Source organism: Escherichia sp. MOD1-EC5990 (assembly GCF_002965285.1).
GTDB lineage: Bacteria > Pseudomonadota > Gammaproteobacteria > Enterobacterales > Enterobacteriaceae > Escherichia > Escherichia coli_F.
The window spans coordinates 57,672-115,342 of sequence record NZ_PTRV01000011.1; the positions used below are offsets into that span (position 1 = coordinate 57,672).

General features: G+C 51.8%; 46 protein-coding genes, 1 tRNA gene and 1 pseudogene (2 of these 48 cut by a window edge). 17 read left to right on the forward strand and 31 right to left on the reverse strand.

The features are described from left to right. A protein-coding gene (locus BEB42_RS14610) for a DEAD/DEAH box helicase (protein ID WP_105267430.1) crosses the window boundary here: on the forward strand, positions 1-858 show its 3' end. Its footprint begins 903 nt before the window's first position; the window shows 858 of its 1,761 coding nt (coding positions 904-1,761); its start codon lies off the left edge, out of view; it ends in the stop codon at positions 856-858. A gap of 124 nt (positions 859-982) precedes the next feature. After that, positions 983-1,267, forward strand: a complete 285-nt coding sequence (gene rplY, locus BEB42_RS14615; protein ID WP_000494197.1) for a 50S ribosomal protein L25 — start codon at positions 983-985, stop codon at positions 1,265-1,267. Between the two features lie 140 nt (positions 1,268-1,407). On the opposite strand, the gene yejK is transcribed toward rplY, so the two are convergent. Then, on the reverse strand, positions 1,408-2,415 hold the full coding sequence (yejK, locus tag BEB42_RS14620) for a nucleoid-associated protein YejK (protein WP_000050789.1): 1,008 nt from the start codon (positions 2,413-2,415) through the stop codon (positions 1,408-1,410). A gap of 181 nt (positions 2,416-2,596) precedes the next feature. Between yejK and BEB42_RS14625 the strand changes: the two genes are divergently transcribed. From BEB42_RS14625 to BEB42_RS14635, 3 genes are all read left to right on the forward strand, one after another. After that, entirely contained in the window at positions 2,597-2,824 is a 228-nt protein-coding gene (locus BEB42_RS14625; RefSeq protein WP_001135667.1) for a YejL family protein, read from the forward strand. Between the two features lie 19 nt (positions 2,825-2,843). Further along, positions 2,844-4,604 (forward strand): LPS biosynthesis-modulating metalloenzyme YejM, encoded by a 1,761-nt coding sequence (yejM, locus tag BEB42_RS14630; RefSeq protein ID WP_000256203.1) that lies wholly within the window; start codon positions 2,844-2,846, stop codon positions 4,602-4,604. A gap of 74 nt (positions 4,605-4,678) precedes the next feature. Further along, positions 4,679-4,755 (forward strand) — tRNA-Pro (locus BEB42_RS14635). Between the two features lie 101 nt (positions 4,756-4,856). Here BEB42_RS14635 and yejO read toward each other — a convergent pair. Continuing rightward, on the reverse strand, positions 4,857-7,451 hold the full coding sequence (gene yejO / locus BEB42_RS14640) for an autotransporter YejO (RefSeq protein ID WP_000546506.1): 2,595 nt from the start codon (positions 7,449-7,451) through the stop codon (positions 4,857-4,859). A 318-nt stretch (positions 7,452-7,769) separates the two neighbouring features. Between yejO and narP the strand changes: the two genes are divergently transcribed. Next, positions 7,770-8,417 carry a nitrate/nitrite response regulator protein NarP gene (gene narP, locus BEB42_RS14650; RefSeq protein WP_001113637.1) on the forward strand — a complete coding sequence of 216 codons (648 nt, stop codon included), beginning with the start codon at positions 7,770-7,772 and terminating at the stop codon, positions 8,415-8,417. Positions 8,418-8,629: 212 nt separating this feature from the next. Here narP and ccmH read toward each other — a convergent pair whose 3' ends face one another. From ccmH to napF, 15 genes are read right to left on the reverse strand one after another with little or no spacing between them, the layout of a single operon-like run. Beyond that, entirely contained in the window at positions 8,630-9,682 is a 1,053-nt protein-coding gene (gene ccmH, locus BEB42_RS14655; RefSeq protein WP_001211575.1) for a cytochrome c-type biogenesis thiol:disulfide oxidoreductase CcmH, read from the reverse strand. Next, positions 9,679-10,236 (reverse strand): thiol:disulfide interchange protein DsbE, encoded by a 558-nt coding sequence (gene dsbE, locus BEB42_RS14660; RefSeq protein WP_105267431.1) that lies wholly within the window; start codon positions 10,234-10,236, stop codon positions 9,679-9,681. The genes ccmH and dsbE overlap by 4 nt, the downstream gene beginning before the upstream one ends. Continuing rightward, a complete protein-coding gene (gene ccmF / locus BEB42_RS14665) occupies positions 10,233-12,176 on the reverse strand; it encodes a cytochrome c-type biogenesis heme lyase CcmF (protein ID WP_000982455.1) in 1,944 nt (647 codons plus the stop codon). Before ccmF ends, dsbE begins: the two co-directional genes overlap by 4 nt. Continuing rightward, the gene (gene ccmE / locus BEB42_RS14670) at positions 12,173-12,652 is read right to left on the reverse strand and encodes a cytochrome c maturation protein CcmE (protein ID WP_001026418.1); all 480 of its coding nucleotides are present in this window, start codon (positions 12,650-12,652) and stop codon (positions 12,173-12,175) included. Before ccmE ends, ccmF begins: the two co-directional genes overlap by 4 nt. Next, positions 12,649-12,858, reverse strand: coding sequence for a heme exporter protein CcmD (gene ccmD, locus BEB42_RS14675; protein WP_000186540.1), 210 nt, complete (start codon positions 12,856-12,858; stop codon positions 12,649-12,651). The genes ccmE and ccmD overlap by 4 nt, the downstream gene beginning before the upstream one ends. Then, complete coding sequence (ccmC, locus tag BEB42_RS14680) at positions 12,855-13,592, reverse strand: heme exporter protein CcmC (protein WP_001295447.1); 738 nt, start codon at positions 13,590-13,592, stop codon at positions 12,855-12,857. Before ccmC ends, ccmD begins: the two co-directional genes overlap by 4 nt. Positions 13,593-13,633: 41 nt before the next feature. Continuing rightward, positions 13,634-14,296, reverse strand: coding sequence for a heme exporter protein CcmB (ccmB, locus tag BEB42_RS14685; protein ID WP_000971730.1), 663 nt, complete (start codon positions 14,294-14,296; stop codon positions 13,634-13,636). Beyond that, positions 14,293-14,916 (reverse strand): cytochrome c biogenesis heme-transporting ATPase CcmA, encoded by a 624-nt coding sequence (gene ccmA, locus BEB42_RS14690; protein ID WP_000525589.1) that lies wholly within the window; start codon positions 14,914-14,916, stop codon positions 14,293-14,295. Before ccmA ends, ccmB begins: the two co-directional genes overlap by 4 nt. Positions 14,917-14,928: 12 nt before the next feature. After that, positions 14,929-15,531, reverse strand: a complete 603-nt coding sequence (gene napC, locus BEB42_RS14695; protein ID WP_000528376.1) for a cytochrome c-type protein NapC — start codon at positions 15,529-15,531, stop codon at positions 14,929-14,931. A gap of 9 nt (positions 15,532-15,540) precedes the next feature. Beyond that, on the reverse strand, positions 15,541-15,990 hold the full coding sequence (gene napB, locus BEB42_RS14700; RefSeq protein WP_000835174.1) for a nitrate reductase cytochrome c-type subunit: 450 nt from the start codon (positions 15,988-15,990) through the stop codon (positions 15,541-15,543). Further along, on the reverse strand, positions 15,987-16,850 hold the full coding sequence (napH, locus tag BEB42_RS14705; protein WP_000013515.1) for a quinol dehydrogenase ferredoxin subunit NapH: 864 nt from the start codon (positions 16,848-16,850) through the stop codon (positions 15,987-15,989). Before napH ends, napB begins: the two co-directional genes overlap by 4 nt. Beyond that, positions 16,837-17,532, reverse strand: coding sequence for a ferredoxin-type protein NapG (gene napG / locus BEB42_RS14710; RefSeq protein WP_000091291.1), 696 nt, complete (start codon positions 17,530-17,532; stop codon positions 16,837-16,839). Before napG ends, napH begins: the two co-directional genes overlap by 14 nt. Positions 17,533-17,538: 6 nt before the next feature. Further along, on the reverse strand, positions 17,539-20,025 hold the full coding sequence (gene napA / locus BEB42_RS14715; RefSeq protein ID WP_000778067.1) for a periplasmic nitrate reductase subunit alpha: 2,487 nt from the start codon (positions 20,023-20,025) through the stop codon (positions 17,539-17,541). Next, entirely contained in the window at positions 20,022-20,285 is a 264-nt protein-coding gene (napD, locus tag BEB42_RS14720) for a chaperone NapD (RefSeq protein WP_000557378.1), read from the reverse strand. Before napD ends, napA begins: the two co-directional genes overlap by 4 nt. Then, positions 20,275-20,769: a ferredoxin-type protein NapF gene (napF, locus tag BEB42_RS14725; protein WP_000686723.1), complete on the reverse strand. Its 495-nt coding sequence runs from the start codon at positions 20,767-20,769 to the stop codon at positions 20,275-20,277. Before napF ends, napD begins: the two co-directional genes overlap by 11 nt. Before the next feature lie 108 nt (positions 20,770-20,877). On the opposite strand from napF, the gene BEB42_RS27035 reads away from it, so the two are divergent. Both BEB42_RS27035 and eco read left to right on the forward strand, forming a co-directional pair. Then, positions 20,878-21,042 (forward strand): hypothetical protein, encoded by a 165-nt coding sequence (locus tag BEB42_RS27035; RefSeq protein WP_032269211.1) that lies wholly within the window; start codon positions 20,878-20,880, stop codon positions 21,040-21,042. Between the two features lie 133 nt (positions 21,043-21,175). Continuing rightward, positions 21,176-21,664 (forward strand): serine protease inhibitor ecotin, encoded by a 489-nt coding sequence (eco, locus tag BEB42_RS14735; protein ID WP_000849211.1) that lies wholly within the window; start codon positions 21,176-21,178, stop codon positions 21,662-21,664. Positions 21,665-21,813: 149 nt separating this feature from the next. On the opposite strand, the gene mqo is transcribed toward eco, so the two are convergent. The 6 genes from mqo to ompC form a co-directional block, all read right to left on the reverse strand. Then, a complete protein-coding gene (gene mqo / locus BEB42_RS14740) occupies positions 21,814-23,460 on the reverse strand; it encodes a malate dehydrogenase (quinone) (RefSeq protein ID WP_000758096.1) in 1,647 nt (548 codons plus the stop codon). A 217-nt stretch (positions 23,461-23,677) separates the two neighbouring features. Beyond that, a complete protein-coding gene (gene yojI / locus BEB42_RS14745) occupies positions 23,678-25,321 on the reverse strand; it encodes a microcin J25 efflux ABC transporter YojI (protein ID WP_074496889.1) in 1,644 nt (547 codons plus the stop codon). A gap of 75 nt (positions 25,322-25,396) precedes the next feature. Next, positions 25,397-26,047 (reverse strand): DNA oxidative demethylase AlkB, encoded by a 651-nt coding sequence (gene alkB, locus BEB42_RS14750; RefSeq protein ID WP_000884932.1) that lies wholly within the window; start codon positions 26,045-26,047, stop codon positions 25,397-25,399. Then, on the reverse strand, positions 26,047-27,111 hold the full coding sequence (ada, locus tag BEB42_RS14755; RefSeq protein WP_105267432.1) for a bifunctional DNA-binding transcriptional regulator/O6-methylguanine-DNA methyltransferase Ada: 1,065 nt from the start codon (positions 27,109-27,111) through the stop codon (positions 26,047-26,049). Before ada ends, alkB begins: the two co-directional genes overlap by 1 nt. A 73-nt stretch (positions 27,112-27,184) precedes the next feature. Beyond that, positions 27,185-28,240: an FAD:protein FMN transferase ApbE gene (gene apbE / locus BEB42_RS14760; protein ID WP_000406046.1), complete on the reverse strand. Its 1,056-nt coding sequence runs from the start codon at positions 28,238-28,240 to the stop codon at positions 27,185-27,187. Between the two features lie 111 nt (positions 28,241-28,351). Then, on the reverse strand, positions 28,352-29,452 hold the full coding sequence (gene ompC, locus BEB42_RS14765) for a porin OmpC (protein WP_000865605.1): 1,101 nt from the start codon (positions 29,450-29,452) through the stop codon (positions 28,352-28,354). Positions 29,453-30,190: 738 nt separating this feature from the next. On the opposite strand from ompC, the gene rcsD reads away from it, so the two are divergent. After that, entirely contained in the window at positions 30,191-32,863 is a 2,673-nt protein-coding gene (rcsD, locus tag BEB42_RS14780; protein ID WP_001249100.1) for a phosphotransferase RcsD, read from the forward strand. A 16-nt stretch (positions 32,864-32,879) separates the two neighbouring features. Continuing rightward, positions 32,880-33,530, forward strand: coding sequence for a response regulator transcription factor RcsB (gene rcsB / locus BEB42_RS14785; protein ID WP_001061917.1), 651 nt, complete (start codon positions 32,880-32,882; stop codon positions 33,528-33,530). 198 nt (positions 33,531-33,728) lie between these two features. On the opposite strand, the gene rcsC is transcribed toward rcsB, so the two are convergent. Beyond that, positions 33,729-36,578, reverse strand: a complete 2,850-nt coding sequence (gene rcsC, locus BEB42_RS14790; RefSeq protein WP_000876047.1) for a two-component system sensor histidine kinase RcsC — start codon at positions 36,576-36,578, stop codon at positions 33,729-33,731. 166 nt (positions 36,579-36,744) lie between these two features. Between rcsC and atoS the strand changes: the two genes are divergently transcribed. The 6 genes from atoS (at position 36,745) to atoB (ending at position 43,995) form a co-directional block, all read left to right on the forward strand. Beyond that, the gene (gene atoS, locus BEB42_RS14795; protein WP_000559131.1) at positions 36,745-38,571 is read left to right on the forward strand and encodes a two-component system sensor histidine kinase AtoS; all 1,827 of its coding nucleotides are present in this window, start codon (positions 36,745-36,747) and stop codon (positions 38,569-38,571) included. Then, positions 38,568-39,953, forward strand: coding sequence for an acetoacetate metabolism transcriptional regulator AtoC (atoC, locus tag BEB42_RS14800; protein ID WP_000125277.1), 1,386 nt, complete (start codon positions 38,568-38,570; stop codon positions 39,951-39,953). The genes atoS and atoC overlap by 4 nt, the downstream gene beginning before the upstream one ends. 195 nt (positions 39,954-40,148) lie before the next feature. Next, complete coding sequence (atoD, locus tag BEB42_RS14805) at positions 40,149-40,811, forward strand: acetate CoA-transferase subunit alpha (RefSeq protein WP_000850525.1); 663 nt, start codon at positions 40,149-40,151, stop codon at positions 40,809-40,811. Then, a complete protein-coding gene (gene atoA, locus BEB42_RS14810; protein WP_000339051.1) occupies positions 40,811-41,461 on the forward strand; it encodes an acetate CoA-transferase subunit beta in 651 nt (216 codons plus the stop codon). Before atoD ends, atoA begins: the two co-directional genes overlap by 1 nt. Beyond that, positions 41,458-42,780 (forward strand): TIGR00366 family protein, encoded by a 1,323-nt coding sequence (locus tag BEB42_RS14815; protein WP_000580275.1) that lies wholly within the window; start codon positions 41,458-41,460, stop codon positions 42,778-42,780. The genes atoA and BEB42_RS14815 overlap by 4 nt, the downstream gene beginning before the upstream one ends. A 30-nt stretch (positions 42,781-42,810) precedes the next feature. Continuing rightward, complete coding sequence (gene atoB / locus BEB42_RS14820) at positions 42,811-43,995, forward strand: acetyl-CoA acetyltransferase (protein ID WP_000786552.1); 1,185 nt, start codon at positions 42,811-42,813, stop codon at positions 43,993-43,995. Between the two features lie 73 nt (positions 43,996-44,068). Here the strand turns inward: atoB and BEB42_RS14825 are convergent, their stop codons facing one another. The 6 genes from BEB42_RS14825 to gyrA form a co-directional block, all read right to left on the reverse strand. After that, complete coding sequence (locus BEB42_RS14825) at positions 44,069-44,845, reverse strand: YfaP family protein (RefSeq protein ID WP_105267433.1); 777 nt, start codon at positions 44,843-44,845, stop codon at positions 44,069-44,071. Between the two features lie 4 nt (positions 44,846-44,849). Then, complete coding sequence (locus BEB42_RS14830) at positions 44,850-46,499, reverse strand: YfaQ family protein (protein ID WP_001104497.1); 1,650 nt, start codon at positions 46,497-46,499, stop codon at positions 44,850-44,852. After that, complete coding sequence (locus tag BEB42_RS14835) at positions 46,500-51,014, reverse strand: alpha-2-macroglobulin family protein (RefSeq protein WP_024218628.1); 4,515 nt, start codon at positions 51,012-51,014, stop codon at positions 46,500-46,502. It abuts the gene before it with no gap. 23 nt (positions 51,015-51,037) lie between these two features. Then, entirely contained in the window at positions 51,038-51,661 is a 624-nt protein-coding gene (locus BEB42_RS14840) for a DUF1175 domain-containing protein (RefSeq protein WP_001328405.1), read from the reverse strand. Next, on the reverse strand, positions 51,658-53,346 hold the full coding sequence (locus tag BEB42_RS14845; protein WP_000534364.1) for a DUF2138 domain-containing protein: 1,689 nt from the start codon (positions 53,344-53,346) through the stop codon (positions 51,658-51,660). The genes BEB42_RS14840 and BEB42_RS14845 overlap by 4 nt, the downstream gene beginning before the upstream one ends. 148 nt (positions 53,347-53,494) lie before the next feature. Then, entirely contained in the window at positions 53,495-56,122 is a 2,628-nt protein-coding gene (gyrA, locus tag BEB42_RS14850) for a DNA topoisomerase (ATP-hydrolyzing) subunit A (RefSeq protein WP_001281246.1), read from the reverse strand. A 146-nt stretch (positions 56,123-56,268) separates the two neighbouring features. On the opposite strand from gyrA, the gene ubiG reads away from it, so the two are divergent. Continuing rightward, positions 56,269-56,991: a bifunctional 2-polyprenyl-6-hydroxyphenol methylase/3-demethylubiquinol 3-O-methyltransferase UbiG gene (gene ubiG, locus BEB42_RS14855; RefSeq protein ID WP_000990785.1), complete on the forward strand. Its 723-nt coding sequence runs from the start codon at positions 56,269-56,271 to the stop codon at positions 56,989-56,991. A 255-nt stretch (positions 56,992-57,246) separates the two neighbouring features. On the opposite strand, the pseudogene BEB42_RS14860 reads toward ubiG, so the two are convergent. Then, positions 57,247-57,671: pseudogene (locus BEB42_RS14860) on the reverse strand (hypothetical protein); its annotated part runs 536 nt beyond the window's last position; the annotation flags it as partial.

Here is a 57,671-nt window from a genome sequence, read left to right on the forward strand (position 1 = left end):
CGCTATCTGGTCAACGTCGCGGTACTGACCACCGGATTTGACGCCCCGCACGTCGATCTTATTGCTATTCTGCGCCCTACCGAATCGGTGAGTCTTTACCAACAAATTGTCGGGCGCGGTCTGCGTCTGGCTCCAGGCAAGACTGATTGCTTAATTCTTGATTATGCGGGTAATCCTCACGATCTCTACGCGCCGGAGGTCGGTACACCGAAAGGCAAAAGTGACAACGTTCCGGTACAGGTTTTCTGCCCTGCCTGCGGTTTTGCCAACACCTTTTGGGGGAAAACGACCGCTGATGGGACATTGATTGAACACTTTGGTCGTCGTTGTCAGGGATGGTTTGATGATGACGACGGTCATCGAGAACAGTGTGACTTCCGTTTCCGTTTTAAAAATTGCCCGCAATGTAACGCAGAAAATGATATTGCCGCCCGCCGCTGCCGCGAATGTGACACCATACTGGTTGATCCAGACGACATGTTAAAAGCGGCGCTACGACTGAAAGACGCGCTGGTATTACGCTGTAGCGGCATGTCTTTGCAACATGGGCACGACGAGAAAGGCGAATGGTTGAAAATCACCTATTACGATGAAGACGGCGCGGATGTGAGTGAGCGTTTCCGTCTGCAAACACCTGCCCAGCGTACCGCCTTCGAGCAGCTTTTTATCCGCCCGCATACGCGCACACCGGGCATCCCTCTGCGCTGGATCACCGCTGCCGATATCCTCGCCCAACAAGCGTTGCTGCGCCATCCGGATTTCGTCGTCGCACGAATGAAAGGCCAGTACTGGCAAGTGCGTGAAACAGTGTTTGATTACGAAGGTCGTTTTCGTCGGGCGCACGAATTACGCGGTTAATGGTAGTTTTAATTGATGTGCAAGGCGATTGAGTATAGAATCTCGCCCGCTTTTGCATACGCAAAGCAGATCATTTGCCTGTTGCTGGGTCGCCTGTAGCAGGATTAATTTAAGAGAGAAAGAAATGTTTACTATCAACGCAGAAGTACGTAACGAGCAGGGTAAGGGTGCGAGCCGCCGCCTGCGTACCGCTAACAAATTCCCGGCAATCATCTACGGTGGCAACGAAGCGCCGCTGGCTGTTGCTCTGGATCACGACAAAGTCATGAACATGCAAGTTAAAGCTGAATTCTACAGCGAAGTTCTGACCATCGTTGTTGACGGTAAAGAAATCAAAGTTAAAGCTCAGGACGTACAGCGCCACCCGTACAAACCTAAGCTGCTGCACATCGACTTCGTTCGCGCTTAATCGCTGAATAAGTTGTAAAAAAAACCCCGCTCCGGCGGGGTTTTTTGTATCTGCAAATTATGCCTGATTACGGTATTGCTATTTTTTGTAGGCCAGATAAGGCGTTCACGCCGCATCTGGCATTCATAACACCAAACCGATTAATTGCCGCCAGACGTCCGGCGCTGCAATTGATCGCGCAAGTTCGGCGGCGTGCCTTTAATGGTCAGGGTATCGGTCGCCGGGTCCCAGAAAATGCGCTCACCTAACAGCATCGCATCAAAGTTAATGGTCAAGCCACCACCGCTACCGGCAAACTTCGTCAACTGACGCAACGTGCTACGGTCTGCCGGGAAGCTCTCTTCAAGTTCGTAGCCTTTTTCAGCCGCAAACTCCGTGAAGCTCACTTCGCTGACGCCTGCCAGCTCTTTCGACAGCGATTCCAGTTCAATCTCTTCACCTGCCTGCAGCTGCTCATTACAGTAGCTATAAACCTGCTGGCGCACGTTCTGTCGCTCTGCTTTATCCAGTTGTGCTTCGGCAGTGAAATCATCGACCGCTTGCAACAGCCCACGGTTTTGCGCTTTCGCGTTTAACCCTTCGCTGGCACCGAGGAAATCCATAAAGAAATCCGCCACTTTGCGCCCTACTCGCCCTTTCAGGAAAGTGAGATAGCGGGTCGACTCTGGATTGGTTTCCCACTCGGTTAAATCGATACGCGCAACAATATCCGCATGATTGATATCAAGATAATGGGTTGGGTTGATGTCGAGATTTTCGTTAACACGCATACTGCTCAGGTTGCTCAGAACTGCCACCAGCAGATACTCCACCGCCAGATAGCGATAGTGGCAAAACAGCACGAATCCACCGTCAGCAAAAGGATATTTCGCTAATTCGTCACGCAGGCGACCGGTTGCCGCGCGGCTAAATGCCAGAAAGTCCTCTTCGCCCTGACGCTGTAAGCGCAGCGTCTGCGCCAGTTCACTCTCTTCGCTGAACAAGCCGTATGCTTTATTTTTGGCGCTATAGACCCGATGCAGTTCTGCCACCATCTCAACGACGGTTTCCGTCGGTTCCAGCAATGAATCGCGCAACACCAGCTCAAGGTTCTGCTCATCACGCTTGATAAGCTGGTGCAGAGCAATCTGGTTGATATCCAGACTCATGATAAACTCTCCTTTAAGACCGGGCGGTATTCAACCACCGCCGGTAAAGCGACGCAATAAAAGATGGCGGTCATTTTACAGAAGGTGGCGTAACGAGAATGATTTAACGCATAAAAAAGCAGAAAAAAAACCGTTGCTACGGTAATATGTTGCCCTTTCATCAACTAACTGATTTCGATTTATGCCACAAATTTCCCGCTACAGTGATGAACAGGTTGAACAATTGCTCGCAGAGCTGCTCAACGTACTGGAAAAACATAAGGCTCCGACCGACCTTTCCCTGATGGTGTTAGGCAACATGGTCACTAACCTTATCAACACCAGCATTGCCCCGGCCCAACGCCAGGCAATTGCCAACTCTTTTGCCCGCGCCTTACAGTCCTCTATCAACGAAGACAAAGCGCACTAAGGGAAACAGATAACAGGTTATGGTAACTCATCGTCAGCGCTACCGTGAAAAAGTCTCCCAGATGGTCAGTTGGGGGCACTGGTTTGCACTGTTCAATATTCTGCTTTCGCTCGTCATTGGCAGCCGTTACCTGTTTATCGCCGACTGGCCGACAACGCTTGCTGGTCGCATTTATTCCTACGTAAGCATTATCGGCCATTTCAGCTTCCTGGTGTTCGCCACCTACTTGCTGATCCTCTTCCCGCTGACCTTTATCGTCGGCTCTCAGAGGCTGATGAGGTTTTTGTCCGTCATTTTAGCAACGGCGGGAATGACGCTATTACTGATCGATAGCGAAGTCTTTACTCGTTTCCATCTCCATCTTAATCCCATCGTCTGGCAGTTGGTTATCAACCCAGACGAAAATGAGATGGCGCGCGACTGGCAGCTGATGTTCATTAGCGTGCCGGTTATTTTATTGCTTGAACTGGTGTTTGCGACGTGGAGCTGGCAAAAGCTACGCAGCCTGACGCGTCGTCGGCGCTTCGCGCGCCCACTGGCCGCATTCTTATTTATCGCTTTTATTGCCTCGCATGTGGTGTATATCTGGGCCGATGCCAACTTCTATCGCCCGATCACCATGCAGCGCGCTAACCTGCCGCTTTCGTACCCGATGACGGCGCGACGTTTTCTTGAGAAGCATGGTCTGCTTGATGCGCAGGAGTATCAACGCCGTCTTATTGAGCAAGGCAATCCAGACGCCGTTTCCGTTCAGTATCCGTTAAGCGAACTGCGCTATCGCGATATGGGCACCGGGCAGAATGTGCTGTTGATTACTGTCGATGGCCTGAACTACTCACGCTTCGAGAAGCAGATGCCTGCGCTGGCAGGTTTTGCTGAGCAAAATATTTCGTTCACGCGCCATATGAGCTCCGGCAACACTACAGACAACGGCATCTTTGGCCTGTTCTATGGCATCTCGCCAAGCTATATGGACGGCATTCTGTCGACCCGTACGCCTGCGGCGTTAATTACTGCGCTTAATCAGCAAGGCTATCAGCTGGGGTTATTCTCGTCAGATGGCTTTACCAGCCCGCTGTATCGCCAGGCATTGTTGTCAGATTTCTCGATGCCGAGCGTACGTACCCAATCCGACGAGCAGACCGCCACGCAGTGGATCAACTGGCTGGGCCGCTACGCACAAGAAGATAACCGCTGGTTCTCGTGGGTCTCTTTCAATGGCACTAACATTGACGACAGCAATCAGCAGGCATTTGCACGGAAATATAGCCGGGCGGCAGGCAATGTCGATGACCAGATCAACCGCGTGCTCAATGCACTGCGTGATTCTGGCAAACTGGACAATACGGTGGTGATTATCACTGCCGGCCGGGGTATTCCGCTGAGCGAAGAGGAAGAAACCTTTGACTGGTCCCACGGTCATCTGCAGGTACCATTAGTGATTCACTGGCCCGGCACACCGGCGCAGCGTATTAATGCGCTGACTGATCATACCGATCTGATGACGACGCTGATGCAACGCCTGCTACATGTCAGCACACCTGCCAGCGAATATTCGCAAGGTCAGGATTTGTTCAACCCTCAACGCCGTCATTACTGGGTTACCGCTGCGGATAACGATACGCTGGCAATTACCACCCCGAAAAAGACGCTGGTGCTGAACAATAACGGTAAATACCGTACTTACAACTTACGTGGTGAAAGAGTGAAAGATGAAAAACCACAGTTAAGTTTGTTATTGCAGGTGCTGACAGACGAGAAGCGTTTTATCGCTAACTGATTAATTATAAATCAGTTAGCGAAATATCTTACTTGCATTCGTTGTGGAAAACGGTAGTATTAGCAGCCACGAGTCGGCACGTAGCGCAGCCTGGTAGCGCACCGTCATGGGGTGTCGGGGGTCGGAGGTTCAAATCCTCTCGTGCCGACCAAAAATCCCAAGAAAACCAACCTATTGCGGTTGGTTTTTTTATATCTGCGATTAATTTGATAAACAGACCGCGACACATTACGACCTGTTTATTTTCTGTTATCAGAACGTCCAGACCACACCCGCCTGGGTATTCCACGGTGATTCTACCCCCGCGCCATTGCCATAGCTGACTGACAAATGACCGCTTAACGTCGGGGTAAACGATGACCTTATCCCAGCCTGATAAACGCCACGGGTTCCAGCCACGTCATTATTAAATTTGCCGTCGTCATTAACTTTCACTTGGTTAGAATCGGCGTATTCCTGACGCACGGCGGCTTTCAGCCAGGGTTCCAGCGTCGTACCGTTTTGCAGGTCCATGTGATAGCTTACCGCCGTTCCCGCTTCAGCGCGTAATATGCGGGTATTTCCCACATCCGCACGCATACCATTTGATAACGTATAGTCCTGACCATCAGTGGTAAAGCCGGTAAAGGACAGATAAGGCCTTACATTCCACAGCCCCTCCCCCCAACGGAACCCGCTCTCGACATGAGCACCCGCGCCGTTACTATTGTAATCGCCAAACGCTGTTGCCCCATTACTCATCTTGCCATGGATGGTGTTGGCAAAACGGTCAACTTTCACCACCCCGTCAACATAGGTACCGTTTTGATGCTCCCAACCGGCATAAGCACCCAGAGTATAGCTATCGATATTACCTTTACCGCCGCGATCAAAACCAATATCAGAATGAGAGTAACCAAAGAATAAGCCACGAATTGTGCTGCTTTCTTCACGGGAGAAACGGCTATCGATACCGAGCGTCAGCCCCGTCAATGTTTGCTCAAAGCCAGCTCCCGCATCAGTGGTTACGTTGTTGCGGGTGTTAATTGCCGAACTCCACATCGCCGTATCGTAATTAACGCCTTTTACGCTACCAAGACGCTCACGTACGGTATCCAGTTCTGCATCAAATACCAGCGGTTGTGCTGCCGCCATATTCAACACATCAGTGGTTGAAGGAGTTATTTGCGTGCGATTCTCTGCCAGACTCCAGCTATGGTTGCCATTATCCAGCAAGGTATATTCATACGTACCGATATCAACAACGCCTCCGGCATTGCCCAAGGTAAATGCAGCATCACCGCCGCCCGTTGTTACCAGTGTAAGGCTATCACCTGCTGCCGGGCTGGCCCCCGTGTCCGTCACAAATATTTTGAAATCACCTGTTGCCTGACCGGTCACGTTGAGCTGATCGCTCTGATGATTAGCCATATCGGTACGCATATAAAAATTGCCGTTTCCCGATAGGGTATTAGTGGTCAACGTAGTGAAATTTTCCGCACTTGCCGTCACGGTTGAGCGAGTTGCTGGCTCAGCCATCATAACGACAGTTCCGTCTGACATCACCAGGTTTGCTAAATTGAGATGGGTGTTTTGGTTTATATTATTGATATCGGCAATAATAGCCCAAAAACTCTCTTCGATAGAAACATCTGCTTTACTGGTATCCACTGCGCCATGCGTTCTTAAAGATGCACCATCAGAAACCACCACGTCACCTAAAAATGTAGCCGGTGTATAAAAATTTAATTCCAGCGCCATTGCATCAATAATGCCCTCATTTCCTCTGACTGTTACGTTAACCATTGTGCCAGTCCAGACATTAGCGCGACCATTATCGATAACCATATTTTCAGATATGGCATTTGAGGAATATTTTATGCTTCCATTCTGCACTGACCGACCAAGATCATAAACTGCATGTGCCTGCACTCTCGTACCAGTATCTCTTCCCAACGATTGCATGGTTGCATGCTCATCAAGGATAGTGTCAATTGCCTGAGTGCCCTCCATAACAATTAGCCCGGAACCATCATCCAGTTCATAATTTTTAGACACGCCATCTTTTATGCTAAATTGGCCTTTACTGTTTGTACCACTCACTTCCAGCGCATTCGTTGAAACAATTAATTTTCCGCCTGCTTTTTTGTCAACGCCAGTTGCAGTCCCGCCATCCATAACCTCCAGTAAACCACCACTATCCACAGTGGTATTATAAGCGAAGTCATTCTCTTCAACCCGCAAACTTCCGCCGTTTTCCAACAGCATATTGTTAGCAACCCCATCTTTGATATCAAACTGACCGAGACGGTTTGTTCCGAATACCTCCATGGCCCGCGTGGTTGTTTTGATTGCACCGCCTGCTTTTTGATCTACCGCAAATGCCAATCCGCCATCTTTAATCTCCAGTAGTCCTCCCTTTTCGATAACGGCGAAGATGGCAATGCCTTCGGTTTCAACGATTAAGCGCCCGCCTTTAATCGTGGGATCATTCGCTGCGCCATAAACCTGTAACACACCATTATTGAGGGTAGTTTGGTTTGCTGCACCACCCAATTGAACAATTTGATAACCATCATTTAATACTGAGTATTCTGCTGAGCCATATGCTTCAATGTACTGATACCCTCCGTTGATTTCAGCATTATTACTTACACCACATTCTTTTATATGCTGTTCTCCGCTGGGAGTGATTTTCGTATTATTTGCGGTCCCATAAACCAGCTGGATATCTTTTTCCAGGACAACACCATCAACAGTCGTTCCATACTCAACAGTTGATGCCAATGCTATGGGAGAATATAACGCTGTAGCCACCAGAACAGATATTGCGGAACGACAAAGAGAAACAGAACCAGAGTGATGCATTAATCTTTCATCCTATGAAATTAATTGCTGTAAAAGCATTGGGTACTGAAAATACCCATAGCGCCATACCCGGAGTCAGTTTTTAAAAACTGTTTAAAGAAATGCACATGTATTGTGATTGATTTTTTAGTTGTTTTTCTTGATGGGAAGTTGATGCAAAATTCCGTCTTTATAATGAAAATGATGCCAAAGCAAAAGACAAGGTTGTAGTTTTCACTACATGTCCATACATAAAATGGGGTAACATTCACGCGCCTGGTAGCGTTACCAACGCTACGCTCAAACATAATGATTCTAATAAAACCTCAGGAGACTACTATGCCTGAAGCAACGCCTTTTCAGGTGATGATTGTGGATGATCATCCACTTATGCGACGCGGTGTTCGTCAGTTACTGGAACTTGATCCTGGCTTTGAAGTGGTCGCCGAAGCGGGCGACGGCGCAAGTGCTATCGATCTGGCGAATAGACTGGATATCGACGTGATCTTGCTGGATCTCAATATGAAAGGTATGAGTGGCCTGGATACCCTCAATGCCTTGCGCAGGGATGGCGTTACCGCGCAAATTATTATCCTGACCGTATCAGATGCCTCCAGCGATGTCTTTGCGCTGATAGACGCAGGCGCAGACGGTTATCTGTTGAAAGACAGCGACCCGGAAGTGTTGCTGGAAGCGATTCGTGCCGGAGCGAAAGGCAGCAAAGTCTTTAGCGAACGCGTCAATCAGTACTTACGTGAACGTGAAATGTTTGGCGCGGAAGAAGATCCCTTCAGCGTGCTGACGGAGCGCGAGCTGGATGTTCTGCACGAGCTGGCACAAGGGCTGTCAAATAAACAGATTGCCTCTGTGTTGAATATTTCCGAGCAGACAGTAAAAGTACACATTCGCAATCTGCTGCGTAAACTCAATGTCCGCTCACGCGTGGCGGCCACCATTCTGTTCCTGCAACAACGTGGGGCACAATAAAAAAATAGCCCGATGGATTTACCCTCGGGCTGATATTGATGACAAACGCAAAACTGCCTGATGCGCTACGCTTATCAGGCCTACGCGGATCGAGCAATGTATTGAGTTCGCACGATTTTGTAGGCTGAATAAGGCGTTTACGCCGCATCTGGCATAAACAAAGCGCACTTTGCCATCAGTCTGGCCCAATGGCATCACCATCGGGCTTGTTCTTATTTACTCTCCTGTGGTGATAAGTGTTGCATCGCCTGCGCGATACTACGTTCAATCACCGCACGGCGAGTATCGTTGGCAGGTAAGAGTTTCAACATCATCTCCCACGCGGCAACGGCTTCGCCAAATCGCTGCTGCTCAAAGGCATTAAACGCATACATGCTTAACACACGGATATTGCTATGGTCCGTTCTCACCAACTGGCGTAGCAGTTCGCCGCCGAGGCGGTTGTCGTTGGGATCAGATGAACGAGTCAACGCTTCAGCGTATCCGAGTGCGGCATCACTGTTCTTCGGATCGAGGCGATACGCAGTGGCGTATGCATCGGTGGCGATACTGGCGTTACCCAGCGCCATGCCAACGCGTCCCAACATAATCCAGCCTTCTATATCTCCCGGATTTTTTTGCAGTTGAGTACGCATCCCCAGCGCAAGGCGGGACATCTCTTCTTCGTTGAGCGGATCGGCTTTCGGATCCAGCGCCCTGTCCAATAACGCCGGCGCCTGTGCCGTGGCCTGCTGCCAGATTTTCACCTGCTGATAATTGCCGGTCTGGTAGTAGCTGACGCCAGCCACAATTAACGCCACCACAATACCCGGCAGATAAACAACATATCCGGCACGCTTACCTTCCGGCACGCTTTGTTCAGGAAACGCTTCCGGCACCACGCGTACCCGACGCCGCGAACGGGCGTAAATGACCCAACCGCCAATGCCAATAGCCACTACCGGAAGCACCCACAGCAGCACGGTCAGCGGCGTTAACGGCGGGTCGTAAGTGACGAAGTTGCCATAGCGCGCCACCATATAATCGACAATCTCTTTCTTGCTTTTACCTTCCTGCATCAGTTCGTACACTTTCTGGCGCAGGTCGGTGGCAATCATCGAGTTGGAATCAGCAATGCTGTTATTCTGGCATTTCGGGCAGCGCAGTTCTTCAGTAAGCTGACGAAACTGTTGTTCCTGTGCTTCATCTTTAAACTGCAACACGTCGATGGTCGCCAGCGCTGAGCCGGAGATCATCAGCATCAGCACGCCCAATAAAAACCTCATTGTGCGGCCTCCTTACTGTATTTCTCCCACAGCGGCTTGATCTCTTCTTGCCAGACGCGGGGATTGAGATCACCCGCATGGCGATAGCGAATGATGCCGTTGCCGTCGATGAGGAACGTTTCTGGTGCACCATAGACACCGAGATCCAGCCCTAACATGCCGTCGCCATCAAACAGGCTTAGTGCGTAAGGATTGCCCAGCTCTTTCAGCCAGCTGATTGCCTTCTGGCGATCGTCTTTATAGTTCATGCCGACCACTCGGATGCCCTGCGCAGAAAGCTGATTCAGATATTGATGTTCCGCACGGCAGGTCGGACACCAGGTCGCCCAGACGTTAAGCAGCACTGGTTTGCCCTGAGTCAGCACATCCGCCTGATAAAACTGCCCCGGGTTGTCCAGTGATTCGAGGAGAAACTTCGGCACCGGCTTGCCAATGAGCGCCGATTCCAGATTGGTCGGATCATCCCCTTCGGCATTACGCGCCAGCTGCCACAGCAGCGCCGCGGCAATCGCCAGGAAGATAATCAAAGGAATTAACAATACTTTGCGCTTCATACAGCCTCCGGCGCAGTTTTCTGCGGGTTCACGCGCTTACGATAGCGAGGATCAAACAGGCACAGCAGCCCGCCCAACGCCATCATCAGCCCGCCCGCCCAAATCCAGCGAACAAACGGTTTGTAGTAAAGACGCACAGCCCACGCGCCGTTTTCCAGCTCTTCACCGAGCGCGGCGTACAGGTCACGCGTGATGCCGCCGTCAATCGCCGCTTCGGTCATCATCGACCCTGCAGTGTTGTAATAACGTTTTTCCGCATACAGCACCGTTTCCGGCTTGCCATCGCGCGTTACGCCGATAGTCGCCACACCGCCGCGCCAGTTCGGGCCAGTCACCTCTTTGACATCACGGAAGGTGAAGCGATATTCATGAATATCGACGCTATCGCCGGACTTCATGCGCACATCACGCTCAACGCTATAGTTCTGGCTAAAGGCAATACCAACAATTGTTACTGCCAGCCCCAGGTGAGCCGCCACCATGCCCCAATAACTAAAGGTGGTTTTCGTGCCGCGTGAAATACGCTGCGCAGCTTCCGCAATTGCCAGCACCGCAATCCAGCAGGCCATTGCCAGGCCGAGCACCGTCATCGCCACAACTTTGCTTTCGAACAGCCACGGCAACAGCAGAGACAGCACCAGCGTAGAGATGAAGGCGATAATCAATAAATTGCGGATTTTACGTGGGCGATCGCGCCCCCAGCGCACCAGAGGACCGACACCCAGCAGTAGCGCAAACGGCACCATCAGCCAGGTAAACATGGTGTTGAAGAACGGTTCGCCAATCGAAATGCTGCCCAGTCCCAGTTGCTTGTGCACCAGCGGCAGCAGCGTCCCCAGCAATACCACCAGCATTGCGGCGACCAGCAAAACGTTGTTCGCTAACAGCAGAGATTCCCGCGACCACAGCGCATTGTTTACGCGTGAGCGAACTTTGTGTCCACGCGCGGCAAACAGCAGCAGCGAACCGCCAATCACCAGCACCATAAAAGCGAGGATAAACATACCGCGCGCCGGATCAGACGCAAACGCGTGTACCGATACCAGCACGCCGGAACGCACGAGGAAAGTCCCCAACAGACACAACGAGAAGGCACTGATTGCCAGCAGTAATGTCCACGCTTTGAAGCTGGCGCGTTGTTCAGTGACCGCCAGTGAGTGCATCAGCGCAGTCCCCACCAGCCACGGCATAAACGAGGCGTTTTCTACCGGATCCCAGAACCACCAGCCGCCCCAGCCGAGTTCGTAATAGGCCCATGCGGAACCGAGCACAATGCCGAGCGTCAGGAAGATCCACGCCGCCAGCGTCCACGGACGGGTAAAGCGTGCGTAAGTGCTGTCCAGACGCCCACTCAGCAAAGAAGCAATGGCAAAAGCAAACGCCACCGAGAAACCGACGTACCCCATATAGAGCAGAGGCGGATGGAAGATCAGCCCTGGATCCTGCAACAGCGGGTTAAGATCGCGCCCTTCAATCGGGAAGTTCGGCAACGTGCGTGAGAACGGGTTAGAGGTAAAGAGAATGAACAACAAAAAGCCGACACTGACCATCCCCATTATCGCCAGTACACGGGCCACAATATCTAGCGGAATACGCTGACTAAAAATCGCCACCGCAAAGGTCCAGCCGCTCATCAGCAGCACCCACAGCAGTAGCGAGCCTTCATGCGCACCCCAGGTTGCCGCTACGCGATACCACACCGGAAGCTGGGTATTGGAGTTGCTGGCAACATAGGTGACAGTAAAGTCATTCACCACGAAAGCATTGACCAGCACCAGAAATGCGCCAGCCACAGACATAAATAGCAGCCAGGCAAACAAGCGCGAAGAAGCCATCATGCGCGCATCCCCGCGCGCCACGCCCCATAGCGGATACACGGACAGCAACAGCGCAATTCCTAGCGCCAGGCATAGCAGTCCGTTACCAATTTCTGGCATCATGATGCTGGGTCCTTATAAACACTCGCCGGGCGACGGTGATTAGCTTCCATCGCTTTCTCGACTTCTGGCGGCGTGTAGTTTTCATCGTGTTTCGCCAGCACTTCTTTCGCGAGGATATGATTGCCTTTTTCCAGTTCACCCTGCACCACAACGCCCTGCCCTTCACGGAACAGATCCGGCAAAATGCCTTCGTAAGAGACATCCACTGAGCCTTCAGCGTCGTAAATGGTGAACGTTACTTTCAGCGAATTGGGATCGCGCTGTACGCTACCCGGCATTACCATCCCGCCAACGCGCAGACGCTGACCGACTTCCGGCATCTGTTGAGTTTCACGCTTGCCGTAGAGAATTTCCCCCGGCGTATAAAAAAGATCGATATTCGAGCGCAGCGCATACAACACCAGGCCGATAGTCAGCGCCAGCCCCGCCAGCACGGCACAGGCAATCCACAAGCGGTTTTTACGGCGAATATTCATGCAGCCTCCTGCTGTTGCGCAGCACGTAAACGCGCCTCACGCGCCCGCTGTTGCGCCACGCCACGCAGAATTGCGCGATGCTGCATCACCGAGTGCACGACCAAAACCACCAGCGGAATAACGGTCATCACCACCGCCAGCCAGACAAAAAAGGCGTAACCGCCCATTGCGAAAAATTCATTCCAGGAAGCAAATGCAGGGGTCATTTACGGCCTCTTTTCAGTATCAGTTCACTCACCCACGGACGGCGTTTTTCCATCAGCAAAATTAAATTACGCATCCGCATCAGCGTCAGCGTGGCAGACAGCAGCAGGAAGCCAAAAATCGACCAGCGCAGCGGCGAACGCATCGCCGGATCGATACTTTGCTGCATCCGCGTTGATCCCTGATGCAGGGTGTTCCACCACTCCACGGAGTAATGAATAATCGGCAGGTTCACCACGCCAATCAGCACCAGAATACCTGCCGCACGGCCTGCCAGACGGCGGTCGTCGAAGGCGTGCCACAGGGCAATCACACCCACATACAAAAACAGCAGCACCAGTTCAGAAGTCAGGCGTGCATCCCATACCCACCAGGTGCCCCACATCGGTTTTCCCCATGCAGAGCCGGTAACCAGGGCAATAAAGGTAAATACGGCACCAATGGGGGCCATCGCCGCCACCGCCAGGTTGGCCATTTTCATCTGCCAGACAAGGCCAATAAACGCCGCCACCGCCATTGATGCATAAATGCCCATAGACCAGATCGCCGCAGGCACATGCAGGTAGATAATGCGATAGCTATTTCCCTGCTGATAATCAGCCGGAGCAAAGCCGAATCCCCAGATCCAGCCGACGGTAAGCACGACCACACTGGCAATTGCCAGCCACGGTATAAACCAGCCACAGATTTGATACAGCCGTGGTGGGATCGCCAGTTGATGCAGTGTTTTCCACATAGTTTCGATACCAGACTCGAACAAAAATCAGTAATCCAGCGTTATTGAATGCTGATTCGTAACGCTGCCGCCGTCGCAAAAGGACTTAATGTCGCGGTGCCTGCCAGCAACGCGCCTAAAATTGCCAGATACCCGTCAACGGGCAAATGCATCGAAGCCGCGTCCATCGCGGCGGTGGCAAAGATGAGCAATGGGATAGTCAGCGGTAACACCAGTATGCTGAGCAGCACACCACCGCGTTTAAGTCCCACTGTCAGCGCCACGCCCGGTGCACCGAGAAAACCAAGCGTTGGGGTTCCCAGCAGCAGCGTCAGCGCCATCACTTGCCAGCCATAAACATCCATTCCCAGTAGCATTGCTACCAGAGGCGAAAGGATGAGCAACGGCAGACCTGTTACCATCCAGTGCGCCATCACCTTCGCCAGCACAACGGCGGGCAAGGGTAACGGCAACAACATCAATTGTTCAAGACTGCCGTCCTGCAAATCGTCACGGAACAGTCGTTCCAGTGCCAGCAAGGATGAAAGCAGCGCTGCAACCCAGATAATGCCAGGGGCAATACGCGCGAGCAGTTGCGGCTCCGGACCGATACTGAGCGGAAAAAGGGTAATAACAATCAGGAAGAACCACAGCGGGTTGGCGATTTCGGCGCTATGGCGAAACGCCACGCGCAGTTCAAGACGGAAAATACGCCAGAACATTATTCGGCCCTCGTTTTCGTCAGTGAAATGCGGCGGATTTTACTTTCAGTAACGTTGAGCGGCTGGTGGGTAGTCAGAATCACAATCCCCCCCTGCTCCGTATGCTGCGCCATACGCTGGGTCAGACGATCGACGCCGTTAACGTCAATCGCGGTAAAAGGCTCGTCGAGTATCCATAACGTGGCACGGGTCAGCCACAGACGCGCTAAAGCGACGCGGCGTTGTTGCCCGGCAGAAAGTTGATTTACAGGAATATCTTCGAATCCGGCAAGCCCGGCCTGCGCCAGGGCTTCCAGACATTGTGCGGTATCGCCATCGCGATGATAAAAGTGCAGATTTTCTAACGCCGTCAGCCGGGTTTTGATCCCCGGCTGATGGCCTATCCATAACAGGTTTTGATGGTAGCTGTCGCGTACCTGATGCAAGGGCTGCCCTTGCCAGAGAACCTCGCCTGCGTCAGGGCGAGACAACCCCGTCAGCAAACGGAGAAGCGTTGTCTTCCCCGCGCCGTTGCTACCGGTGATTTGTACCCACTCGCCTGCGTTCAGCGTAAATGACAAGCCACTAAATAAGGTTCGTTCATCCCGCTCGCAAAGTAACTCTCTGGCTTCAAGCATACCCACGCAATAACCCTGTTAAAAACCTGGCTCGACTTCGCGCATATCGGGCAGCTTGTGCGCTATCCCTTTATGGCAATCAATACAGGTTTGCCCATCTTTCACCGCCTGGTCGTGCATCTTAGCGGCAACTGATTTCTGGGCGGTTGTATCCATATACTCGAAGTTGTGACAGTTACGACACTCCTGCGAGTTATTGTCCTTCATGCGCCGCCACTCATTCTGTGCCATCGTCAGGCGATGAGCTTCAAATTTCTGCGGCGTGTCAATAACGCCAAAAATTTTACCATACAGCTCTTTACTTGCTTTGAGCTTGCGTATCATCTTCGGCACAAACTCGTGCGGAACGTGACAATCCGGACAGGTCGCACGGACGCCGCTACGGTTGTTGTAGTGCACGGAATCCATGTATTCCTGATACACCGTGTTACGCATTTCGTGGCAGCTAATGCAGAACTCTTCGGTATTGGCTTTTTCCATCCCGGTGTTAAAGCCGCCCCAGAAAACGATGCCGCCGACAAAACCGATCAACAGCAGCGTCCCTAGCGCCAGACGGCTGGGGGTACGCCACCATTTCCACAGGCGCTTAATCAGACCAGGCTTACGGTCAGAATTTCCCATAATAACCTCTTATTTCCCGTAACCTTTTGACGGGGTAAAGGTATTCCCCACGATTGGCGCGGTATCAGCCTGCGGCACGTGGCATTGCAGACAGAAGTAACGACGTGGAGCCACTTCTGCGCCCACTTTGCCGTCGCTGTCCATAAAGTGAGTAGGACTGATGCGCGGCGCGCCAGTGGTGCGATAGCTTTCGACACCGTGGCATTGCAAGCAACGGTTGGTATTGGTCGTTACCTGATAACCTTCAACGCTATGCGGGATCATTGGCGGCTGATTCACATAGTTCAGCGGCATCCGATCCTGCTCTTTTGGCATCCGAATGGCCCCTTCCTGCGTCCCGGATACTTCCGGCGACTGGCTAAAATCGACGCCATTAGCCGCCCAAACCGCGCCGCTTACCACCAGGGCCAGCATCGCCGTCCATTGACACAGCGCTTTCTTCAGGTCATGGCTTTTCATGATTTCGCTCCCGAACTCCATCGTGTAGTTATTGTAAATACATCCTCAGAACAGACATCCACGCAGCGACCGCACGTCATGCAATCGCGGCTGGTGACCTGCACCGGGCTTTGTTCATCCAGCACCGGGGCACGTAGCACATGCGGTTCCGGGCAAACATGAAAACAATCCATACAGCGGTTACATTTCTGCCGATCGGTGGCCGCAACGGTAATCACACCTTTACTACCCAGCACGCCATACAGTGCACCAACCGGACAAATGTGCCCGCACCAGCCGTGTTCAACGACCAGTAGATCAAATAAAAACAGCGCGAGAATAAGCAGCGCGCCGCTGCCGAATCCCATTACCAGGCTGCGCCCCATCAGGGAAACGGGGTTGATCCATTCCCAGATGAGCGTGCCGGTTAAGGCCGAACCCACCAGAATGACCACCAACAGCACGTAGCGGATGTGGCGTGGGATCGTCGCAGACTGATTGAGGTCAAAACGCCTGCGTAACCAGTTTGCTAAATCGGTAATCGGGTTCAGCGGGCAGACCCAGCTGCAAAATAATCGCTTTCCTGCCAGGGCGTAGAGCACGGTGATAATCACCGCACCGGTCAGCGCCACCGTGGCAGGCAGATGACCGCTGGCAAGACTTTGCAACGTCATCAGCGGATCGGTCAGTGGAACGGTGTCGAATAACAAGCTACTGCTGTAGTTGCCGTGCAAGATCCACACACCAAACCACGGGCCGCTCAAAAACATTCCCAGCACGAAGAACTGACAAAGGCGACGCAACACCAGCCAACGGTGACTGCGCCACCAGCCTTTTTTCTCCAGCGCCTCGCGCCCGGCGTCACGTTTACGATTTGCCATTGTTCCCCTCCAGCCAGCCGAAGCGGTAATGGTGACCTAACTCCCCTTTCGCCAGTGACAGCGGTAACACCTTGATTGCGGGTTGTTCCAGCACGCACACTTTTTCGCACTTACCGCAGCCGGTACAGGCGTCGCTGTGAACCGTCGGCAGAAAACGGGCGTGCTTACCGGTACGCGTGTTACGCTCCAGCTCCAGGGTGATTGCCTCATCAATTTTCGGGCATTCGCGATAGCAAACATCGCAGCGCAGCCCCTGAAAGTTGAGGCAGTTCTCCTGATCCACCAGCACCGCCAGCCCCATCCGCGCGTCGTCGATCGATTCGATCTCTCGATCCAGCGCACCGCTCGGGCACACTTTGGCGCACGGAATGTCCTCACACATTTCGCAAGGAATATCCCGCGCGACAAAGTACGGCGTACCTGCCGACAGGCCAGAGGCCAGTGTCGCCAGTTTTAAGGTGTCGTAAGGGCAAGCCTGAACACACTGACCGCAACGTACGCAGGCACTGGCAAAGGCGTTCTCGTTTATGGCTCCGGGCGGGCGCAACCGCACACCAGATGCGCGTGCGGTTTGCTGTTGTAACCCCAGCGCCACACCCACGGCAGCCAGCCCGCCAGCTGTGCGAACGACATCGCGCAGAAAGCGGCGGCGACCATTTTGAGGTTTCGCTGACCGGGACATAATGGCTTACACCTTCTCCAGTTTGACCGCACACTTCTTGAAGTCCGTCTCTTTCGAGAGCGGATCGGTCGCATCCAGCGTCAGTTTGTTAACCAGCTGTGCGGCGTCGAAGAACGGCATATACACCAGGCCCTGCGGCGGACGGTTACGACCGCGCGTTTCAACAATCGAGATGACTTCGCCACGGCGAGAAACCACTTTCACTTTGTCGCCACGACGCAGATCGCGCGCTTTCGCATCCAGCGGATGAATAAACAGGACCGCTTCCGGGAAGGCACGGTGCAGTTCCGGTACACGGCGAGTCATACTGCCGGTGTGCCAGTGCTCCAGGACACGCCCGGTAGAGAGCCACAGATCGTACTCTTCATCCGGTGCTTCCGCCGCCGGTTCGAACGGCAGTGCGAAGATCACCGCTTTGCCATCCGGTTTACCGTAGAACTTGTAGCCTTCACCCGCTTTCACGTACGGGTCGTTACCTTCGCTATAACGCCACTGCGTTTCTTTACCGTTAACCACCGGCCAGCGCAGACCGCGCGCTTTGTGGTAGTCATCGAACGGCGCGAGATCGTGACCGTGACCGCGACCAAACCATGCATACTCTTCGAACAGCCCTTTTTGCAGATAGAAGCCCAGCTCGCGGGATTCATCGTTCAACTGATCTTCTGCCAGTTCGGATACCGGGAATTTGCTCACTTCCGGGGTGGCATACAGAACCTCATACAGCGTTTTTCCACGCAGTTCCGGTTTCTTCGCCAGCAACTCTTCCGGCCACACTTCTTCAGTTTTGAAGCGGCGGGAGAACTGAACTAACTGCCAGAGATCCGATTTCGCTTCGCCCGGTGCCTGTACCTGCTGACGCCAGAATTGAGTACGGCGTTCGGCGTTACCGTAAGCACCCTCTTTTTCTACCCACATTGCGGTCGGCAGGATCAAGTCGGCTGCCAGCGCACTGACTGTCGGATACGGATCGGAAACGATGATAAAGTTGCGCGGATCGCGCCAGCCCGGCATACGCTCTTCATTAATGTTCGGCCCGGCTTGCATGTTGTTGGTACACATGGTCCAGTAAACATTCAGTTTGCCGTCTTTCAGCGCACGGTCCTGTGCCACCGCGTGCAGGCCGATTTTCGCCGGAATGGTGCCGCTCGGGATATTCCACTTCTTCTCGCAGATATCACGGTGTTTCTCGTTGGTCACCACCATGTCCGCAGGCAGACGGTGAGCAAAGGTGCCGACTTCACGCGCAGTACCACACGCGGAAGGCTGCCCGGTCAGGGAGAACGGACCGCAACCCGGCTGGGAAATTTTGCCGGTCAGCAGGTGCAGGTTGTAGACCAGGTTGTTGGCCCACACGCCACGGGTATGCTGGTTGAAGCCCATCGTCCAGTAGGAGATGACTTTCTTGTTCGGATCGGCATACAGCTGCGCCAGTTGTTCTAGCTGGTCTTTCGGCACGCCGGTCATTTCAGCGGTTTTTTCCAGCGTATACTCGGCAACGAAGGCTTTGTAATCTTCAAAGCTCATCGGTTCGGAAGCGTCAGAACCTGGATTCTTCGCTGCTTTTTCCAGCGGATGGGTCGGACGTAAACCGTAGCCGATGTCCGTCGCCCCTTTGCGCAGGTTAACGTGTTTGCTAAAGAAGTCCTGATTTATCGCGTTGTTTTGAATGATATAGTTGGCGATGTAGTTCAGGATCACTAGGTCAGACTGTGGCGTAAAGATGATGCCGTTATCCGCCAGCTCGAAGCTACGATGCTGGTAGGTAGAAAGCACCGCCACGGTGACGTTCTGGTTAGAGAGACGACGGTTGGTGATGCGCGACCAGAGAATCGGGTGCATCTCCGCCATGTTAGCGCCCCACAGCACAAACGCGTCAGCCTGTTCGATGTCGTCATAGCAGCCCATCGGCTCATCCATACCAAAGGTACGCATAAAGCCAACTACCGCCGACGCCATACAGTGACGCGCGTTCGGGTCGATGTTGTTCGAACGGAAGCCCGCTTTGAACAGCTTGGACGCGGCATAACCTTCCCAGATAGTCCACTGACCAGAACCGAACATACCGATCGATTCCGGCCCTTTTTCTTTCAGGGCAGTTTTGAATTTTTCTTCCATCACATCGAAGGCTTGATCCCAGGTGATTGGGGTGAACTCGCCTTCTTTGTCATATTTACCGTTTTTCATACGCAGAAGCGGCTGCGTCAAACGGTCTTTACCGTACATGATTTTGGGCAGGAAATAGCCCTTAATGCAGTTCAGACCACGGTTAACCGGTGCGTCCGGGTCGCCCTGACAGGCCACCACACGCCCCTGCTGCGTTCCGACCAGAACGCCACAACCAGTACCGCAGAAACGGCATGGTGCTTTATCCCATTTAATGGCTTCCTGCTGACCAACAACGGCGCGGGCAACGCCCGGCACGCTGAGACCGGCAGCCGCCGCAGCGGCCGCAACGGCGTTAGCTTTCATAAAGCTACGACGACTGAGTTTCATGGTGTTTCCTCACCTTGCTCTTCCTGCTGGTGATAAACCAGCGACACCGCCAGCACGCCCTCTACGTTGCGTACTGACTCAATGGTTTGGATCAGCGTTTCGCTGTCTTCTGCTTCCACCACCACAATCAACTGACCGCTCGGCGCGTCGCTGACAGCGACTTCACAGCCGGGAAAGGCGTTCAGTTGGGTGCTGATGTCTGAAATTCGTTCGCTTTTGGCCTGCACGACCAGGCTGCAAACTTGCCAGTTAGTGTGCATGGAGATACTCCGCAGTTATGGCTGATACCGGACAGCTGGCTGCACATGCTCCACATCCGTTGCAAAGTTGGCTATTAAGTTGCGGCTGGTAGATCCCGGAGAGCGTCGGGCGAAAGATAATTGCCATTGGCTCACAGCTATCCTGACAGCGGCGGCATTCAACTGACTGATACGCCAGGCACGCGTCCCCAATGGTGAACTGCAAATCCCAGGCCCTGGTGTGGCGCGGAGAAAATAGCGATTCGGGGCAAGCTTGCGCGCAGGCATAACAGAAGCTGCACTCGTTATTTTTGAAATTAACGCTCGGATAGCCCCCCGCGCCGCGTTGCAGAATGTTGTTTTCACAAGCATTAATACAGGCGTCACAGCGGGTGCAATGGGTCAGAAAATGAGATTCATCACCGGACCAGGGCGGACGGATACCGTTACTGGCTTTGCGCCAGCGACCAGTGAGTATGCCCCGACGGGATGCATCAATCTTCACATTGACCTTCCATCATTAATACGCTCTGAAAATTGAGAGCGACCAAATAAACCGCATAATTAATAAGCCATTTTTATAGCCGCTAAGATATTAAAGGATGTGTCAAAGATGCATACCCCGATCGAGGTAAAACCTGTAGCAGGATCAAAAGAGTGGCGGGAAGCGTGGCAAAAACGGGCTTTTGCTCACATTTCAAATGGTTATAAACACATTTATATAGCGATTAATTCACCAGAGATATTTCTACTGGTTTGTTCTCTCGTCAGAATTTAACACTAAAAGAGCAGGTAAAATTGTCTGAATGTTCTTTAAGTTATTCATAAAGCAAATTAATAAATCTGATGAATATGTTAACCTTCAGCGACATCATCGGTGAAAACCTATAAATGACGAAGGGAATACAACAATGAAGACCATTCTACCTGCAGTATTGTTTGCCGCTTTCGCTACCACTTCCGCCTGGGCGGCAGAGAGCGTCCAGCCACTGGAAAAAATCGCGCCTTATCCGCAAGCTGAAAAAGGCATGAAGCGTCAGGTGATTCAGTTAACCCCGCAAGAAGATGAATCTACCCTGAAAGTAGAACTGTTAATCGGTCAGACGCTGGAAGTCGATTGCAATTTGCATCGTCTCGGCGGGAAGCTGGAAAGCAAAACGCTGGAAGGCTGGGGCTATGATTATTACGTCTTTGATAAAGTTAGCTCGCCGGTTTCCACGATGATGGCCTGCCCGGATGGCAAGAAAGAGAAGAAATTTGTCACCGCGTATCTGGGCGATGCTGGAATGCTGCGTTACAACAGCAAGCTGCCGATCGTGGTGTATACGCCAGACAATGTAGATGTGAAATACCGCATCTGGAAGGCGGAAGAGAAAATTGACAACGCGGTAGTCCTCTAAACTGCCGTGAAGTGCTCCACCCCGTAGGTCGGATAAGGCGGTCACGCCGCATCCGACATCTAACGCCCAAGCCGGTTGACTGATGCGACGCTGGCGCGTCTTATCAGCATACGCCACATCCGGCATAACATGCCGGATGTGGCACATCATTACAACGCAATATCCGCCACTTCTTTATGAACGGGTTGCGGTTTCAACTGCGGTTTCGGCGTATTATCTGCTGCCTGCGGCTTGTCGTATTTCAGCCCCAGCACTTCGCTGGTGTACTGCAACTCGCGTTCGGTTGCCGCCACATCACCATTCAGCTTGCGTCCATAAGACGGAACAATCGCTTTCAGCGTGGCCTGCCATTGTGGGCTTGAAACGCGATCGCCAAATACTTTTTCCAGCAGATTCAACATAATCGGCGCGGCGGTTGACGCCCCTGGCGATGCCCCCAACAACGCGGCAATGGTCCCTTGCTGGTCACTGACCACTTCGGTACCCAGACGCAGTACGCCACCTTTCTCGGCATCACGCTTGATAATCTGCACGCGCTGCCCCGCTTGCCACAAACGCCAGTCCTCTTTTTTCGCCTGCGGATAGTACTCTTTCAACGCTTCAAAACGATCCTCTTCACTCAACATCACCTGACTCACCAGATATTTCACCAGATCGAAATTATCCAGCCCAACGTGCATCATCGGCATCACGTTTGAGGTGGTGGTGGAACTCATCAGATCCCACAATGAACCGTTTTTGAGGAATTTGGTTGAGAAGGTGGCAAATGGCCCAAACAGCACGACGCGTTTACCGTCCAGAACACGGGTATCGATATGCGGAACCGACATCGGTGGTGCGCCAACGGAGGCTTTACCGTAAACCTTCGCCAGATGGTGATTAACCACGTCCGGGTTTTCCGAAACAAGGAACTGTCCGCCCACCGGGAAACCGGCGTAGTCTTTCGCCTCCGGAATCCCCGATTCCTGTAACAGTTTCAGCGCCGCACCACCCGCGCCGATAAAGACAAATTTGGCGCGGATGTTCTGTGCAGTGCCGTTTTTCAGATCGGCAACGGTGACGGTCCAGCTGTTATCGTCATTACGCTTTAGGGCGCGGACTTCGCTGCTGAGTTGCAGCGAGAAGTTAGATTTCTTCTGTAAGGAGGCGATCAACTGGCGGGTGATCTCGCCATAGTTCACATCAGTGCCAATTTCTGTGCGTGTTGCTGCTACTTTCTGTTGCGGATCGCGCCCTTCCATCACTAACGGTGCCCACTCTTTGATCTGCGCGTGATCTTCAGAGTAACGCATACCGCGAAACAGCGAGCTTTGTTGCAACGCGGCGTAACGGGCGCGCAGGAAATTAACGTTATCCTCGCCCCAGACAAAGCTCATATGCGGAACGGTATTGATAAATGAACGCGGAGTACGCAGCACACCGCGCTCGACCTGGTGCGCCCAGAACTGGCGGGAAATCTGAAATGCTTCGTTAATGGCGACTGCTTTTTCAATACTGATGCTGCCATCGGCGTTTTGCGGGGTGTAATTGAGTTCCATCAGTGCAGAATGCCCGGTTCCGGCGTTGTTCCAGCCGTTCGAACTCTCCTGCGCGACACCCTCCAGGCGCTCCACCATGGTCATCGACCATTCAGGCTCCAGCTCGCGTAAATAGGTCCCCAACGTGGCGCTCATAATGCCGCCGCCAATCAACAGTACATCAGTTTCCTGCTCCTCGGACGCTTTCGCTTTTGCCGTCATCGAAACGGCATTAAGCCCCACGGCCATCGAGAAGAGCATGGCAGTCACTTTTTTCATCTTGTTAATGCCTTACTTTTAGTCGCTTTATTGCAGGTGAGATTTGCGCGGCATCAACGGTAACACTTAACTAACAACATTTAAATAATGTTTATAAATTATATTCTAATTTTAGAAACATTATAATTTCGTTGATTAATTATAGGGTTATTAGAAACGAAGGTTTTTTTAGAATATTGACCTGGCGGCAGCAGTCCGCCAGGTCAGCGTCGAAATATTATGCCGTCCGGGCAACGGCATCACGCGAAGCAGCATCGCGCTCTTCGCCTGTCAGCTCGCTAAGTAGCCCGTTGCGCATTTCCAGCAGGCGGTCAGCGTGAATAAAGTAATGATCATCATGACTGATGGCGAAAATCGTTTTACCCATCTCCTGCATCAGCGGCAGCAGCACCTGATAAAACTCACGACGGAAGTGTGGGTCCTGATCCGCCGCCCATTCATCCAACAGGATAATATCGCGTTCTTCTGCCAGCGCCAGCAACAGCGCGACGCGTTTTTTCTGCCCTTTTGATAACTTCAGGTTAACAATACGCCCGTTGCTTAACTCAAGCTTATGAGCCATTTTCAGCTGCGCCAGCCACTTCTCAACCAGTTGCGGGTTAGCAGGTTTCCCCTCCGGCCCCAGCAGTTGATCAAACAACCAGACATCGGTAAACACTGCCGAAAACAGTTTGCGATAATCTTCCGGTTTTTCGCCGCTGACAGGTTTGCCATCCAGCAAAATTTCGCCGCTTTGTGGTTGATACAAGCCCGTCAGCAACATGGCCAGTGTCGATTTTCCGCTACCGTTGCCGCCAATCAGAAACAGCAGTTCGCCACGTTTAATGGTGAGGTTAATCGGCCCAACGGAAAACGCGTTATCCTGATAAGCAAACGTAACATTGCGCAGCTCCAGCCTTTGCCAGTTGGGAAACGTCTGCGGACGCGGAAACTCAGCTTTGAAAGGTGCGAGCGCGAATTTATTCAGCTTGTTAAACGCCACCTGCGCCGTCAGCAGCGTCGGTAATGCGCCAACCGCCGAAAGCAGCGGCGTACGCAGGAATAACAGCGTCAACGAATAGGTCGCGGCAACGTTGGTATCAGCCCAACCGAGACTGTTCGCCATCCAGAACACCAGACCGATTGCGCCCAGCATCATGATGTTTGACCAGTTCACAGCACTAAGATGGAAGGTGTCTGCGCGGATAATATGATGGCGATACTCTTGCGCATCAGGAATGTAGAGGTTGTTAAACACATACTCGGCGCGTTCACGGTTCAGAGTCAGCTCTTTGCGCCCTTCGAGTACGGTTTGAAAGTCCGTGTACAGCTTATCTTCGGTTTCACGCAGGGTCGCCATATGTTTGTACACCCGCGCCACCAGTATAAAACCACCCCAGATGGTGACTGCCATCCAGATAGCCGTTACCAGCAACATTTTGCCCGATAGCATCCACAAATACGCCGCGGAACCGATAGTGAGAATGATCCCCTGCACCAGTTCCGGCAGACGCACAAAAGCAATGGTGATATTGCGCACATCGCTGGTTAACCCCGCCAACAACGAGGCGCTACCAAGTTGTTCAATGCGCTCGACGTGAGTATCGAGAATCCGCTTGATAAATTCGCTACGCAGTCGGTAAACGAAGTGATGCCCCAGAGTGGTGAGCGCCAGTTGCGAACCTAGCGTCACCGCCATTAGCAGCAGCAATAAACCGAGAAACTCCGGCAACACCAGCAGACTGGTATCCGCCGTTTCGATAAGGCGCTGATTGATAAAAGCAATTAAGCCAATGCCTAATGCCGCACTGGCGAGGCTTAGCGCCATCACACTGATAAATGGCCAGCGATACTGCCGCCAGACAAGTACAAGAAGTTCCATGCAAAAAACCCGGACAATGAATTACAGCCCGCAGTTTAAACATCTTCGCGCGTACAGCAATAATAATTCTTATTTTTATTCTTTTTTACCTGCCTGACGGAATGTCAGGTTGTAGCGGCAGTCGGCGGTGAGTGGATGAAAGCCCGCTTTCAACGGTTGAATACCGTGATAAAACAGCCGCGATTCACCGCCCCATACCACCACATCGCCATGTTCCAACAACAATCTTTTTAGCGGATCATTTCGTTTCAGGCCGCCAAATTGAAAAATCGCGGGTAAGCCCAGAGAAACAGAAACAATCGGCGCGCGCAGATCCGGTTCGTCTTTATCCTGATGCAGCGACAGTTTCGCGCCAGGAGCGTAGCGGTTGATAAGGCAAGCATCTGGCTGGAAATCTGGATAGCCCGCCGCCGTAGCCGCACGTTGACATAAATTATGAAAACTCTGCGGCATGGCGGGCCATGGTTTATTTGTTTGCGGATCAATGGGCGAATAGAGATAACCTTGCCGATTGGTCGTCCAGCCCAGATGCCCACAGTTGGTCATTGCCACCGACATGGTATATCCCCCGGGGGTGACCATCTGGCGAAACGGCGACTGGCTGGCAACGTCATTAATATCGCGGATTAGTTGCTCCGCAGCGTTAAAAGCAAAACGGTGCAAAATCACCGCACCAGCCGCCAGTGGCTCTTGCCACGGTTCAGCATCGGCAAACAGATCCAACATTACCTCTCCTCATGTTCAGATTCGCGGCGCAGCAGTTGCGCTTTGCGCGACACGCCCCAGCGGTAACCGGAAAGTGTGCCATGACCACGGACTACCCGATGACAGGGTATTACGATAGCTAGCTTGTTAGCGGCACAGGCGCTGGCAACGGCACGTACCGCTTTCGGTTTGCCGATGGCGTTTGCCAGTTGCTGATAACTGACGGTTTCACCGCAAGGTATCGTGCGCAGTGCCTGCCAGACTTGTTGCTGAAAAGCGGTGCCGCGAATATCCAGCGGTAACGTCAGCGGTGTGTCGCGGTGATTCAGACTGGTGATCACCTCGCGCACATGTTGCTGAAACGTCAGATCGGCAGGCGCGTTGTCGGCAGCGGGAAACATCTGCTGCAACTCGCTGATTAGCGTCGCGTCATCATCGCCCAGCAATATCGCGCAAATCCCCCGCTCGCTTTCTGCCACCAGGCAACGGCCCAGCTCACAATCAGCCAGCGCGTAACGCACCGCCAGATTTTCGCCACCATGACGGAATTGTTTAGCCGTCATGCCCAGCGTTTCGTCAGCTTTGCGGTAGTAACTGCTGCTGTCGGGGAATCCGGCGTTAAGAATAGACGTCGTCACGCTCTCCCCTTTCGCCAGCGATTCACGCAAACGGCGAGCGCGCCAGGCCTGTTGCCAGGCTTTAGGCGTCATTCCGGTAGTCGCTTTAAACAACCGATGCAGATGGAACGGACTCATCGCCACCTGGTCGGCTAAGGCTTCCAGCGTTACAGGAGTTTCCTGTTCCAGCAGTCGGCAGGCGTGGGTAATTTTATCAAGGCGATGTTGCCGGGGATTGGCTTTGTCTGGCTGACAACGTTTGCAGGGGCGAAATCCGGCGGCGAGTGCCTCGCTGGCATTTGCGTAGAAGGAGACATTTTCCCGCAAGGCATGTCTGGCTCGGCAAGACGGACGGCAAAAGATACCCGTGGTGCGCACGGCGAAAACGAATTCGCCGTCGGCGTTCGGGTCGCGGGCTAAGACAGATTGCCAGCGTTGATCGTCAGTTAAGCATGTGGCGTTTTTCATCATCAGCTCCCTGGTTAAGGATAGCCTTTAGTCTGCCCGGTCACCATCACGCAAAAACCAACAATCTTGCGCTTTAATTTTTTTCGCTCACCAGGAAGCTTTTAAACTGCGGCGACATCCAGGTTTTAAAGCTATCGCCTTCTTTGGTGATCATGTAAACCGCCAGCCCTTCCCGGCGAACAACCTCTTTGGCTTTCTCCGGCCCCAGTACCATTAAGCCAGTATCCCAGGCATCGGCTTCCAGCGCCGTCGGGGCAATCACCGTCACGGATACCAGATTGTGTTCGATGGGACGCCCGGTTTGCGGATCGATAACATGGGAAAGACGTTTGCCGTCCAGTTCGTAATAGTTACGGTAGCTGCCAGAGGTGCTAATGCCATGACCGTTGATATCCACCACGGCCTGAACCGCGTTTTCTTTATCAGTTGGTTTTTGAATCGCTACCCGCCACGGCTGGCCTTCACCGTTCATACCACGGCTGTTCAGCGCGCCGCCCACCGACACCAGATAGCGGGAAATCCCTTCCTGCTCCATCAAGCGTGCCAGGTGATCCGCCGCATAACCTTCACCGACGGTGGAGAGATCGACATATAAATCCGGCAGGTCTTTTTGCAGATATTGCTGATGCGACTGATTAATGACCGTCAGGTGCTGTAAGCCGGTTTTGGCTTTCATCGCATCAATTTGTTCCTGGCTCGGAATTTGAACCGGCTGTTGTTCCGGGCCAAAGCCCCACAGATTCACCAGCGGCCCGACGGTTATATCCATCGCACCATCGGTCCTTGCGCCAATGCGCAGCGAGGTGGTGACGATATCGGCCATCGCTTCACTTACCGGCCACGGCGACAAACTTTGCGAGTCGTTAAAGCGCATCAGCGCGGAATCTTTTTTATAGGTCGAAAGCAGCTGATCGTCAGCGTCCAGCTGGGTCTGAATCTTTTCTTTAAGTTCGGCACTGCGTTTGGCGTCAATGCCCGGAATGCTGGCACGCCAGAAGGTACCCATGGTTTTGCCTTCGAGAACGGTAACTTCAATAGCGTGGGTTTTGGCGGGTTGTGGTTTTTGATCGCAACCAACAAAGAAGAGCGCGGCAGCCAGCAGTGCCACGCGGGTAAAGCTTATTTCCATACGTGATTATCCTCATGCGAACGGTCGCAAGAGTACACCAAAAAACTGAGTTTGTACGCTGAAAACAATGAAAAAAGGGCCCGCAGGCCCTTTGTTCGATATCAATCGAGATTAGAACTGGTAAACCAGACCCAGAGCTACGATGTCATCGGTGTTGATGCCAGCAGCGCGAGTGAACTGGTTGTCGTCCAGCAGGTTGATTTTGTAGTCAACGTAGGTGGACATGTTTTTGTTGAAGTAGTAGGTCGCACCAACATCAACATATTTCAGCAGGTCTTCATCGTCGTAGCCACGACCCAGGTTTTTACCTTTAGACTGCAGGTAAGCCAGGGACGGACGCAGACCAAAGTCGAACTGGTACTGAGCAACAACTTCGAAGTTCTGCGCTTTGTTCGCCCAACCCCAGTTGTTAGTACCTACGCGAGTTGCGTTGTAAGTCTGGGTGTACTGAGCAGCCAGGTAGATGTTGTTAGCGTCGTATTTCAGACCACCAGTGTAGGTTTCAGCACGGTCGCCGTTACCGATGTAAGCAATGCTGTTCTGATCATCAGTACGTTTGGAGCTGGAAACTGCAGCACCGATACCGAAGCCTTCGTAATCATAAGTGATAGAACCACCGACACCGTCGCCGTTCTGACGCAGAGCGCTACGACCGTTGTTGGTCATGCCTTCGCCGCTTACGCTACCGTTTTTGCCCTGGTACTGAACAGCAAAGTTCAGACCGTCAACCAGACCGAAGAAGTCGGTGTTACGGTAGGTCGCGAAGCCGTTACCACGCTGCTGCATGAAGTTGTCAGAACCGTAGGTGTCGCCACCGAATTCTGGCAGTACGTCGGTCCAGGAAGTTACGTCGTAAACAACGCCGTAGTTACGACCGTAGTCGAAAGAACCTACATCCTGGAATTTCAGACCTGCGAATGCCACACGGGTCCAGGAGTTTTCTTTGTTGTCTTCAGAGGTATTGCCCTGGATCTGATATTCCCACTGGCCGTAACCGGTCAGCTGGTCAGTAACCTGAGTTTCGCCTTTGAAACCAAGACGTACATAGGTCTGGTCGCCGTCTTCTGACTTGTTGTCAGAGAAATAGTGCAGGCCGTCTACTTTACCGTACAGATCTAATTTGTTGCCGTCTTTGTTGTAAACTTCAGCAGCGTTTGCTGCGCCTGCTACCAGCAGAGCTGGGACCAGGAGGGACAGTACTTTAACTTTCATGTTATTAACCCTCTGTTATATGCCTTTATTTGCTTTTTTATGCCACTGCATACTGATTAACCCTCATTAATCAGTCGGCAAGTCCATTCTCCCCAAAAATGCAGAATAATCCAACACGAATATGATACTAAAACTTTTAAGATGTTTCATTTATCGCTATAGATGTTTCAGAATGTAAATACAAGGGAACTTTTTAAGATTATTGCGGAATGGCGAAATAAGCACCTAACATCAAGCAATAATAATTCAAGGTTAAAATCAATAACTTATTCTTAAGTATTTGACAGCACTGAATGTCAAAACAAAACCTTCACTCGCAACTAGAATATCTCCCGCTATCATCATTAACTTTATTTATTACCGTCATTCATTTCTGAATGTCTGTTTACCCCTATTTCAACCGGATGCCTCGCATCCGGTTTTTTTTACCCTTCTTTACACACTTTTCATTATTCTGTGCTACCACAGGAAAACTATAACGCTTGTTAACTATTTCACAAATAATTAACATCAGCATAATTTCCAGCAATCTTCGTTTATTTGCAATTAATTTCGTTAGGCTTTTTGTCGGTTATTTGTACAGCAAAATGGCGCTTGTACATCTATTTCCCCCAATGCAGGATGATAAATATCACGGGAGAATAGAGAATCATCAATCAGGTAAGAGTCTGGAATTTCACACTGTACCCTTTATACTGCCCTATCACTTCGCGAAGTTTTAACAGGTCATAAACACGAATGCGTCAGAAAGAGACAACGGCCACGACCCGCTTTTCACTCCTACCGGGGAGCATTACCCGCTTCTTTTTACTGTTGATCATTGTGTTACTGGTGACGATGGGTGTAATGGTACAAAGCGCCGTTAACGCCTGGCTGAAAGATAAAAGTTACCAGATTGTCGACATTACCCACGCTATCCAAAAGCGCGTCGATACCTGGCGTTATGTGACCTGGCAGATTTACGACAACATTGCCGCGACGACTTCCCCCTCCTCCGGCGAAGGTTTACAAGAGACGCGCCTGAAACAGGATGTCTACTATCTGGAAAAACCACGCCGCAAAACGGAAGCGTTAATCTTTGGCTCTCACGACAACTCAACGCTTGAGATGACTCAACGGATGTCCACCTATCTGGACACGTTATGGGGCGCAGAAAATATACCGTGGTCGATGTATTACCTGAATGGTCAGGATAACAGTCTGGTACTGATCTCGACCCTACCCCTCAAAGATCTCACCTCCGGATTTAAAGAATCGACCGTCAGCGACATTGTTGATTCACGTCGCGCAGAGATGTTGCAACAGGCCAACGCGCTCGATGAACGCGAAAGTTTTTCTAACCTGCGCCGCCTGGCCTGGCAGAACGGTCATTACTTTACCTTGCGTACCACGTTCAACCAGCCGGGACATCTGGCAACGGTCGTTGCTTTTGATCTGCCGATTAATGATTTGATCCCACCGGGTATGCCGCTGGACAGTTTCCGCCTTGAGCCAGACGCGACGGCAACGGGAAACAATGAAAATGAGAAAGAAGGGACGGATAGCGTCAGTATCCACTTTAACAGTACGAAGATTGAAATCTCCTCGGCACTCAACTCTACCGATATGCGCCTGGTCTGGCAGGTTCCTTATGGCACCTTATTGCTGGATACGTTGCAAAACATTCTGCTGCCACTGCTGCTGAACATCGGTTTGCTGGCGCTGGCGTTATTTGGCTATACCACATTCCGCCATTTCTCCAGCCGCAGTACAGAAAGCGTCCCCAGCACGGCGGTCAATAACGAATTGCGCATTTTACGGGCAATTAATGAAGAGATAGTCTCACTGCTGCCGCTCGGCCTGCTGGTTCACGATCAGGAATCGAACCGCACAGTCATAAGTAACAAAATTGCCGATCATTTGCTGCCGCATTTGAATCTGCAAAACATCACCACCATGGCGGAACAGCATCAGGGGATTATTCAGGCGACGATCAATAACGAGCTGTATGAGATCCGCATGTTCCGCAGCCAGGTTGCGCCGCGCACACAAATTTTCATTATTCGCGATCAGGATCGCGAAGTGCTGGTAAACAAGAAACTCAAGCAGGCGCAGCGTCTGTATGAGAAAAACCAGCAGGGGCGGATGACCTTTATGAAAAACATTGGCGATGCGCTGAAAGAACCCGCACAGTCCCTGGCGGAGAGCGCGGCTAAACTCAACGCCCCGGAAGGCAAACAACTGGCGAATCAGGCAGATGTGCTGGTGCGGCTGGTCGATGAAATACAGTTAGCGAATATGCTTGCGGACGATAGCTGGAAAAGTGAGACGGAGCTGTTCTCCGTGCAGGATTTGATTGATGAAGTTGTGCCTTCAGTATTGCCTGCCATCAAGCGTAAAGGTCTGCAACTGCTGATTAACAATCATTTGAAAGCACACGATATGCGCCGCGGCGATCGCGATGCCTTACGACGTATTTTGCTACTACTGATGCAATATGCCGTGACCTCAACGCAATTGGGAAAAATCACCCTTGAGGTTGATCAGGATGAGTCCTCCGAAGACCGCCTGACGTTCCGCATTCTGGACACCGGAGAAGGCGTAAGCATTCATGAAATGGATAATTTGCACTTCCCGTTCATCAACCAGACCCAAAACGATCGCTATGGCAAGGCGGACCCGCTGGCATTCTGGCTGAGCGATCAACTGGCACGTAAACTGGGCGGTCATTTAAACATCAAAACGCGGGATGGGCTTGGTACACGCTACTCTGTGCATATCAAAATGCTCGCAGCTGACCCGGAAGTTGAAGAGGAAGAAGAACGATTACTGGATGATGTCTGCATAATGGTGGATGTTACTTCGGCAGAAATTCGGAATATTGTCACTCGCCAGTTAGAAAATTGGGGTGCAACCTGTATCACACCCGATGAAAGATTAATTAGTCAAGATTATGATATCTTTTTAACGGATAATCCGTCTAATCTTACTGCCTCTGGCTTGCTTTTAAGCGATGATGAGTCTGGCGTACGGGAAATTGGGCCTGGTCAATTGTGCGTCAACTTCAATATGAGCAACGCTATGCAGGAAGCGGTCTTACAATTAATTGAAGTGCAACTGGCGCAGGAAGAGGTGACAGAATCGCCTCTGGGCGGAGATGAAAATGCGCAACTCCATGCCAGCGGCTATTATGCGCTCTTTGTAGACACAGTACCGGATGATGTTAAGAGGCTGTATACTGAAGCAGCAACCAGTGACTTTGCTGCGTTAGCCCAAACGGCTCATCGTCTTAAAGGCGTATTTGCCATGCTAAATCTGGTACCCGGCAAGCAGTTATGTGAAACGCTGGAACATCTGATTCGTGAGAAGGATGTTCCAGGAATAGAAAAATACATCAGCGACATTGACAGTTATGTCAAGAGCTTGCTGTAGCAAGGTAGCCTATTACATGAACAATATGAACGTAATTATTGCCGATGACCATCCGATAGTCTTGTTCGGTATTCGCAAATCACTTGAGCAAATTGAGTGGGTGAATGTTGTCGGCGAATTTGAAGACTCTACAGCACTGATCAACAACCTGCCGAAACTGGATGCGCATGTGTTGATTACCGATCTCTCCATGCCTGGCGATAAGTACGGCGATGGAATTACCTTAATCAAGTACATCAAGCGCCATTTCCCAAGCCTGTCGATCATCGTTCTGACCATGAACAACAACCCGGCGATTCTTAGTGCGGTATTGGATCTGGATATCGAAGGGATCGTGCTGAAACAAGGTGCACCGACCGATCTGCCGAAAGCTCTCGCCGCGCTGCAGAAAGGGAAGAAATTTACCCCGGAAAGCGTTTCTCGCCTGTTAGAAAAAATCAGTGCTGGCGGTTATGGTGACAAGCGTCTCTCGCCAAAAGAGAGTGAAGTTCTGCGCCTGTTTGCGGAAGGTTTCCTGGTGACCGAGATCGCTAAAAAGCTGAACCGCAGTATCAAAACCATCAGTAGCCAGAAGAAATCTGCGATGATGAAGCTGGGTGTCGAGAACGATATTGCTCTGCTGAATTATCTCTCTTCTGTGACCTTAAGTCCGGCAGATAAAGACTAATCATCTGTAGGCCAGATAAGACGCGTCAGCGTCGCATCTGGCATTTGCACTGAATGCCGGATGCGGCGTAAACGCCTTATCCGGCCTACGATTCCCATTATTTCAATGGATTACAACAAAGTAGGCCAGATAAGACGCACCAGCGTCGCATCTGGCATTTGCACTGAATGCCAGATGCGGCGTAAATGTCTTATAAGCCTACGATTCCCGCGATTTCCGGACCCTCTCGGCATATACCGTCAGTGTCTGTTTTATAACATCCAGCGTTACCGGCTTCGACAGGCAACTGTCCATACCGGACTCCAGACACCGCTGCTTCTCTTCAGCCAGCGCATTAGCAGTTACTCCGATTACCGGCAACGTCAGTCCCAACTGACGAATGCGTTGCGTCAAGCGGTAACCATCCATATTTGGCATGTTGACGTCGCTAAGCACGATATCGATATGATTCTTGCTAAGTACATTAAGCGCATCGACGCCATCATTCGCAGTTTTACATTGATAACCCAACGATCCCAACTGATCTGCCAGCAGACGCCGGTTAATCGGATGATCATCCACGACCAGAATCATCATATCGTCATTATCGCTGACCGCTTTGTCCGTCGTCGGCAGAGTGTTAGCAGGATCATCGCTCTCCATCTCGATCAGATATATACGTGCCAGCAATGCCGGGAGCTCATGCGGGGCCGCCACACTGTGTACCCACTCCCCGGGCGCTTTCTCCAGCGGAATACCAATATGACGACGACAGAAGGTCACTACCGCTCTGCCCTGCCATTTTCTACTCACTACCTCGTCGGTGATTAACACATCTTCGGGAGTCGGTTCCTGCCCTTCGTATGTTGTAACGACTATGCCGCTGCGCTGCAAACTGGTTTCCAGGAACTGACAGAGCGACGCATTGCGGACTGCCAGCCAGCAGCGTTTCCCGCTCAACCCTTCCGCGCTTTTTTTCTGCGGGTACTGAGCGCCATACAACGGAATACGCACAGTAAACTGGCTGCCCATTCCCGGTTCTGAATCTACCGAGATGTCGCCGTCCATCATGCTGATCAGTTTTTCACAAATCGCCAGACCCAGACCAGTCCCCTGGAAGTTACGCTGTACGCCCGTGCCGACCTGGAAGAAGGGATCAAACAAGCGCACCACTTCTTTCGCCGGAATCCCCACGCCGGTATCGCGAACACGGATAGAGAGATAATCGCCATCAGCGCGAACATGCAGAACTATACAGCCGGTATCGGTGAATTTTATGGCGTTACTCAACAGGTTGGAGATGACCTGCTGTAAACGCATCGGGTCGCCATTTAAGGCCACTGGCACATCCGGTTCAATAAAACAGTACAAGCCTAACTGCTTGCGTACCACCAGCGGTAAATAGTTGGCGGTGATGTGGTTCATCACTTCACGCGGTGAAAACTCACGCGGTTCGATCTTCAACTGTTCCGATTCAATCTTCGAGAAGTCGAGAATATCGCTGATAATTTTCAACAACAGGCTGGAAGAGTTGTTCATTGCCGTCACCAGACGATCGACGCCTTTTGGCAGCTCTTTGGTTTGCAACAGATCCAGGTTACCGATAATGCCATACAACGGCGTTCGCAGCTCATGACTTACGGTGGCAAGGAACATCGATTTTGACTGACTCGCCTGTTCCGCTGCTTGTGCCATCTCCTGCAACGACTCTTCCATCTTCACGCGCGAAGAAACATCCACCAGCACACAAATAGCCACGTTTTCATTACGATAGCGCGAATGGACGAAGCTGATTTGCAGATTGGTATTGTTGCTGGTCAGGACATCAACAAAATTGACCTGCTGACCACAGATAATTTGCGTCAGTCGTTGGCGATCCTCATGCGTAAGCATATTGAGATAGGTATGCGCAAGTTCGTTACTTAAAATATTAACGCCATCAGCGGTACGCAAAATGCAGATACCCACTGGCGCGGAAGCGACAATCTTGCGATTAAACTGCTCGTGCTCTTCCAGTCGCAGGGCGTCGCTTTCCGCAGGAATGAATATACGCCGCTCGTACATCCGTGCGAGAGTAAACAACGCGGCTCCGGCAAGCACATTCAGTAAAATCGCGTTAAGGATCAACATGCGAATGCGCTCCAGCACCTTATCAACCGGCACCGAATAGACGATGCTTAACGATGAAGGTGGCAGGTTTTTCTTCAGCACCAGTTCCCGGAACCCTTCCGTATAGCCAAACCAGGAACGTTCCTGCATCCAGCGAGGATCGCTCTTAATCTTGCTTTCCGGTCCGGTAAGCGAAATCAGGGTATGACCATTTTCATCAAGAATGGTAACCCCCATCGGCAACGTACCAGGTAAAAAAAAGTTCTCCATCCGGATGGTTTGCTCGACACCCAAAAGCGCCTGCAACCGGTTCGCCAGATAAACTGGCGTCAAGGCGTAAAAATACCCGACGCCAGGGCGCGGACCTTCGCTGATCCAGTAGAGGTTACTGCCACTATCATCTTGTGGTGCATTTCGATATTTATTAATGCGTTCATGCAAAGCTTTTAGCGCGGTATCGCGTTCCACTGGCATATCACGCAGACCGAAATTGGCCATGCAGAGGTTATCGCTGCCGATTAAAAATACCCGGTTGAGATCGTAAGCCGCAGAGAAATTATCGCGCCAGTAGCGCATAAACCACGCCAATGACTCCAGAGAACCTCGCCAGGTGTTACTCATTGCGGAACAATCGGAGTCGGCAAACAGTGGTTCAAACACAGGCACATCTGCCTGCGTTTCTCGTCCACGCGGCGAAAGCACACCGTTTTCTGCCGATAAGCGATTTTCAGCTATGTACTTCAGCTCTTTCATCACATCAGAGGTGCGTTGAATAAAGCGCTGAGCCTGATCGGAACTCAGATTAAATTCCTGACGAATTTCCGATTCTCGCTGATGCAACGCATTAACGATGTAAAAAACGGATGAAAAAGCAATCAACAGCCAGAGCACTAACGCCAATGCTCTGAACATGTAGCGCGAGGCTTTCAGGGTTGTACGAAAAGAAGCAAGGTATTTCAAAGGGGCGAAGCTCCGCCTCAGGTGACCGATGGAGTGTGGTTAAGGTAGCGGTAAAAGCGTGTTACCGCAATGTTCTCTCTTCTCTGGAATATGATACACCGCCGAGAAATCATCACCTTAACCTCTGATAATCGTCATATACCGGACAAGACTAGTGGGATTCAGCATGCATTATATGAAGTGGATTTATCCACGCCGCTTACGCAATCAAATGATCCTGATGGCAATCCTGATGGTCATTGTCCCAACGCTTACTATTGGTTATATCGTAGAAACGGAAGGACGTTCAGCAGTCTTATCTGAAAAAGAGAAAAAACTTTCTGCCGTGGTCAACCTGCTTAATCAGGCGCTAGGCGATCGCTACGATCTCTACAACGACTTACCACGTGAGGAGCGAATCCACGCACTGAATGCAGAACTTGCTCCCATTACTGAAAATATCACTCACGCCTTTCCTGGCATAGGCGCTGGTTATTACAACAAAACGCTGGATGCGATAATCACTTACGCGCCTTCAGCGCTGTATCAGAATAATGTGGGCGTTACTATTGCCGCAGATCACCCTGGTCGCGAAGTCATGCGTACAAATACTCCTTTGATTTATTCAGGCAGGCAGGTGCGCGGCGATATTTTGAATTCAATGATCCCCATTGAGCGTAATGGTGAAATCCTCGGTTATATCTGGGCCAATGAATTAACCGAAGATATTCGCCGCCAGGCCTGGAAAATGGATGTGAGGATTATCATTGTGCTCACCGCCGGTTTGCTGATAAGCCTGCTGTTGATTGTCCTTTTCTCCCGTCGCCTGAGCGCCAATATAGATATCATCACCGATGGTCTCGCGACTCTGGCGCAAAATATTCCCACTCGATTACCACAATTGCCCGGTGAAATGGGGCAAATTAGTCAGAGTGTCAACAACCTCGCCCAGGCACTGCGTGAAACGCGAACACTTAACGATCTGATTATTGAAAACGCTGCCGATGGCGTCATTGCCATTGACCGCCAGGGTGATGTAACCACCATGAACCCGGCAGCAGAAGTCATCACTGGCTATCAACGTCATGAACTGGTAGGGCAGCCTTACTCCATGTTGTTCGACAATACTCCGTTCTACAGTCCAGTACTGGATACGCTGGAACATGGTACCGAACATGTGGCGCTGGAGATCAGTTTTCCAGGCCGTGAGCGCACCATTGAACTCAGTGTCACTACCAGTCGTATTCATAATACGCATGGTGAAATGATAGGTGCTTTGGTGATTTTCTCTGATTTAACTGCCCGCAAAGAAACCCAGCGCCGCATGGCGCAAGCTGAACGCCTCGCCACACTGGGTGAGCTGATGGCTGGCGTGGCGCATGAAGTACGTAATCCGTTAACGGCTATTCGTGGTTATGTACAGATCTTGCGCCAACAAACCAGTGACCCAATACATCAGGAATATCTGTCCGTAGTACTCAAAGAAATCGATTCAATTAACAAAGTTATTCAGCAATTGCTCGAATTTTCACGCCCACGCCACAGTCAATGGCAACAAGTCAGCCTCAATGCATTGGTTGAAGAAACTCTGGTACTGGTACAAACCGCCGGCGTACAAGCGCGAGTCGACTTCATAAGCGAACTGGATAATGAATTAAGCCCGATTAGCGCCGATCGTGAACTGCTCAAACAGGTACTACTGAATATCCTGATCAATGCCGTCCAGGCTATCAGTGCACGAGGGAAAATTCGCATTCGAACCTGGCAGTATAGCGACTCACAACAGGCCATTTCGATAGAGGACAACGGCAGTGGCATTGATCTCTCGCTGCAAAAAAAGATCTTCGATCCCTTTTTCACTACCAAAGCCTCAGGAACCGGGCTTGGTCTGGCGTTAAGTCAACGCATCATTAATGCCCATCAGGGTGATATTCGCGTCGCCAGTTTGCCGGGCTACGGCGCAACCTTCACGCTTATTTTACCGATCAACCCGCAGGGAAATCAGACTGTATGACTGCTATTAATCGCATCCTTATTGTGGATGATGAAGATAATGTTCGCCGTATGCTGAGCACCGCTTTTGCACTACAAGGATTCGAAACACATTGTGCGAACAACGGGCGCACAGCATTACACCTGTTTGCCGATATTCACCCTGACGTGGTGTTGATGGATATCCGCATGCCAGAGATGGACGGCATCAAGGCACTCAAGGAGATGCGCAGCCATGAGACACGGACCCCCATTATTCTGATGACGGCCTATGCTGAAGTAGAAACCGCCGTCGAAGCACTACGCTGCGGAGCCTTTGACTATGTTATCAAACCGTTTGATCTCGATGAGTTGAATTTAATCGTTCAGCGCGCTTTACAACTCCAGTCAATGAAAAAAGAGATCCGTCATCTGCACCAGGCACTAAGCACCAGTTGGCAATGGGGGCACATTCTCACTAACAGCCCGGCAATGATGGACATCTGCAAAGACACCGCCAAAATTGCCCTTTCTCAGGCCAGCGTCTTGATTAGCGGTGAAAGCGGCACCGGGAAAGAGTTGATTGCCAGAGCGATTCACTACAATTCGCGGCGGGCCAAGGGGCCGTTTATTAAAGTCAACTGCGCGGCGCTGCCGGAATCGTTGCTCGAAAGTGAACTGTTTGGTCATGAAAAAGGCGCATTTACTGGTGCACAAACCCTACGTCAGGGATTATTTGAACGTGCCAACGAAGGTACTCTGCTCCTCGACGAAATTGGCGAAATGCCGCTGGTACTGCAAGCCAAATTACTACGCATTCTGCAGGAACGGGAATTTGAACGGATTGGCGGCCATCAGACCATAAAAGTTGATATCCGCATCATTGCAGCCACCAACCGTGACTTGCAGGCAATGGTAAAAGAAGGCACCTTCCGTGAAGATCTCTTTTATCGCCTTAACGTTATTCATTTAATACTGCCGCCTCTGCGCGATCGTCGGGAAGATATTTCCCTCTTAGCTAATCACTTTTTGCAAAAATTCAGTAGTGAGAATCAGCGCGATATTATCGACATCGATCCGATGGCAATGTCGCTGCTTACCGCATGGTCATGGCCGGGAAATATTCGAGAGCTTTCCAACGTTATTGAACGCGCCGTCGTGATGAATTCAGGCCCGATCATTTTTTCTGAGGATCTTCCGCCGCAGATTCGTCAGCCAGTCTGTAATGCTGGTGAAGCAAAAACAGCCCCTGTCGGTGAGCGTAATTTAAAAGAGGAAATTAAACGCGTCGAAAAACGCATCATTATGGAAGTGCTGGAACAACAAGAAGGAAACCGAACCCGCACTGCTTTAATGCTGGGCATCAGTCGCCGTGCATTGATGTATAAACTCCAGGAATACGGTATCGATCCGGCGGATGTATAACACCAAAACTTGCTATGCAGAAATTTGCACAGTGCGCAAATTTCTGCATAGCCGTTCATTCAGCCTCTTAATCTCCACCTTATTTATTCTTTACTATTCAATGAATTAAAAAACAATATCAAACATTTTCATTCTGGCACTCCCCTTGCTATTCCCTGACTGTACCCACAACGGTGTATGCAAGAGGGATAAATAATGAAAACAAAATTGATGACATTACAAGACGCCTCCGGCTTCTTTCGTGACGGCATGACCATCATGGTGGGCGGATTTATGGGAATTGGCACTCCATCCCGCCTGGTGGAAGCATTACTGGAATCTGGCGTTCGCGACCTGACATTGATAGCCAATGATACCGCGTTTGTTGATACCGGCATCGGTCCGCTCATCGTCAATGGTCGAGTCCGCAAAGTAATTGCTTCACATATCGGCACCAACCCGGAAACCGGACGGCGCATGATTTCTGGCGAAATGGAGGTCGTTCTCGTACCGCAAGGTACATTGATTGAGCAAATTCGCTGTGGTGGAGCTGGACTTGGTGGTTTTCTCACGCCAACTGGTGTCGGCACCGTCGTAGAGGAAGGCAAACAGACGCTGACACTCGACGGTAAAACCTGGCTGCTTGAACGTCCACTGCGCGCCGACCTGGCGCTCATTCGCGCCCATCGTTGCGACACACTTGGCAACCTGACCTACCAACTTAGCGCCCGCAACTTTAACCCCCTGATTGCCCTTGCGGCTGATATCACGCTGGTGGAGCCAGATGAACTGGTCGAAACCGGCGAACTGCAACCTGACCATATAGTCACCCCTGGTGCCGTTATCGACCACATCATCGTTTCACAGGAGAGCAAATAATGGATGCGAAACAACGTATTGCACGCCGTGTGGCGCAAGAGCTTCGTGATGGTGACATCGTTAACTTAGGGATCGGTTTACCCACAATGGTCGCCAATTATTTACCGGAGGATATTCATATCACTCTGCAATCGGAAAATGGCTTCCTCGGTTTAGGCCCAGTCACTACAGCGCATCCAGATCTGGTGAACGCTGGCGGGCAACCATGCGGCATTTTACCCGGCGCAGCGATGTTCGACAGCGCAATGTCGTTTGCGCTGATTCGTGGTGGTCATATTGATGCCTGCGTACTCGGTGGTTTGCAGGTAGACGAAGAAGCAAACCTCGCGAACTGGGTAGTGCCTGGGAAAATGGTGCCCGGTATGGGTGGCGCGATGGATCTGGTGACCGGGTCGCGCAAAGTGATCATCGCCATGGAACATTGCGCCAAAGATGGTTCAGCAAAAATTTTGCGCCGCTGCACCATGCCGCTCACTGCGCAACACGCGGTGCATATGCTGGTCACTGAACTGGCAGTCTTTCGTTTCATTGACGGCAAAATGTGGCTCACCGAAATTGCCGACGGGTGTGATTTAGCCACCGTGCGTGCCAAAACCGAAGCTCAGTTTGAAGTCGCCGCCGATCTGAATACGCAGCGGGGTGATTTATGATTGGTCGCATCTCGCGTTTTATGACGCGTTTTGTCAGCCGGTGGCTTCCCGATCCACTGATCTTTGCCATGTTGCTGACATTGCTAACGTTCGTGATCGCGCTTTGGTTAACACCACAAACGCCGATCAGCATGGTGAAAATGTGGGGGGACGGTTTCTGGAACTTGCTGGCGTTCGGTATGCAGATGGCGCTTATCATCGTTACCGGTCATGCCCTTGCCAGCTCTGCTCCGGTGAAAAGCTTGCTGCGTACTGCCGCTTCCGCCGCAAAGACGCCCGTACAGGGCGTCATGCTGGTCACTTTCTTCGGTTCAGTCGCTTGTGTCATCAACTGGGGATTTGGTCTGGTTGTCGGAGCAATGTTCGCCCGTGAAGTCGCCCGGCGAGTACCCGGTTCTGATTATCCGTTGCTCATTGCCTGCGCCTACATTGGTTTTCTTACCTGGGGTGGCGGTTTCTCTGGCTCAATGCCTCTGTTGGCTGCCACACCGGGCAACCCGGTTGAGCATATCGCCGGGCTGATCCCGGTGGGCGATACTCTGTTCAGTGGTTTTAATATTTTCATCACTGTGGCGTTGATTGTGGTGATGCCATTTATCACCCGCATGATGATGCCAAAACCCTCCGACGTGGTGAGTATCGATCCGAAACTACTCATGGAAGAGGCTGATTTTCAGAAGCAGCTACCGAAAGATGCCCCACCATCCGAGCGACTGGAGGAAAGTCGCATCCTGACGTTGATCATCGGCGCACTCGGTATCGCTTACCTGGCGATGTACTTCAGCGAACATGGCTTCAACATCACCATCAATACCGTCAACCTGATGTTTATGATTGCGGGTCTGCTGCTACATAAAACGCCAATGGCTTATATGCGTGCTATCAGCGCGGCAGCACGCAGTACCGCCGGAATTCTGGTGCAATTCCCCTTCTACGCGGGGATCCAACTGATGATGGAGCACTCCGGTCTGGGCGGACTCATTACCGAATTCTTCATCAATGTTGCGAACAAAGACACCTTCCCGGTAATGACCTTCTTTAGTTCTGCACTGATTAACTTCGCCGTTCCGTCTGGCGGCGGTCACTGGGTTATTCAGGGACCTTTCGTGATACCCGCAGCCCAGGCGCTGGGAGCCGATCTCGGTAAATCAGTAATGGCGATAGCTTACGGTGAACAGTGGATGAATATGGCACAACCGTTCTGGGCGCTGCCAGCACTGGCAATCGCCGGACTCGGTGTCCGCGACATCATGGGCTATTGCATCACTGCTCTGCTTTTCTCCGGCGTCATTTTCGTCATTGGTTTAACGCTGTTCTGACGGCAACTTTACAGACAGAAGGAATATAAAATGAAAAATTGTGTCATCGTCAGTGCGGTACGTACTGCCATCGGTAGTTTTAATGGTTCACTCGCCTCCACCAGCGCCATCGATCTGGGAGCAACAGTAATTCAGGCCGCTATTGAACGCGCAAAAATCGATTCACAACATATCGATGAAGTGATTATGGGTAACGTGTTGCAAGCCGGGCTGGGGCAAAATCCGGCGCGTCAGGCACTGTTAAAAAGCGGACTGGCCGAAACGGTGTGCGGATTCACGGTCAATAAAGTGTGTGGTTCGGGTCTGAAAAGCGTGGCGCTTGCCGCCCAGGCAATTCAGGCAGGTCAGGCGCAGAGCATTGTGGCGGGGGGTATGGAAAATATGAGTTTAGCGCCCTACTTACTCGATGCAAAAGCGCGCTCTGGTTATCGTCTGGGAGACGGACAGGTTTATGACGTAATCCTGCGCGATGGCCTGATGTGCGCCACCCATGGTTATCATATGGGAATTACCGCCGAAAACGTGGCTAAGGAGTACGGGATTACCCGCGAAATGCAGGATGAACTGGCGCTACATTCACAGCGTAAAGCGGCTGCCGCAATTGAGTCCGGTGCTTTTACAGCCGAAATCGTCCCGGTAAATGTTGTCACCCGGAAGAAAACCCTCGTCTTCAGTCAAGACGAATTCCCGAAACCAGATTCTACTAAAGAAGCTCTGGCTGCATTGCGTCCGGCCTTCGATAAAGCAGGTACTGTCACCGCCGGGAACGCGTCAGGTATTAACGACGGTGCTGCCGCTCTGGTGATTATGGAAGAATCTACGGCGCTGGCAGCAGGCCTTACCCCCCTGGCTCGCATTAAAAGTTATGCCAGCGGTGGCGTGCCCCCCGCATTGATGGGTATGGGGCCAGTACCTGCCACGCAAAAAGCGTTACAACTGGCGGGGCTGCAGCTGGCAGACATTGATCTTATCGAAGCCAATGAAGCATTTGCCGCGCAGTTCCTTGCCGTTGGGAAAACACTGGGCTTTGATCCTGAGAAAGTGAATGTCAACGGCGGGGCCATCGCGCTGGGGCATCCTATCGGCGCCAGCGGTGCGCGTATTCTGGTCACACTATTACATGCAATGCAGGCACGCGATAAAACGCTGGGTCTGGCAACGTTGTGCATTGGCGGCGGTCAAGGAATTGCGATGGTGATTGAACGATTGAATTAACATTTAAAAACGCCCGGTAGCGAAAGTCATCGGGCGTTTTCTTGAACATTGACAGTAAAGATAACCTCAGTAATCACCAGTCAAAACTTTTCACCAGCGTCAGTTCGCCAGCATTACGCATCGGTACAATAAATGTTTCCTGTTTCTCATTAACCGATCCTTCATCGGTGATCAACGTCAGTTGGGCGGTCGTCAATTCCGTTTCGCTGCGTCCGCCATAGTAGTTGATATATACCTGATAGCGCCCGTGAACTGGTGCTGGCATGGCGAAAATCTCCGGTCCGTACCCCGTCGTGACATCCATATCCAGTGCACCACTGTTTTTCAGCACGGTGTTACCGTACCAGGCGTGTTCGCCATCAGGTGTGACAACGTGAAGATCGAGGTCGGTATTGTCCGTATCCCAGGAGAGAACCAGCCGTAAACGCGCGCGGATCACTCCAGCGCCCGGCGTTGAGTAAAACTGCATTTTTTGTCGGCTTTGCCCATCTGGGCTGATGACCTGCACGCTGTTGCTGCCTTCAGTGAAAATATAAGGGCGTGCAAATGAACCATCGGATTCAATTCTCTGCGGCATACTGGCACCGTTGACCACCAGCCGGCCCTGCTGAACTTTACCCGCCGCAGCATAATTCTTTATTTTGCCGCGGATCTGCGCTGAGATATTTTGATCATCTGCCATGTTGACGGACGACGCCGGGTAATTGATCGATTGTGAAAAACTGGCATCTTCGCCCTCTGCCGGATGCCAGCCAGAGAGCGGTGCATCAATCTCGACTTCCTGCACACCTTCGCCATGGGCAACAGGCGAAAGCGCCACCAGTAACAACAGAAGAAAAATCTTTCGCATAGCATTAGTCCATTAATAATTGTCGGGTCAGCGTTTCGATATAGTTCTCATCAAGCCCGGTGGGATAACCATCAAAGGCCAGGTGCAGATACTCATGGGTTAAATCCAGCCGATCCTGAAGCGTAAAGAAGTTACGAATAAACAGCCGTTTCTGCTGCCGATCGGTATAGGGGAAACCTGAGACTAAACGGCAGACCGCAAACACGTCTGGTTCGTTGTACCCCGTTTCACCTTGTAACATACGCCGCCACTGCGGCATTTTTTTCGCCAGCCAGGCCTTCGCTTTGGGTAATAACTGGCAGGTTGAGCGCGGCGCTCCCCAGCGGCTAAGGCTATTGTCGGGATAAGCAAACGCGAGTATCTGATCGTAACGCTCTCCCTGCCCCGCCTGGGCGGTGGCTTGCCGCCAGGAGAGTGTCCCTTCGGTAGCGCGACTGCCGTGATAATGGACCGGGTCGCCCGCATAGATGAGATCCTGCGTCCAGGCGGTCATCATTCGCGCCCCCGTGGTAGCTGGCGAAGCAGAAACACGCTGCGTGGCACTGCTGTCGGGGATGGTCAGGCAATCGCCTTCCCGATTGGCGTTTTGCTGTAAGAAAGTGCGAATCGCCACGGTCATAGCTTTCGCTGCCTCAGGGGGCGTACTTTTCGCCTCGCGGTCCAGTACTCTGGCAACGTACTCTTCACGATCAAGATGCGACTGCAATTTCAGTTTGCCCTTTTCGGTCAGTAAGGTCGTCTCACCGTGGCTGACAAACGTAATGTGGTTACCATTGGCAAACGTCACACGATAGCGCCCATTAAGTACGCCGGGTTTTATTGCTGTCGTACTCTTTTCCGCCGTGATTTTCTTCAGCGGATAACGGGCAAACAGCTCCACCTCTACACATTGCCCACTGGCAACTTGCGTCGGCACTGGCAATACCCGATTAAGCACCGTCGCATAACGGGTCAGTACCGTTTTGCTGGTGCCACTGCCAGTAACCCACAGCGGTGTACCATCGGTTAACCAGCCGGCAAAACCACCCTGACGGATTTCCTGTTTTTCATCGGCAAACCAGCTCCAGGTTTTCACCCTTACCCGACTACCGAGCATGGATGCGACACCGATTTTCGCCTCGTCCAGCACCACATCCAGTAAGATTTCCTGAGCTTTGTTTTGCGCGGGTAACGTCGCTAATGAATCAAGCAGCGATTTAACCGTTACCGAGGTTTCTGGCTTCAGCGTAGGAAGAGACGCTAACCACGCAGGTGCCTGACGCTGTTGCCAGTATTGCCCCCAAACATCTGCACCAATATGCAACCGTTGCGGCGCAAAATAGAGTCCACAGGAGCGTACCAGCGCGGTATCGCGCGTTATGCTCTCCCCAGCCTGACAACAATAAACCTCTTCCGGGGAGTTTCCGCGACACTGGTAGGGCTGCTCTGGTTGATGGGTATCCTCCAGCCAGGCGTAAACATACAGTTTCCACAAACTCCCTAATGGCGTGGTGAGCGAGTCAGGTAATGCCGAGACTTTGGTCACGCCTGATGACGACAGCTGATACAGTTGATCGTGCTGCGCGCCCCGCAGCGCCAGTTGTAACGGCGTCTCCTCCGCAAGCGTTGGCAGAGTAACCAACGCTAATAGCCAGACGATTCTGCGCCAGTTCACTTATTTCACCTGCATCCCGGTCCATTCGCTCCCTGCCGCAACACTTTGCTGTGCAGGTGCATAGGAACGCACATAACGAGCAGGAGGCAGAACGAATTGCCCTTTTTGCGAGAAACGCAGCAAATGGCGGAAGGTGACCGTTCCCGTCAGTTCTTTTACCGGCACCATATAGGCCAGTTCACCCATTTCATTTCGCGCTTTTTCCAGCAACTGCCCCTGCTGTTTCGCGGCGTTGGGTTTATTGACCGAAATGCCCCACGTTGTCCGCTCAACGTCAGCCCCCGGCGGGAGCGGTACTTCCACCTGACCGTAGCGTAGAACTGCATCCTGCTCGCTGGTAAGCGTGATTTCATCGAGATACAGCGCATCGCTGTCAATCTCATTGCTGGTCAGCGGCTGCAGAGTAAAGCTCATCTCTTCTTCACCCGGGATAAGCCGATACAACTGTCGTTCAACGGTCACCGGAATGTTACTTTGTTGAGCCGTTTTTGCCGGTTCACGCCAGCGAACCTGCACGTTTTGCGGCGGTAATTCGTCACCAAAAGAGAGAATGTCCGGCACGCCCTGACCAACCCAACGCCAGTATTCACCCCCTCCGGTTAACTTATGTTTGGCCCATGCGCCCGCAGGAGCAGGTAACGTAACCGGAGGCATCGTCGCCATATATTTCGCCAGCCAGTTCATTGCCAGCGCGCGCTCAATAGTGGATTGTTCAGCGGTTAAACCACTTAAAATAGCGGCAGCCTGGGTGGTGTCGCCTCCGCTATTGAGCAGCACAACCGTGTGCGCCAGCGGCTGGTTACTGTTTGCCGCTTTATCCCACGCATATTGCTGAACCTGTGCCATCACAGTGGACTTCAACTGCGCTTTTTTCAGCAACGTCATGGTTAAGACGTTTGCCACCGCATCTGCCAGTGGAGATTCAGGTGTATCGAGGATCAGGCTGTCATTGATATCGCTGGTGTCTGCCTCAGAGAAATCTTTAGTTTTAGTTCCGCGCCGGGCGATAGCTTCATCCAACCCTTTCAACAACGTTTTGCACGGCAGATTCATCTCCTGCGCCCACGCCAGCACCAGCGCCCGATGCAATAACGGCATGTTATCCGCCTGCTCCGCGTAGCTGTCGAGCATATGCTGCCAGTATTCCGGTTGTTGCGTTACGCCGAGCGCCTGGCTGGCCTGCCAGTCGGCGTACCATGCCCATGCCGTGAGGAATGCGTCGCCATTGCCATCTTCACCCCACCAGGTAAAGCGCGCTCCTGGCCCCGCCAGTTGCATCAGCCGCAGACGGTTATCCTGAATCATCTGACGAATGTCGTTAGCGGCGGCACTTTGATGATCGGCAAGTGAACGCCAAGCGAGACTGAGCGGGATCAGACGGCTACCGGTGTTGATCACGCCACCCCACGGTTCATCGACTAACGCATCAAGATTGTTACGGAAAATCTCCTGCGGCGTTTCGCTACTTTGTAGCCGGATATTGCTCGCCTGCTCGGGCAACATCAGCGCGTTATCGCCACCGCCGAGCATGACATTTTTCTGCTGTTCAATGGGCCAGCTGTTATCCACAAAAGACAGTTTTGTGCTAATACTGTCCTGCACTTGCCCATTTTGTTGCAGTTCTGCACTTAACAAGCCAGATTGCTGAATATTCTGCGTCAGCGAAATATAATTCGCCCCTTTATGCAACGTCAGCGTCTGACGCACCTCCGCGCCTGAAAATTTAGTCACCAGTGCCACCGGTTCGTTATCCTGCTGACTGAAGATAAACAGTCCTGCCGCCGGTTTGTCACCCATGCGATATACCGTTGGCATACTCCACTTCATGTAGAGATTTTTTTCCGAACGCAAATAAGCACGCCCCTGCCCGACCAGCCCGTCGCCGTTCATCCCACGCGCGGTGATGCGCCAGCGGGTTAATGAATCAGGCATCAGGAACGTGAAATACGCTTTGCCTTGTTTATCGGTTGTGAGTGACGGCATCCAGGCAGCGGTATCCACCTCTTCACGCCGTGGACGTTCCAGCATTTTCACTCGCCGCTCGCTGCGGTTAGTCGCGCCAGGCGCAACAGGTTCGCTGGAGAGCGCCTGGTCGTAGCTGATAAATGACAGGCTGGAGCTGGTACGCACATTGTTACGCCCCAGCGGATAGAAAAATTTGCCGATATTCGGCGCGATTTCCGGTTGCAGCGCGTAGATCATTTCATCGACCACGCCAACCGTTAACTGCGCAGAAACTGGTTTACCTTTCAGCAACGAGGTTAATTCGACATTGACCAGTTCACCTGGCTGGTAATGGGTTTTGTCCGTTTTCACCCGAATATCCAACTGGGGAACGGCAACTTTGATTCCGGCGTTCTGAAAACTGTACTGACCGTTACGGGTATACAGCACCGAAAAAGTGATGTTAGGCGCAAAGGAATTGCTCACCGGTACGCGGGCTTCATACTGGGTATCGTTTAAACGTTGTAACGTCAGCCAGTTTGCCGGATGCGATAGCAGCGACTGCTGTTCCACGCGATCGCGTTCCAGCGTCAATAATGCTTCATCAATTGGCTCCGGGAAGGTAATCAGCATCTTCGCGGTTTCGCCAGGCTGGTACAACGTTTTATCTGCCACGATATCTACCGTACCAGTATGCGACGTGCTGCCCTTACCGCTGACGGCATGGCTTAACCCGGCGAGAATTAAGCCGTCTTTATCGCGTAACGTCAGGTTGTAGTTGCCTGGTTTATCGAAATTGACGGTAAAGGATTTGCCGCCAGGAGGTAGATCTCCGCTGTGGCTCGTGCGGTCTTCCAGACGCAACCACTCATACGTAACAGGAACCTGTTTTGAAGATTCCAGCGCAGCATAACGGAAAACAACCGATCCACCGCTATTGCTGTATTGTGCGGCGGTGCTCAAAGTGTAATGCGCCAGACCGCGTTCAATGAGGATCTCTTTGGTGGTGGTAACACGATACGCCGCGCCGTCACTGGCGGAGACAGTTAACAAATAACGGCTTGGTTTATCGGCGGCGGGGAGATTTAACGCCACATGACCATTATCGTCGGAAACCGTTTCACTGCCTTCCAGCGACACCGGGAAACGTCCGGCATAGCGCAAATCGTTACCGACCATTGATAATTGCTGAGCGCGCAAACTTAACTGCACGCGGGCATCTTTTACCGGCTCGCCATCCGGGTAAAGCAGTTGCAGTTTACCGCTAACCGCTTCGCCTGTTTTGAACTCTTTTTTGTCGAGAGCTAAACCAATCTCAAAATGTGGCTTGATATAGTTGGCTACGCGAAAACTACTGCTATAGACCTGTTTGCGGTAAGCAAGACGTAATTCATAACCTCCGGCAACGGCATTTTCTGGCAGGCGGAAACTCCCCTGCCCGCCATTACGCGCATCCAGCGTGACATTGACGGTTTGCAACAGGCTGCCATTAGCATCCAGCACTGAAAGTTTCGCCGGTGCGCTGACGATAGGGGATGAATGCAACGGATCGTGGAACTCGCGGCCCATCACTTTAACATCGACACGATCGCCTGCGCGATATAGCGGGCGATCAGTAAAGATATACAAGCGGGTATTATAGATTTCACTTTCGTAGAAAAAATTCTCGGAGACAAAAACGCCGCCTTCTGCATCTTTACCCAGAATGTATGAACGTTCAGGCGATATATGTTGTAACTGTAAGGTGCCGCTGTCATCGGTGATACCTCGGGTCATCACGCCAAGACCGTCAGTCCACAGAATTTCTGATCCCGGCTTCGCTTCCCCCTTCTTTTTGCCGGCGGTCCATACCAGAAGCTCGTTACCCGACACTTTACTCAACGCCACGGTATCAGAGACAAATACCACCGTCGTTGCCCGATACCCACCGACCATCGCCTCGACGAGATACAGTCCCGGCTCTTGTTTGCCGAGAGGAATATAGATGTTGCCCGGCTGCGGCGAGATGAAATTGCTGGATGCGCCTTCCAGTTTTACCCCTTGCTGCGGCTCGACCGGTTTTGCCTGCCATAGTGGATAGCGGAACTGTTCCACCAGTGGATATTTTTTCAGCGGTGAAAACTGGCTGTTCTGTACATAACGGGAAGGTTTAACAATGGCATTACCGAGCTGTAATTCGGGTAACGCCTGAGTCACATTCTGCCGTGACTGAGAAGAGAAAGTACGCTGCATTACACGGCGAGATTTGCCATACCAGTTATCCCACAGCCAGGTTAGCGTATTGTTCAGCCCGTCGCCCAGATATTGCGGTTGCACCACAATGCGATGCAGGTTTTTCTGCTGGCGCAAAAATGCCATCGGGTCAGGAATACGATACAGGCGAACGTCCACGCCGCCGTACTCTTCCATCTGGTAACGTCGATAATCACGCCCCGGCGCTTCAAGTCGCACTTTCGCCTCTTCAGTGCTGCTAAAACTGCTGTCAGCGAGCAAAAAGAATGTTCCCCCAGCGGGCGGCGCATAGTTACTGGAAGGAAGCGAATCATCAGCATTAGCAAGCCCTGTTCCCACAAGAGACAGGCACAAGCACGCTGCTATCGCGCCAGAAAATTTAAACGATAAATGCCAATGAAATTGGGATTGGAATCGTTGGGTATCCATCGGGTGTCCTTCCATGTCATAAGTTGTTGCAGACTGACTGCGCGCATTCCGTTGTCAGTTTTCGTGGCGCTTCCGGTGTGGTAGATGACGTAACGCCCCATCCAGACCATTAAGTGCTGGGCATCGCCCTGATCGAAAAAAATCATATCGCCAGGCAACGCCTGGTTTATGTCCTGGCCAATAAATTGGCTGTTGTACTGAATCAAATTAATCGCGGTCACATAGGGGCCGGTTTTTCCGTTCCCCTGATTCCAGTTTTGCGCCAGTTGACGCTGTTCAGGTGTTAGCGTCATTTCAGGCGGCAAATACTGACTTGCTATACCGTTACTTTTTAGCCATTTGCTGTCGTGAACTTTCAGCGCCTCGTTCGCCGAAAATCGCACCAGGCCCGCACAATCCTGCTGATACCAGCGCGGACTTGGCCCCTGGCGGAGTTGTTCCTGTGCAATACGCACAAACCAGGCGCGAAACAGCCCCGATTGTTCGACATTCAGCATTTCGCTATGAGCAACAACACAACACAGCCAGCAAATCAGCGCCAGCAGCCCGTGCCTCATAGTGGCTGCCAGGTAATGGGTAGCCACTGCCAGGCGGCACCGGGTTCCATCTGGGCCAGCTTCATGACATAACGCGGTTGTTGAGATAAAGCGTCCAGCTTCGGCATTAATAAAGTTTGTGCGGCGTTATAAAAAACCGGTTCGAGATTCTTCGGCAGACTGGTCAGCGTTTCGTTACGCAGCAGTTTCGCCACGCCTTGTGGATTGATATAGACCGGAACAATGCCTTCAGTGGGTATCACATCCACCATTGCCGGGCGGGTTTTATTCAGTGTTTGCAACGCGTTATTGACCAGCGTGTCATCGAGGGAGAAAAGCATCGTCTTGTTTTGCATCGCCAGCGACACGCGGAAAAAATAATCCGACATTAATTGATCTGGTTGCGCCGCCTGTGCTTTCGGATACTGACCGTATCGGGAACTCACTTCGCGACGCCAGATTTGCGCTTCGCCCTGCTGCGTCTGGGTTACTGGTAATATACCTTCTGCGGCTTTGCTTTCGAGCGCGCCAATATTTTGCGTAAACAGTTTTCCTGGCAATTGCACTTGTTCGGCAGAGCCATCAAACTGACCGACAAACAGCGGAGTTTGCAATTTTGAATCTTCATACCAGCACAGCCCCGCAGCACCGTCTAACGCCCCGTTGAGCTTGTCGTTTTCCTGGCTGATGTGGGAAAGCATCTCTTCAGCAATACCATGTGAATAAGGCACCGCCACACAGAAGCTGGCCCCTGCAGGCATACTGTTCCATACCGGCGTAAAATCGAAACTGGCATCTACGCTTGCGGATTCATCATTTAACGCCAGAAAACTGTGCCAGCCGTCGTTGCTCATTTCGAAGCGCACACCAGCAAAAGAAGGCATTAATCGCTGGTAGCCAAAACCCAGCAAATTTGCACTGACCACGATGCGCTGGCGTACTGGCGTTTTTTCGGCAGTACGCTCTTCCAGGCCAAAGCTGGCTTGCCAGCGTTTTTTACCGCTCAACAAATCACTTGCGATCGCCGTGGCTTCGGTATCCTGCTGATCATCTTTAAACAGCATGTCCGTGCTGGAAAACACCAGCATCTTGTCCTGATAAGTTGCGAACATCAGGGCGTTATTGCCGTTATAGCGCAACTGATAAACCGGGATGGTTTCACTATTTAGCTTAATACTACTGATTTCCGTTTTACTTAACTGGCTGTCGCTGGTAGCGGCAAACAGCAATGGCTCCAGCAGCTTGCTTAAACCACTTCGCTGGATCAGCACCATATAATGAGAAAGATGGCCTTGTTTATCGTGCCATAGCGCCGCCTGCGCGGGCTGATCTAAGAGTGACGAAAAGAGCTTATCTTTTAGTGTGAGATCGTGTTCGTAGACAATGCGGCGAATGCTGCCTTCAATGCCCAGACGGTCGGCATGGTTCTGATAATAAAAAACGAAATCTTCGCTTAGAACATCGTGAAGAAACGGAATGGTAAGGAGGTCTTTGGGAAGCTGGCTCAGAGAGTCGCTGTCGAGAAAGAGGTCCGGCTCATTGAGATCGATTTGCAGATTGTTGTGTACCACCAGCGGCGACAACGTTTTTTCTGGCCCACTACCAGCATATTGCAATGCCCAGACACCAGCGGAAAGCAGTACTATTGCGCCAAAACCTACAAGACCATAGAACCGCCAGCCTTTCGCCTTTTTTTCACTACCCATTGCCACATTCCTTGTGTAAAGCCAGCCATTTTTTATGGGTACAGCAAAACTTTACCGCGCCCTAATACGACAAAAGCCCAGACTTTGCAGCCTGGACTTTTCAATTCAAAAAAGGGAGATAACTCCCTTTTGGCATGAAGGGATGAAATTATTCTTCTTCTGGCTCGTCGTCAACGTCCACTTCCGGAGCGATTTCATCGTCCCCTTCCGCAGCACTGCCGTCGATGGAATCCAGATCTTCCTCGTCAACCGGTTCAGCAACACGTTGCAGACCCACTACGTTTTCATCTTCCGAAGTACGGATAAGGATCACGCCTTGGGTGTTACGGCCTACGATGCTGATTTCAGAAACGCGAGTACGTACCAGCGTACCGGCATCGGTGATCATCATGATCTGGTCGCAGTCATCTACCTGCACCGCGCCAACCACTAAACCGTTACGTTCGGTAACCTTGATGGAGATAACCCCTTTCGTCGCACGCGACTTAGTCGGGTATTCCGCTACCGCAGTACGTTTACCGTAACCATTTTGCGTTGCGGTGAGGATTGCACCATCGCCACGAGGCACGATCAGAGAGACGACTTTATCGCCTTCACCTAAGCGAATACCGCGAACACCGGTGGTGTTGCAGCCCATCGCACGGACAGAAGACTCTTTAAAGCGCACCACTTTACCTTCGGCGGAGAACAGCATTACTTCGTCTTCACCGCTGGTCAGGTCAACGCCGATCAGCTCATCGCCGTCAACCAGTTTGATCGCCACTTTACCAGCGGTACGCAGACGGTTGAACTCGGTGAGGACGGTTTTCTTCACAGTACCGTTAGCGGTCGCCATGAAGACTTTCACACCTTCTTCAAACTCAGTCACCGGCAGGATCGCGGTGATACGTTCGTCCTGCTCCAGCGGCAGCAGGTTGACGATCGGACGACCACGCGCGCCACGAGTCGCTTCCGGTAACTGGTAGACTTTCATCGAATAGACGCGACCACGGCTGGAGAAGCACAGGATATGATCGTGAGTATTCGCCACCAGCAGTCGGTCGATAAAGTCTTCTTCTTTAATACGTGCGGCAGATTTACCTTTCCCGCCACGACGCTGCGCTTCGTATTCAGAAAGCGGCTGGTACTTCACGTAGCCCTGGTGAGAGAGCGTCACTACCACATCTTCCTGAGTAATCAGATCTTCCAGGTTGATGTCTGCGCTGTTGGCGGTGATTTCAGTACGACGTTTGTCACCGAACTGTTCACGAACCAGCTCCAGCTCTTCGCGGATCACTTCCATCAGACGATCGGCGCTACCAAGAATACGCAACAGTTCCGCGATCTGATCCAGCAGCTCTTTGTATTCATCGAGCAGTTTTTCGTGCTCAAGGCCGGTCAGTTTCTGCAGACGCAGATCCAGAATTGCCTGAGCTTGCTGTTCGGTCAGGTAGTACAGACCGTCACGCACGCCGAACTCTGGCTCCAGCCATTCCGGACGCGCAGCATCATCGCCCGCACGTTCCAGCATCGCGGCAACGTTGCCCAGCTGCCACGGATTAGCAACCAGCGCCGTTTTCGCTTCCGCAGGCGTCGGCGCATGACGGATCAGTTCGATGATCGGGTCGATGTTCGCCAGCGCCACGGCTAATGCTTCAAGGATATGAGCACGATCGCGAGCTTTACGCAGTTCGAAAATGGTACGACGGGTCACCACTTCACGGCGGTGACGAACAAACGCCGCGATGATGTCTTTCAGGTTCATGATCTTCGGCTGACCATGGTGCAATGCCACCATGTTGATACCGAAAGAAACCTGCAACTGGGTCTGGGAGTAGAGGTTGTTGAGCACCACTTCACCGACCGCATCGCGTTTGACTTCAATCACGATGCGCATACCGTCTTTGTCAGACTCGTCACGCAGCGCGCTGATGCCTTCCACGCGTTTTTCTTTTACCAGTTCCGCAATTTTTTCGATCAGGCGCGCTTTGTTCACCTGATACGGAATTTCGTGGACGATAATGGTTTCACGCCCGGTTTTGGCGTCAACTTCCACTTCCGCACGGGCGCGGATATATACCTTGCCGCGACCGGTACGGTAAGCTTCTTCGATACCGCGACGACCGTTAATGATTGCCGCCGTCGGGAAGTCCGGCCCCGGGATGTGTTCCATCAGCCCTTCAATGCTGATGTCTTCATCATCGATATACGCCAGACAACCGTTGATGACTTCCGTCAGGTTGTGTGGCGGGATGTTGGTTGCCATACCTACGGCGATACCGGAAGAACCGTTCACCAGCAGGTTAGGAATTTTGGTCGGCATGACGTCCGGAATTTTTTCCGTGCCGTCATAGTTATCAACGAAATCGACCGTCTCTTTTTCGAGATCGGCCATCAGTTCATGGGCAATTTTCGCCAGACGGATTTCCGTATAACGCATTGCCGCCGCAGAGTCGCCGTCGATGGAACCGAAGTTACCCTGACCGTCTACCAGCATGTAACGCAGCGAGAATGGCTGCGCCATACGGACGATCGTGTCATAAACCGCCGAGTCACCATGGGGATGGTATTTACCGATTACGTCACCAACGACACGGGCAGATTTTTTATAGGCTTTGTTCCAGTCATTGCCTAGTACGTTCATGGCGTAAAGTACGCGACGGTGTACCGGCTTCAGGCCATCTCGGACATCCGGCAGCGCACGGCCAACAATGACCGACATCGCATAATCCAGATAGGAGCTCTTCAGCTCTTCCTCAATGTTGACCGGTGTAATTTCTCTCGCAAGGTCGCTCATCTAACCGCTATCCCTCTACTGTATCCCGGATTCAAAGGTCGCAAATTATAACACAGCCGCGCAGATTGAGGTAAACCTATACGCTTTATTCACATCCAATGCCTGATATACTCGTTTGTCTTGCCAATTACGGAGTAGAAGTGCCAATGAATGCCGAAAAATCGCCGGTAACCCCTAACGTAGACCACGAAGAGATCGCTAAATTTGAAGCCGTCGCCTCCCGCTGGTGGGATCTTGAAGGTGAGTTCAAACCGCTGCACCGCATTAACCCGCTGCGTCTGGGCTATATTGCCGAGCGTGCTGGCGGTTTATTTGGCAAAAAGGTGCTCGATGTTGGTTGTGGCGGCGGCATTCTGGCCGAGAGTATGGCGCGCGAAGGTGCGACGGTGACCGGTCTGGATATGGGCTTTGAGCCATTGCAGGTGGCAAAACTGCACGCGCTGGAAAGCGGCATTCAGGTGGATTACGTGCAGGAAACCGTGGAAGAGCACGCGGCAAAACATGCCGGGCAGTATGATGTGGTGACCTGCATGGAGATGCTGGAGCACGTCCCCGATCCGCAGTCAGTGGTCAGAGCCTGTGCGCAACTGGTGAAACCGGGCGGCGATGTTTTTTTCTCGACGCTTAACCGCAACGGCAAGTCATGGCTGATGGCGGTGGTTGGTGCGGAATATATTTTGCGCATGGTGCCCAAAGGCACGCATGATGTGAAGAAGTTTATTAAACCGGCAGAATTGCTGGGCTGGGTGGATCAGACCAGTCTAAAAGAACGGCATATGATCGGACTGCATTACAACCCGATCACTAATACTTTTAAGCTCGGCCCCGGCGTCGATGTGAACTATATGCTGCACACGCAGAATAAGTGAGGTTGTTGGCCGGATAAAGTGCTCGCACTGCATCCGGTAACAATACCAGGCGGACAGCAATTACCATTTTATCGTCATCGATAAAAACCCTGCCGTCTGGGCAAAATCATTACTCCCTTTCTGCCACGCCACGCTGCTTAGCCGCATCGTCGCTGATATTGCTGCCACCGTCTTCAATTTCCACCGAATGGGGCTCGTGATAATAATTCAGATCTAATGCTGGCGTGCTATGAACAGCAACACTTAGCTACTGTTTCCGGCAATGGAATCGATCTCACCATCGTTACTCATGTTGCCGATGACCAGAGTTTTATTGGCCGCGATGTCAAATCTGACCTGACTTGAATCAATGAACATGAAGCCTCCCGCCACCGCCGATGATGCATCGCCATAGCCTGCTGCGCTGTTGTTCTGATCCACTAAAACACCGTTGTTCTGGCTGTCGCTGTCATCAACTGAAATATCAATAAGATAGGAAGCCGTCGCGCTATTGGTATAAATTGCCCCGCAATAACCTTCGGCAGTGTTATTTGTAAAGGCGGTGTTATTTATTATCGTATAACCTGATGGATGCTTGCTGTCGCTATTATTATCAGTGATATCGGACGCCATCACTGTAACTTGTTGATGTATATGCCTGGTTATTATTAAAAACATCATCACTTAAATAGACATCATTA

Excerpts from the sequence above, each read along its gene's own strand:
- napD (WP_000557378.1), bottom strand. The coding sequence starts at position 20,285 with ATGCACACTAACTGGCAAGTTTGCAGCCTGGTCGTGCAGGCCAAAAGC.
- dsbE (WP_105267431.1), bottom strand. The coding sequence starts at position 10,236 with ATGAAGCGCAAAGTATTGTTAATTCCTTTGATTATCTTCCTGGCGATT.
- ccmH (WP_001211575.1), bottom strand. The coding sequence starts at position 9,682 with ATGAGGTTTTTATTGGGCGTGCTGATGCTGATGATCTCCGGCTCAGCG.
- atoC (WP_000125277.1), top strand. The coding sequence starts at position 38,568 with ATGACTGCTATTAATCGCATCCTTATTGTGGATGATGAAGATAATGTT.
- mqo (WP_000758096.1), bottom strand. The coding sequence starts at position 23,460 with ATGAAAAAAGTGACTGCCATGCTCTTCTCGATGGCCGTGGGGCTTAAT.
- napC (WP_000528376.1), bottom strand. The coding sequence starts at position 15,531 with ATGGGAAATTCTGACCGTAAGCCTGGTCTGATTAAGCGCCTGTGGAAA.
- yejK (WP_000050789.1), bottom strand. The coding sequence starts at position 2,415 with ATGAGTCTGGATATCAACCAGATTGCTCTGCACCAGCTTATCAAGCGT.
- napG (WP_000091291.1), bottom strand. The coding sequence starts at position 17,532 with ATGTCCCGGTCAGCGAAACCTCAAAATGGTCGCCGCCGCTTTCTGCGC.
- apbE (WP_000406046.1), bottom strand. The coding sequence starts at position 28,240 with ATGGAAATAAGCTTTACCCGCGTGGCACTGCTGGCTGCCGCGCTCTTC.
- ccmF (WP_000982455.1), bottom strand. The coding sequence starts at position 12,176 with ATGATGCCAGAAATTGGTAACGGACTGCTATGCCTGGCGCTAGGAATT.
- ccmE (WP_001026418.1), bottom strand. The coding sequence starts at position 12,652 with ATGAATATTCGCCGTAAAAACCGCTTGTGGATTGCCTGTGCCGTGCTG.
- BEB42_RS27035 (WP_032269211.1), top strand. The coding sequence starts at position 20,878 with ATGCATACCCCGATCGAGGTAAAACCTGTAGCAGGATCAAAAGAGTGG.
- BEB42_RS14815 (WP_000580275.1), top strand. The coding sequence starts at position 41,458 with ATGATTGGTCGCATCTCGCGTTTTATGACGCGTTTTGTCAGCCGGTGG.
- ompC (WP_000865605.1), bottom strand. The coding sequence starts at position 29,452 with ATGAAAGTTAAAGTACTGTCCCTCCTGGTCCCAGCTCTGCTGGTAGCA.
- BEB42_RS14840 (WP_001328405.1), bottom strand. The coding sequence starts at position 51,661 with ATGAGGCACGGGCTGCTGGCGCTGATTTGCTGGCTGTGTTGTGTTGTT.
- atoD (WP_000850525.1), top strand. The coding sequence starts at position 40,149 with ATGAAAACAAAATTGATGACATTACAAGACGCCTCCGGCTTCTTTCGT.
- ubiG (WP_000990785.1), top strand. The coding sequence starts at position 56,269 with ATGAATGCCGAAAAATCGCCGGTAACCCCTAACGTAGACCACGAAGAG.
- yejO (WP_000546506.1), bottom strand. The coding sequence starts at position 7,451 with ATGCATCACTCTGGTTCTGTTTCTCTTTGTCGTTCCGCAATATCTGTT.
- rplY (WP_000494197.1), top strand. The coding sequence starts at position 983 with ATGTTTACTATCAACGCAGAAGTACGTAACGAGCAGGGTAAGGGTGCG.
- BEB42_RS14625 (WP_001135667.1), top strand. The coding sequence starts at position 2,597 with ATGCCACAAATTTCCCGCTACAGTGATGAACAGGTTGAACAATTGCTC.
- yejM (WP_000256203.1), top strand. The coding sequence starts at position 2,844 with ATGGTAACTCATCGTCAGCGCTACCGTGAAAAAGTCTCCCAGATGGTC.
- napA (WP_000778067.1), bottom strand. The coding sequence starts at position 20,025 with ATGAAACTCAGTCGTCGTAGCTTTATGAAAGCTAACGCCGTTGCGGCC.
- napH (WP_000013515.1), bottom strand. The coding sequence starts at position 16,850 with ATGGCAAATCGTAAACGTGACGCCGGGCGCGAGGCGCTGGAGAAAAAA.
- narP (WP_001113637.1), top strand. The coding sequence starts at position 7,770 with ATGCCTGAAGCAACGCCTTTTCAGGTGATGATTGTGGATGATCATCCA.
- atoA (WP_000339051.1), top strand. The coding sequence starts at position 40,811 with ATGGATGCGAAACAACGTATTGCACGCCGTGTGGCGCAAGAGCTTCGT.
- alkB (WP_000884932.1), bottom strand. The coding sequence starts at position 26,047 with ATGTTGGATCTGTTTGCCGATGCTGAACCGTGGCAAGAGCCACTGGCG.
- ccmC (WP_001295447.1), bottom strand. The coding sequence starts at position 13,592 with ATGTGGAAAACACTGCATCAACTGGCGATCCCACCACGGCTGTATCAA.
- yojI (WP_074496889.1), bottom strand. The coding sequence starts at position 25,321 with ATGGAACTTCTTGTACTTGTCTGGCGGCAGTATCGCTGGCCATTTATC.
- atoB (WP_000786552.1), top strand. The coding sequence starts at position 42,811 with ATGAAAAATTGTGTCATCGTCAGTGCGGTACGTACTGCCATCGGTAGT.
- BEB42_RS14845 (WP_000534364.1), bottom strand. The coding sequence starts at position 53,346 with ATGGGTAGTGAAAAAAAGGCGAAAGGCTGGCGGTTCTATGGTCTTGTA.
- atoS (WP_000559131.1), top strand. The coding sequence starts at position 36,745 with ATGCATTATATGAAGTGGATTTATCCACGCCGCTTACGCAATCAAATG.
- ccmD (WP_000186540.1), bottom strand. The coding sequence starts at position 12,858 with ATGACCCCTGCATTTGCTTCCTGGAATGAATTTTTCGCAATGGGCGGT.
- ada (WP_105267432.1), bottom strand. The coding sequence starts at position 27,111 with ATGAAAAACGCCACATGCTTAACTGACGATCAACGCTGGCAATCTGTC.
- napB (WP_000835174.1), bottom strand. The coding sequence starts at position 15,990 with ATGAAAAGCCATGACCTGAAGAAAGCGCTGTGTCAATGGACGGCGATG.
- eco (WP_000849211.1), top strand. The coding sequence starts at position 21,176 with ATGAAGACCATTCTACCTGCAGTATTGTTTGCCGCTTTCGCTACCACT.
- gyrA (WP_001281246.1), bottom strand. The coding sequence starts at position 56,122 with ATGAGCGACCTTGCGAGAGAAATTACACCGGTCAACATTGAGGAAGAG.
- rcsB (WP_001061917.1), top strand. The coding sequence starts at position 32,880 with ATGAACAATATGAACGTAATTATTGCCGATGACCATCCGATAGTCTTG.
- rcsD (WP_001249100.1), top strand. The coding sequence starts at position 30,191 with ATGCGTCAGAAAGAGACAACGGCCACGACCCGCTTTTCACTCCTACCG.
- BEB42_RS14825 (WP_105267433.1), bottom strand. The coding sequence starts at position 44,845 with ATGCGAAAGATTTTTCTTCTGTTGTTACTGGTGGCGCTTTCGCCTGTT.